General features: G+C 67.1%; 36 protein-coding genes. 2 read left to right on the plus strand and 34 right to left on the minus strand.

Going from position 1 to position 40841, the window contains the following annotated elements; all coding sequences use genetic code 11:
* The 4 genes from DFR41_RS26120 to DFR41_RS26135 form a co-directional block, all read right to left on the minus strand.
* Positions 1 to 443 (minus strand): T6SS effector phospholipase Tle3 domain-containing protein (locus tag DFR41_RS26120; protein WP_425326729.1); only part of this gene is annotated, 443 nt, incomplete at its 3' end.
* Complete coding sequence (locus DFR41_RS26125) at positions 440 to 1078, minus strand: T6SS immunity protein Tli3 family protein (RefSeq protein WP_147284439.1); 639 nt, start codon at positions 1076 to 1078, stop codon at positions 440 to 442. The genes DFR41_RS26120 and DFR41_RS26125, both read right to left, overlap by 4 nt.
* 25 nt (positions 1079 to 1103) lie before the next feature.
* A complete protein-coding gene (locus tag DFR41_RS26130; protein WP_147284440.1) occupies positions 1104 to 1715 on the minus strand; it encodes a T6SS effector phospholipase Tle3 domain-containing protein in 612 nt (203 codons plus the stop codon).
* Positions 1712 to 2350, minus strand: a complete 639-nt coding sequence (locus DFR41_RS26135; protein ID WP_147284441.1) for a T6SS immunity protein Tli3 family protein — start codon at positions 2348 to 2350, stop codon at positions 1712 to 1714. Before DFR41_RS26135 ends, DFR41_RS26130 begins: the two co-directional genes overlap by 4 nt.
* Before the next feature lie 223 nt (positions 2351 to 2573).
* Here DFR41_RS26135 and DFR41_RS27575 point away from each other — a divergent pair, with 223 nt between their 5' ends.
* On the plus strand, positions 2574 to 2936 hold the full coding sequence (locus tag DFR41_RS27575; RefSeq protein ID WP_147284442.1) for a hypothetical protein: 363 nt from the start codon (positions 2574 to 2576) through the stop codon (positions 2934 to 2936).
* On the opposite strand, the gene DFR41_RS26140 is transcribed toward DFR41_RS27575, so the two are convergent.
* From DFR41_RS26140 to DFR41_RS26270, 27 genes are all read right to left on the minus strand, one after another.
* On the minus strand, positions 2923 to 5586 hold the full coding sequence (locus DFR41_RS26140; protein WP_114804889.1) for a type VI secretion system Vgr family protein: 2664 nt from the start codon (positions 5584 to 5586) through the stop codon (positions 2923 to 2925). The two genes, DFR41_RS27575 and DFR41_RS26140, sit on opposite strands and share 14 nt — an antisense overlap.
* 54 nt (positions 5587 to 5640) lie before the next feature.
* Entirely contained in the window at positions 5641 to 6813 is a 1173-nt protein-coding gene (gene tssG / locus DFR41_RS26145) for a type VI secretion system baseplate subunit TssG (protein ID WP_425326730.1), read from the minus strand.
* Positions 6810 to 8690 carry a type VI secretion system baseplate subunit TssF gene (gene tssF, locus DFR41_RS26150; RefSeq protein ID WP_114804890.1) on the minus strand — a complete coding sequence of 627 codons (1881 nt, stop codon included), beginning with the start codon at positions 8688 to 8690 and terminating at the stop codon, positions 6810 to 6812. The genes tssG and tssF overlap by 4 nt, the downstream gene beginning before the upstream one ends.
* Positions 8691 to 8739: 49 nt before the next feature.
* On the minus strand, positions 8740 to 9336 hold the full coding sequence (gene tssE, locus DFR41_RS26155; RefSeq protein ID WP_114804913.1) for a type VI secretion system baseplate subunit TssE: 597 nt from the start codon (positions 9334 to 9336) through the stop codon (positions 8740 to 8742).
* 29 nt (positions 9337 to 9365) lie between these two features.
* Positions 9366 to 10268 carry a type VI secretion system accessory protein TagJ gene (locus DFR41_RS26160; RefSeq protein WP_114804891.1) on the minus strand — a complete coding sequence of 301 codons (903 nt, stop codon included), beginning with the start codon at positions 10266 to 10268 and terminating at the stop codon, positions 9366 to 9368.
* On the minus strand, positions 10265 to 11476 hold the full coding sequence (locus DFR41_RS26165; protein ID WP_147284443.1) for a TagK domain-containing protein: 1212 nt from the start codon (positions 11474 to 11476) through the stop codon (positions 10265 to 10267). The genes DFR41_RS26160 and DFR41_RS26165 overlap by 4 nt, the downstream gene beginning before the upstream one ends.
* On the minus strand, positions 11473 to 12249 hold the full coding sequence (tagF, locus tag DFR41_RS26170) for a type VI secretion system-associated protein TagF (protein ID WP_170159479.1): 777 nt from the start codon (positions 12247 to 12249) through the stop codon (positions 11473 to 11475). Before tagF ends, DFR41_RS26165 begins: the two co-directional genes overlap by 4 nt.
* Before the next feature lie 7 nt (positions 12250 to 12256).
* Positions 12257 to 16528, minus strand: coding sequence for a type VI secretion system membrane subunit TssM (gene tssM, locus DFR41_RS26175; protein WP_244917887.1), 4272 nt, complete (start codon positions 16526 to 16528; stop codon positions 12257 to 12259).
* 25 nt (positions 16529 to 16553) lie between these two features.
* Positions 16554 to 18080 carry a type VI secretion system protein TssL, long form gene (tssL, locus tag DFR41_RS26185; protein WP_114804894.1) on the minus strand — a complete coding sequence of 509 codons (1527 nt, stop codon included), beginning with the start codon at positions 18078 to 18080 and terminating at the stop codon, positions 16554 to 16556.
* Positions 18081 to 18135: 55 nt separating this feature from the next.
* Positions 18136 to 20220 carry a T6SS phospholipase effector Tle1-like catalytic domain-containing protein gene (locus tag DFR41_RS26190; RefSeq protein ID WP_147284444.1) on the minus strand — a complete coding sequence of 695 codons (2085 nt, stop codon included), beginning with the start codon at positions 20218 to 20220 and terminating at the stop codon, positions 18136 to 18138.
* Between the two features lie 38 nt (positions 20221 to 20258).
* Positions 20259 to 20843: a DUF3304 domain-containing protein gene (locus tag DFR41_RS26195; protein ID WP_114804896.1), complete on the minus strand. Its 585-nt coding sequence runs from the start codon at positions 20841 to 20843 to the stop codon at positions 20259 to 20261.
* Positions 20834 to 21082 carry a hypothetical protein gene (locus tag DFR41_RS26200; protein WP_147284445.1) on the minus strand — a complete coding sequence of 83 codons (249 nt, stop codon included), beginning with the start codon at positions 21080 to 21082 and terminating at the stop codon, positions 20834 to 20836. The genes DFR41_RS26195 and DFR41_RS26200 overlap by 10 nt, the downstream gene beginning before the upstream one ends.
* A 36-nt stretch (positions 21083 to 21118) precedes the next feature.
* Entirely contained in the window at positions 21119 to 21703 is a 585-nt protein-coding gene (locus DFR41_RS26205) for a DUF3304 domain-containing protein (RefSeq protein WP_114804898.1), read from the minus strand.
* The gene (locus DFR41_RS26210) at positions 21694 to 21942 is read right to left on the minus strand and encodes a hypothetical protein (RefSeq protein WP_114804899.1); all 249 of its coding nucleotides are present in this window, start codon (positions 21940 to 21942) and stop codon (positions 21694 to 21696) included. Before DFR41_RS26210 ends, DFR41_RS26205 begins: the two co-directional genes overlap by 10 nt.
* A gap of 36 nt (positions 21943 to 21978) precedes the next feature.
* Positions 21979 to 22563: a DUF3304 domain-containing protein gene (locus tag DFR41_RS26215; RefSeq protein WP_170159480.1), complete on the minus strand. Its 585-nt coding sequence runs from the start codon at positions 22561 to 22563 to the stop codon at positions 21979 to 21981.
* Entirely contained in the window at positions 22554 to 22793 is a 240-nt protein-coding gene (locus tag DFR41_RS27830; RefSeq protein WP_170159481.1) for a hypothetical protein, read from the minus strand. The genes DFR41_RS26215 and DFR41_RS27830 overlap by 10 nt, the downstream gene beginning before the upstream one ends.
* 36 nt (positions 22794 to 22829) lie before the next feature.
* Positions 22830 to 23414 (minus strand): DUF3304 domain-containing protein, encoded by a 585-nt coding sequence (locus DFR41_RS26220; protein ID WP_114804901.1) that lies wholly within the window; start codon positions 23412 to 23414, stop codon positions 22830 to 22832.
* A 163-nt stretch (positions 23415 to 23577) separates the two neighbouring features.
* Complete coding sequence (locus DFR41_RS26225; protein WP_114804902.1) at positions 23578 to 24522, minus strand: DUF4123 domain-containing protein; 945 nt, start codon at positions 24520 to 24522, stop codon at positions 23578 to 23580.
* A 2-nt stretch (positions 24523 to 24524) separates the two neighbouring features.
* Positions 24525 to 27089 carry a type VI secretion system Vgr family protein gene (locus DFR41_RS26230; protein ID WP_114804903.1) on the minus strand — a complete coding sequence of 855 codons (2565 nt, stop codon included), beginning with the start codon at positions 27087 to 27089 and terminating at the stop codon, positions 24525 to 24527.
* A gap of 80 nt (positions 27090 to 27169) precedes the next feature.
* Entirely contained in the window at positions 27170 to 28525 is a 1356-nt protein-coding gene (gene tssK, locus DFR41_RS26235; protein ID WP_114804904.1) for a type VI secretion system baseplate subunit TssK, read from the minus strand.
* A 37-nt stretch (positions 28526 to 28562) separates the two neighbouring features.
* Positions 28563 to 29141 carry a type VI secretion system lipoprotein TssJ gene (gene tssJ / locus DFR41_RS26240; protein ID WP_081682349.1) on the minus strand — a complete coding sequence of 193 codons (579 nt, stop codon included), beginning with the start codon at positions 29139 to 29141 and terminating at the stop codon, positions 28563 to 28565.
* Positions 29142 to 29257: 116 nt separating this feature from the next.
* Positions 29258 to 29743: an Hcp family type VI secretion system effector gene (locus DFR41_RS26245; RefSeq protein ID WP_017760962.1), complete on the minus strand. Its 486-nt coding sequence runs from the start codon at positions 29741 to 29743 to the stop codon at positions 29258 to 29260.
* A gap of 107 nt (positions 29744 to 29850) precedes the next feature.
* Positions 29851 to 31344, minus strand: coding sequence for a type VI secretion system contractile sheath large subunit (gene tssC, locus DFR41_RS26250; protein WP_017760961.1), 1494 nt, complete (start codon positions 31342 to 31344; stop codon positions 29851 to 29853).
* Positions 31345 to 31388: 44 nt separating this feature from the next.
* The gene (tssB, locus tag DFR41_RS26255) at positions 31389 to 31916 is read right to left on the minus strand and encodes a type VI secretion system contractile sheath small subunit (RefSeq protein WP_114804905.1); all 528 of its coding nucleotides are present in this window, start codon (positions 31914 to 31916) and stop codon (positions 31389 to 31391) included.
* A 97-nt stretch (positions 31917 to 32013) separates the two neighbouring features.
* Positions 32014 to 34686 (minus strand): type VI secretion system ATPase TssH, encoded by a 2673-nt coding sequence (gene tssH / locus DFR41_RS26260; RefSeq protein ID WP_114804906.1) that lies wholly within the window; start codon positions 34684 to 34686, stop codon positions 32014 to 32016.
* A 513-nt stretch (positions 34687 to 35199) separates the two neighbouring features.
* Positions 35200 to 36033, minus strand: coding sequence for a shikimate dehydrogenase family protein (locus tag DFR41_RS26265; RefSeq protein ID WP_114804907.1), 834 nt, complete (start codon positions 36031 to 36033; stop codon positions 35200 to 35202).
* A 38-nt stretch (positions 36034 to 36071) separates the two neighbouring features.
* Positions 36072 to 36983 carry a shikimate dehydrogenase family protein gene (locus DFR41_RS26270; protein WP_114804908.1) on the minus strand — a complete coding sequence of 304 codons (912 nt, stop codon included), beginning with the start codon at positions 36981 to 36983 and terminating at the stop codon, positions 36072 to 36074.
* Positions 36984 to 37271: 288 nt separating this feature from the next.
* Between DFR41_RS26270 and DFR41_RS26275 the strand changes: the two genes are divergently transcribed.
* Positions 37272 to 38024, plus strand: coding sequence for an IclR family transcriptional regulator domain-containing protein (locus tag DFR41_RS26275; protein ID WP_114804915.1), 753 nt, complete (start codon positions 37272 to 37274; stop codon positions 38022 to 38024).
* A 3-nt stretch (positions 38025 to 38027) separates the two neighbouring features.
* Here the strand turns inward: DFR41_RS26275 and DFR41_RS26280 are convergent, their stop codons facing one another.
* From DFR41_RS26280 to DFR41_RS26290, 3 genes are all read right to left on the minus strand, one after another.
* Positions 38028 to 39164: an acyltransferase family protein gene (locus tag DFR41_RS26280; protein ID WP_244917888.1), complete on the minus strand. Its 1137-nt coding sequence runs from the start codon at positions 39162 to 39164 to the stop codon at positions 38028 to 38030.
* Positions 39161 to 40123 (minus strand): NAD(P)H-dependent flavin oxidoreductase, encoded by a 963-nt coding sequence (locus tag DFR41_RS26285; protein ID WP_017760954.1) that lies wholly within the window; start codon positions 40121 to 40123, stop codon positions 39161 to 39163. The genes DFR41_RS26280 and DFR41_RS26285 overlap by 4 nt, the downstream gene beginning before the upstream one ends.
* Positions 40124 to 40229: 106 nt before the next feature.
* On the minus strand, positions 40230 to 40841 hold a 612-nt coding region (locus DFR41_RS26290; protein WP_147284446.1), incomplete at its 5' end, for an acyl-CoA dehydrogenase C-terminal domain-containing protein.

The raw sequence follows: 40841 nt of genomic DNA on the forward strand, positions 1-40841 counted from the left end.
ATGTCCGTCCAGGCGGGCGTCGAGCCGAGCTGCTCCGTGCCACGGACCATCTTGCGTTGCGTGCGCTCGCACTTGTAGCCCCAGTAGAAGGGGATCACCGGCGACAAGACTCGCTCACGGGCCTCGTTGGTTGGTCCGTAACGGGTGGGCTTTCGCCCGTTGGCAGCGGCCTGGTCCGGAAGTAGCTTCGTCAGGTCGCTGCGACCTAACCGCTGATTGAGCCCTCTCGCAAATTCGTTGGCCGCGTCGTCGTACCACTCGCCCTCCGAGTTGACGCCATGTACGAAGATGATGACCCCCGGCATCGACAGAGGCATGCCCATGGTGTGGGTTCGTTTGGCATAAGCGTCATCGATTCCCGTGCCTTTGCACTTCACCCATTGGCACTGGCCAGGGTCTGGAACGACAGGTGGCAGATTGCTCAGATCCGTGTTCGCGCTCATCGGGCACCTCCACTTGCCGGCGTCGCGCACTGAACTCGTGTGTCGACGGGCGCAACCCGCGGGACGAACACGAATCCAGGCACGTAGCGCCAGTCATCGCTCTGAGGGCGGGCAAGGGTCAGGTCCAATGCATGGGTCAGCTTGGTGCCATCGAGGTTGTACGCGGTGGCGCCACTTGCCATCAGGCCGTCATCGTAGGAGTACGCCCAGACGTACTTCCATGTGCGCCCACCGTCCGTCGAATAAGGCATCTTGTTGCCTCCACACGCTCCTCCGCCCGACGAGCAGTTCGTGTTCCCGCCTCGCGTCACTGGCCCGATCAGGTACTCGTCGTTGGCCGCGTCGATGATCAGCTTGCCCCGCGTCATCACGTTGTCCCATCCCACCACCTGGCTGCGGATGTTCTTCGCCGTGTCTACGAAATACAGCGTCCTTCCCGTGCAAAGGCCATTGGCCTTCGGTGTGATTTCGAAGTAGCGGTGGTCATCGATCCGATAGGCGACCACCGGCGACTCCAACGGCTCGCCCCCCTGCGCCTGCGCAGGCGCCACACCGCGCAGACCGCACGCCCCCAACAGCAATGCCGATGTGGCAATGGCCGAGCGCCGCACGGCGCCCCATGTCAGCTTTCCCATGCTCATGTTCTCCCTGAAAAAACTCCTATCGCGTCGCCGATGACGGCTGGCTTCTGCCGCCGCCTGGCCGCAGCTGCCTCGTCGTCTTCGCCGCGCGGCCGATGGGCAGCCAGAACGACGACAGCGCCGCGCCCCCGTTCTGGAACGGCCCGCCTCCCCAGGCTCCGTCCGATCTCAGCGGGTTGCCATGCATGTCCGTCCAGGCGGGCGTCGAGCCGAGCTGCTCCGTGCCACGGACCATCTTGCGCTGCGTGCGCTCGCACTTGTAGCCCCAGTAGAAGGGGATGATGGGTGAGGCGATGCGCTTGCCGTCTCCCCCGCGCTGGAGATAGCGATGTGCGGTGACCTTGTCTTCATCGCCCTTCGTATCCTTCTGTAGCTGCCTGAGGTCGTCTCTGCCCAAGCGCATATTCAAGCCTTTGGCGAACTCTCCGGATGCGTCGTGATACCACTCGCCTTCCGAGTTGACCCCATGCACGAAGATGATGACCCCTGGCATCGACAGAGGAACACCCATGGTTTGAGTTCGTTCGGCATAGGCATCATCAATGCCCGTTCCTTTGCACTTCACCCACTGGCACTTGCCTGGATCAGGCGTGACACAAGGAAGGTGGCTGAGGTCTCTGTCTTGACTCATTGGCCCTCCGGCTGACGAGGGGCAGTGCACAGAACCTTGGTATCTACCGGGGCAATTCGAGGTTGGACCGCGAAATCGCGGATCCACTTCCAATCCGAACTGATTGGCCGTGCAATGGTGAGATCCAGGCCGTCGGTGACCACAGTCTGAATGCGATGCGACTGGTAGGCCATCGACCCACTGACCATCAAGTCGAAGGTCGTTCCGGGCGACCACACCAACTGCCACGTCCTGCCCCCATCCGTCGAGTACGGCATCTTGTCGCTCCCACACGCCCCGCCCCCCGACGAGCAGTTCGTGTTCCCTCCCCGCGTCACCGGCCCGATCAGGTAGTCATCGTTGGCCGCGTCGATGATCAGTTTGGTTCGGTTCATCACCGGATCGAACTTCACCACGCTCGATCGGATGCCCTTGGCCGTGTCAACAAAATAGATCATGTCGCCGTAGCAGTCATTGCGCGGCGTGACCTCGAAGTACCGATGGTCATCGATCCGGTAGATGACCACCGGCGCAGGCTCCGGCTTGGCGCTCTGCGCCTGCGCAGGCGCCACACCGCGCAGACCGCACGCCCCCAACAGCAATGCCGATGTGGCAATGGCCGAGCGCCGCACGACGCCCCATGTCAGCTTTCCCATGCTCATGTTCTCCCTGTGAATCTTTTTGGTCGCCGTTCAGGCCACGTATCACTTGCTCGGAGGCACCGAGCATCCGTTCGGCATTCGACAGACCATGACCTCCAGGTTCTCTGGGTTGAATTCCTCACCGCCCGGAAGACGAACGATGCCCTGCTGGTCGCTTTTATAGGTCGATGTGCTCCCGCTCGGCGTGCGAACGGCGAGCATCCGATTCGGAGAAGGAATGCGCAGCACGTTCTTCGTGTTCGCTTCCACACCCCCGGTGGGCCGAGGCACAGATGCCGGCGTGGTCGTGCTGCATCCCCAAAGTACGAAGGCCAAGATGGCCACGACGAGACGACTGATCCATCGCATGTCAGCCCCCCTTCCTGCACGGCTCCAACATCGTGAGACCGTCCATCAGCATGGTTTTGTACTGCTCATCGTTGAAGTTGAAGTCGACGCGTGGCAGCTTCGTCGCCAGATTGCTGCATTGGCTGCGGCTGGGAATGCCTTCGCTGCCCATGCAGCGACCGACGGCCGAGATGTCATGTTTCTCCTCCTTGAGTTGGCTATGGGTGGGATAAAGGGATTCAACCGACGTTGAACGGCTTGTCCAGCCTGGACAGGGCGTCGCCATCCGACTGCGCCGACGTCTTCTGCCCGCCCGCCTTGGCGATGGTGTAGGCCCTGTTCTCCAGGCCATCGGCCTTGTTGCCCATCCGGTGCAGCTTGAGCTGCTGCGCCTGATCGGTGCGCAGGAACGCAGGAAAGTCGACCTTCATCGTGCTGGCGCCGCTCAGTCGGTAGTTGGCGGTCTGCACCAGGTATTCGCCGCTCATGCCCCAGGTGACCTTGCCGCCGCGCATGCGCAGATAGGTGCCGTCGTCCAGCATCAGCGTGATGCCCTTGCGGGCGCGGATGACGATGTCGTCCTCGGTGGACTGCAGCGTGATGGACTTCTGCGCGGTGATCTCGGCGCTGTTGTGCTGGGCTTGGTGGATCAGCCGGCCTTCGCTGGCGATGACGCGGATGTCACCAGTGCGCGCGAACTGGCCGATGTCCTTGCCGGCCGTGTGCAGGATGGACGCGTCGGCATAGTGCTGCTGGTTCTGGCCGGCCACGGTGTCGATGTTCACGCCGGCGTACTGGGTGAAGTCCCGCGGCGTCACGGCGGCGATGCCGGCGGCGCCGCTCAAGGCAAGCACCGGCTGCCCGCCCGGGGCCTTGCCGCGTGCGTAGGCTTCGTCATTGGCGCCGTGGCCCAGCGCATCGGCCGCCTCGCAAAGCGACTGCTGCGCCCCGGTGTCGCGTTTGCCGGCGTCGCAGGTGTCCGCCGCCTTGCCCAGATCCCTGGCGACGGCGAGCGCCTGTTCGAGGCAGGCCACGAGTTCGGTGCGGCTGAGCATGCCGCCCACCGCCTCCGAGCGTCCGTCCGTCGTGATGAGCAGACCTTTGCCTGCCCGCATCGCCCCCCAGCCTTCGCTCGCCAGTTCGAAGCCTTCGCCACGCGGGTCCTTGCGGCCCTGGTTGTCTTCGATGCGGGTGATGTGCCCCACGCTCAGGCTGGAATGCAGGTGGTCGCTCTTGAGCTGTGCCTGGATGCGCCCCCCCGTGTCATCGAAGGCCAGATGATTGCTGCGCCCGCTGGCGCTGTTGCCGCCATTGGGCGTGAGCTCGCGGCTGCGGAAGCCGCTCAGGGCGCTCTGGCCGGGCAAGGACCATGGCGGCAGGTTCATCTGGTTGAAGACGCGGCCGGTACAGATGGGCAGATCCGGGTCGCCGCCCACGAAGTCGACGACCACCTCCTGCCCGATGCGCGGCACGTGCATGCCACCGAGTTGGTTTCCAGCCCAGTCGCTGGAGACACGTACCCAGCAGCCGCTGTTCTGGTTCTTGTGCCCAAGCCGGTCCCATGGAAACTGCACCTTGATGCGGCCCAGCTCGTCGGTCCACAGGTTCTGACCCTCTGGGCCGACGACCAGCGCGGTCTGTGGGCCATGCGTGTGGGGCTTGGCACGGGTGTGTTCGGGCCGCAGCGGCTCCTTCATGGGATGGACGGTGAAGTCCACCGTCACGCGCCATTGCTGGCGCCGCTCCTGGCCGGCTTCCACACGCTGGCTGTCGCGGCCCACGTCCTCGATCAGGAAGGTGGTGTCCAGCACGAGGTATTCCATGTTGGCCGAGCTGCGGGGATGTTTGTGCAGCCGGAAGGTGCAGCCCGGCACCATGCCACGCAGATGGCCCCGCGCCTGGGCGCGGACGGCATGGGTACGCAGGGCCTCCATGCGCAACAAGGCCAGCTGGTCGCCCTCGTCCGCGGGGTCGTTGGCACCCGTCGAGCCGGCCCTGGGCTGGGCATAGTGGGCACCGCCGGCGCTGGCATGCCACTGGTACACCTCGCCATCGGCCTGCCCGGTGGGACGCGGGTGCTTGCGGCTTCGGCTCAGGTCCGCACGGGGGCGCGTGTAGTCGTAATCGCGGGTGACGTAGCGGCCGCTGGCCAGCTGGTGCTGCGGCGCAAAGGCGTGGATGTATTCCGCGTCCACCTTCCAGCCCGGCGGGTGGTAGTGCACGTCCGCATAGGCGGCACTGGGCATGGCGCGGTGGGCGCCCATGTTGTCGATGAGCACCAGCCGGTGGCGGCCCTCGCTGTGCTCGAAGAAGTAATTGATGCCCCACTCCTGACAGAGGCGCTCGAAGAACGCGAAGTCGCTCTCGTTGTACTGCGTCTGGTAGTCGCGCACGGGGTAGCGCTCGATCAGGCGCTTGTCGACGGCAAAGGCGTAGGCACCGAGCACGTCGTCCAGGATGTCGACGACGGTCTTGTTCTGGAAGATGCGGCAGTCGGTGCGCAGAGTGGCCAGGTGCAGCCAGGGCCGCAGGGTCAGGCGGTACTGCAGGTGCCGCCCCTCCTCGCCCCAGAGCTGCGCCGCCGTGATGAGCGCGTTGATCTGCCGGGTGCCGGCGCCGATGCGGTCCACGGCAGCGCCGACCGCGCCGGGCAGGAAGGTGCCGGCGCCATCCAGCGCGATCTCGCAGGCGATCTCCCGGCCGATGAGGCTGTCGAGGTCGATGTTGGCGCAGGCGTCGGCGCGGGCGCCGGGGACCAGGTCCTCAGGCGTGGCCAGCAGGAGTTCGTACTCGAAGAGGCTGTTGAGGCCCTCGCGGCCGGCCAGGCGCACCGGGTGCAGCAAGGGATTGCCGCCGAAGAGGGGAAGCGCAGGCGATTGCACGCGCAGGGTATGGGACGTCATGGACACGAGAACCTCCTTGTTGAACGTGTTTGGGCTGCGGCTGGCGTCTGCGCTCTACGCGGCATGCGCCGCGCCCGGGGCGGCGCCTGCAGCACCGCTGCGCGCCTGGATGTACTGCTCCGGCTCGAACACCATGCCAACCGAATAGTCCGCCGGCACCGCAGGCGCACCGTCTGCGGTGACCTCTTGCCGATCCTCGTCAGCGCCGCCCAGCCAGGTGGACCAGCCCAGCCTTTCCTTGTCTTCGAGGCGGGCGGGCGGGGCGCTGTCCCTGCGCACCCGCAGTTCGACCTCCCACAGGAACTCGTAGCCGATGAAGCCGCGCACCCACTCCACGAGCAAGGGCAGGTCCTTGCCCCAGGGCGTGAAGCGCAGGTACTGCGCCAGGCTCAAGGGCCCGAGCACGATGCGGAACTTGTTCTGGCGATCGGGCACCACCTCGCCCGCGATCGCGCCGATGCCCATGAGGCTAGAGCTCCTCGCCTGGCCCAGGTGGCTCTGGTCTTCGTCGCCGATGCGGATCCAGTGCATGACGAATTCATGGATCTGCACCGGCACGGCGAAGAAGTGCGCAAGGGTGTGGGCCAGACCGTCCGGATTGCGGGCCTCCCGGGCCAGGTGGCTTGCCGCCGACAGGCGCGCATGCGAGGGCAGCACGGAGTCGCGGATCTCCAGCGGATCGTGGCCGGTGAGGTGTGCGACGTAGCGGCTGAAGCGCTCGTCGTCGGCACGGTCCAGCCCCGCGGCGGCCTGGCTCTGTGCCCAGGCGCGATACAGGTGCGTCAGGTAGCGGTGATGGAACAGGTCCAGGAAGTTGGCCAGCGTGGGGTCGCCCTGGTTCTCGGTGCGGTCGCGCACGATCTCGGTGTAGTGCAGCGGCAGCGGGCCGTTGGGCCCGAGCAGCCCCAGGCCATACAGGCGGATCAAGGGCCAGGCGGCGCTGTTGCCCCGGCGCTGCGGCATCGTTCCGACAGAGGGGCCGGCCGCATCCGGCATCACGATCTCGGCGATCTCACGCGGTGCGAATGTCAGCGCGGCCAGCTGGCCCAGCCGGAAGGGCTCCTGCTGCGGCCGCACCGCCTGGCCGATGGGTGGCAGATGGGCATGCGTGGCCGCGAACCGGCGCATCAGGGCAAGAAAGCCGAACTTCCAGGGCGTCCTGTGCAGGCGCTGCAACGTGCGATGCAGGTTCCTTGCGGGTTCCGATGGTGCCCGATCCGCGCTCACACGGCCCCCCGTCCACCCATGCGCACGGGCCAGCGCGCGACGGTGCCCCGCTGCATCGATTCGAGCGTGGTCTGGGTGAACACGTTGATGCTGACGTGCCGCGCCAGATAGTGTTCGAGCACCAGGCCGAACAGGTAGGGGCTGGTGCCCGAAAAGCCCTCCTCGTCCACGCTCAGGATGCATTCCACGCCCCGGCCGTAGATGAGCGGCCCGGCGCCAGGCAGCCGCCGGGTGACCGGCGCGATGCGCGAGCCCACCAGGCTCTGGATCTGCCGCAGCTGCACGTCGTCGTCGATGGAGACGAACAGCCGCAGCATGTCGCGCAGACCCTGGGCGCCGTCGCGGTGGGGCATGTCGGCCAGCGGCAGATGGTTGAAGCCCAGCTGCCGGATCAGCCGCCAGGCGATCTCCCGCTGCGCGAACGGGCTCTTGGGCCGGCTCGGGGGCCGGATCAGGCCGACGGCACGCACGGGGATGGAGTCCGCCACGGCCAGATCATCGAGGCCGTTGCGCGGCACCAGGCAGGGCAGGTCACGGTTGGTGAGCAGCGCCTGCACCGACAGATAGCGCAGGCTGTCCGGGTAGGGCGCCTCGTGCTGGTCGACCAGGGAGAGGAAGACCTCGGTGCCGATGTAGGGCGTGCGCGTGCCGTACTTGCGCGCGGACTCCGACGCCAGCCGCTGCTCCCGTCGCACCGAGAAGTAGCGGCCATGGTTGCCCTCGTCCTCGTTGAGGGTCTGGTAGAGCGGGCGGAACGCCATGGCGGCCGTGGTCTCCGACTGCTGCCCGCTGATGGCCTGGACGGCATACACCTCGAAGTCGAGCGGGCGCGACCGGTCCGGAACCAGGTGGAACTCGGTGTGGGTGCCATCGAGCTCGATGCGGTCGGTGCGCCGCGTGAAGAGGTTGACCACCGGCGTGCAGAAGAGCGCGAACTGCCCCGCGTCGACCAGCCCGCCCAGATGGCCGGGTGGACGGGAGAGCAGGATCAGGATTTCCGCCTCCGCGCCCTCGACGCGCGCCAGCCCGCCGGCCAGCTGGGTCAGGGTGAAGAAGTAGAAGCGCTCGGGGCAGGCAAAGTACTCGTGCACCAGGTTGTGGCCGTGCAGGGTGTTCCAGGCCAGCGGCAGCAGGCCCTGCCCGGGAGCGAGGCCTTCATGCACCAACGCATCGGCGGTGACGACATGGGGGCGCTGCGCCAGCCGGCCGGGCGCACCGACGAAGGTGGCGACGGCCGAGGTGTGCAGCAGTTCGAACAGGTGCGAGGCCACCTGCTCGTCGCCGCGCAGGTAGATGGGCAGACGGTCCAGCCCTGCGATGTCGTCGAAGTTCAGCTCGCCTACCGTGCGCAGCCGCAGCCGGAGTGCGCCGGTCACCTGCACATGGGGCGGCACGTAGCGCTCCAGCCCTGGAATGTCGGGCGGCGCGCCGGTGAGCCGGGCGTCCACCAGTTCGATGGGCCACAGCGTCACGTCCTGGCCGGAGCGGAACTCGCACGGCGTCTCCTCCCCCGCGGGAACGCCCGCATGGAAGGCCGTGCCCCGCGGCACCACGAAGCCGCGCGTGAAGTCGCCTTCGGTCACGCTGGGATGCAGCTGCGCCACGGCCATGGACGGCGTGGGCGCCAGGTAGTTGGGATACAGCACCTCCAGCAGCCGCTGGGTGAAGCGTGGGAACTCCGCGTCGAGCTTGATCTGCATGCGGGCCGACATGAAGCTGAAGGCCTCGATCAGCCGCTCCACATAGGGATCGGCGACTTCGATGCCGTGCATGCCCAGGCGGCGCGCGATCTTGGGATGGGCAGCAGCGAACTCGCCCGCCGTCTCGCGCATGTAGACGAGCTCCCGGTTGTAGTAGTCGAGCAGATGTGGATCCATGGCAGGGGGAGGAGGAGGCAAGGTGGACGTTGGCGCCGAAGCCGCCGTGTCAGCGGGGGGCGCGCGCAGGACCGCTGGCGTGGCGCACCACGCTCATGCGGTTGGTCTCCAGATCGACCGCGCTCTGGACGGTCAGCTCGACCGGATAGGGCTTGAGATCGATCATGGCGCGGATCTCGAACAGCAGGACGTTGTAGGACTCGTGGGCGCCCTCTCTCATCAAGGGCAGCACCGTCACTGTGTCCGGGATCAGCCGCGGCTCGTAGTCCGCTATGGCGCGGCGGATGATGAGTTCGACCTCTTCCCAGCGGCGCTCCGACAGGTAGCTGCCTGCCAGGGGCGGCACGCCGAAGTTGAGGGTGGAGCGCGCCGCCTCGGCGTAGCGCGCACGGTCGATTCCGTCTTCCGCATTCGTGGTGTTGAGCAGATAGGCCAGGTCGCGCTGCAGGATGTCGCGCATCTGGCTGGGCGTGACCGTGTAGGCCGCAGGCAGCTCGTCGGACTGACCGGGCGCGGCATCGCGCAGCCGGTCGAACAGGGTGGGCAGCAGTCGGGCATGCGCGCGCGCGGGCGGCGCCCCCTCGGCACGGGGCACGCGTGCGCCCGGATGGACCCGCCGCGGGGACGGCGACGGCTCTTGTGCCATGGTCGGGTCGCGGTGCATCGTGGCCCCGGTCACGCCGCGTGCTGGCCGGCGGTGTCGAACCGGCAGGTGCGAAGGTCGAGCAGCGGCAGGTCGCCCCCGCTGCTCATCCACACCTTCTGGCCGCGCGCATGGACGCCCGTGCGACCGACGTCCTGCCACACGGTCTCGCGCCCCAGCAACAAGGCGTCCCGATCACCGGCGGCCAACGGATAACGCATGGGCATGTAGCCCTTGAGGGGCGTGCCGTCGCGCAGCACGAAGTCCGCTTGGCTCCAGACCAGGTCGAGCAGGCGCTGAGGTGGCTGCTTGTCGATGCTGCGGATGTCCTGGAACGCGAGCCAGCGGTAGGCCCCGACCAGGACCACTTCACACACGGGGCCGAGCCGCGAGTCGGAGTCGCTCACCCATGTGAAGGCGGGGACCAGATTGCTCTCGCCCGCGACGGCAGGGGCCCGCGACAGGGCAGCCTCACGGGCGTCGTCCGCGGCCTCGGTGTCGGATGCGCCCCCGGCAGCGTGCTGCAGGGCATCGGCCAGGCCGGCGAGCCATGCGGGCACGGACGGCCCCTCCTCCGGCACCGGTGCATGCGCGTCGTTGTGGCCCTCGCCCTCCACCGCGGCGGCGAGCGTTGCTGGCCTGACCCGGCCGGCCAGCACCTCGGCGCGCTGCATCTCGGCGCGGATGAGGCCGCGCACCACGTGAGCTGTGCTGTCGAAGTCCTTGGAGAGCGCCGCCCAGGCCTGAAGCTGCTTCATGGCGCGGGGCCAGTCGCCCAGCACGCAGAGCAGTTCGACCAGCAGCCAGCGCGCTCGGCTCTCCTGGGGCCGAGCCCGCACGGCCGACTCTGCGCGCGACAGCGCATCGGCGAGGGGCGCGGCGGATGACCAGGCACGGAAGGATTGCGCGTTGGGGGATGAGGAGGATCGGGTCATGGTTGACTGGGAGTGATCGGGTCGGACGCGGCGCGTCCATTCGGGAGCCCGTCCTGGGCCTGGGCCTGGGGCTGCGGCGCGGGCTGGGTCGGCCCGATTCGCACATGGCTGTCCGGCGCCAGCTCGCGGTGCTCGCGCAGGGTCAGGCTCGGCAGGGGCTTGTGCGCATCGAGCGCGAGCTCGGGCGCGAAAAGGCGCAGCACGTCTTCGCTGCGCTCGCCTTCGAGCGGGTTGGGCCGGTTCAGCGGATCGAAGCGGTCGATGAGCCGTTCGATGTCTTCGCGCGGCAGAAGGATGTCGCGCAGCAGCGCGTAGCGGTCTGCATCGTGGCTGAGCTGTTCCAGCGAAGGGGCGGGTTCACCGCCCGGGCCCTGAGCCACGTCCCAGTCCACCGTGCCGCCGACCTGCGATGGGTCACGCACGGCCCGGACGAACTCCTCGTGAAGCCGGTCGAAGAGACCCGGGCTCGGACCCGACGCCCCACGGGCGTCCGCGTCGGAAAAGTGCCGAAGGGGCGGTGGGGCCAGGGGCGCATGCACTGGCGCGGTCGGCGCCTCGCCGAGCAGTTGCGCAAGCGGATCCGGGGGCCGCCCGCCCCGAGCACCTTCGATGCCCAGCATGCCGAAGGGGTCGGCGTCGCCCGCGCGCGTGATCGTGTCCTCGGACCAGGGCGTGGCGAGATCCGTCAGGTCGAACTCATCCTCCGATGCGGCTACACCCTGCGCCGCAGGCAAGTGGGGCGCCACGGCTGTGGCGGGCCCGGCCTTTGATCCATGCAGGCCGAAATCCGCGCCCTCACCGCTCGCCGAGGGCGCCCTGGCAAGGGGCTCCGGCTCCACCGACTCCACCCGAAAGCGATGCAGCCCGACTTCGAGGTCGTCGCCCGCGCCGAGGGTCACGGGGCCGCCTCCTGCCACGCGCTGCCCGTTCACCGAACAGACCAGGTTGGCGCTGTCGTTGACGAGTTGCCAGGTCTTGGCGGCTTCCTGCCAGGTCACCTGGCAGCGGTTGGCGGCACGCCACTGCGCATCGTTCAGCCGGTCGCCGGCCAACTCCAGCGCCTCGGCCATGCCCGTGCCTTCAGGCCGAAGAGCGATTACCGCGTCCCGCGCATGCCCGCGGCTGTGAACCAGCCGCAGGCGCAGCAAGGGCGGTGGGCCCGCGCGAGGTGCGGCCACGTCGGTGTCGAGGTCGGGACGATGGTTCATGGCAGGCAACTCCAGAGCTGGACCAACGAGGTGGCGGCATTCACGTAGCCTCCCTCGGCATCCTGTTGCCAGAAGACGGGGCTCGGCCGCGTGGACAGCAGGCGCTGCGGCCAGTCGGCCCAGGGCAGGTGGCGCACGCCATGCAGCCGCGCCGCCGGGTCGTCGGCAGGAGGCGGGCCGGCCAGTTCGTCCAGCAGGGCCTGCGCTGCCGCGGCATGACCATCTGCTTGCGGCTGTGCGGTCTCTCCCCGGTGAGCGGAGGCGGTCCGCGGCAGACGCTGGGGCGCCGTGGTGTAAAGCGCCCAGAGCCCGCCCACCAGTCGCTCCAGCGGCTGCCTGTCCGCGCACTCGGCCTGTCCCAGTTCGCGCGCAACGGCCCGTGCCAGCCAGAAGAGCCAATCGCGGGGCACATGCGTCTTCGGGTCGAATTGCCGCCGCACCCAGCCGGGACGCGCCAGCTGATAGACCAGCAAGGGATGCTGGCGCCCCACCCGGTCGGAGGACGGCGCAATCACGCCGACGACGAAGCGCCGCGGCGCGAAGGCCAGCGTGCCGGGCGGCAGCACGAAGGCGACCGGCAGAGCCGCTGCGCCCTGCCCTGCACCCAAGGCCTCGTCATGCCCGACGGCCCGCCCGGCGACCAGCGCCAGCCACGTCGCCCAGCCTTCGCTCTCCCGATGGCGCACGCCGCTTCGCACGAAGTCGGCATGCCCGGGCAACTTGCCCCAGATGGCCGGCGGCGTGACCTGCCAGGCCTCGATCCATGCGCGCACCATCGCTTCAACCCGCCCGCCCGGGGCAGCGGAAGCCCTTGAGCAGGTCACTGTTGAGCGGATTGGGCTGGCTGCCGGTGCCGATGTCGATCAGCGCCTTGCGGCCATCGAAGCTGTACTCCACGCTCAGGCGGCCCGGGGTGGCCGTCTGCACGATCCGGCCCTTTTCGAGCAGGCGGAACAGCGCCCACGGCCCTTGCTGGAGGATCGTGGACGTCGGGCCCGAGATGCGCGGATTGGCGCTCAGCTCGGCCATGGACCCGCCCCGGGGTCCGGGCCAGTTGACGGCGAAGGGCTGCACCGGGCCGTGCACGTAGCGCAGCCCTTGGCCGTCGATGTCGATGACCAGGTCGGTGATGCTGGGCTCGAGTTCCAGCACGCGCAGGTCCATCTTCCAGGACAGCTTTCTGCCGCCAGCGTCGCGGAAGAACACCTCGCGGATCTGCTGCGCGCGGTAGAAGGCATCGAGTGACGGCCCGCTGCGGGCCAGCAGCTTGAGCAGTTCGCCGAGCATCGTGGGGCCCGTGGTGGCCGGCGCTGGCGTGCCACCGCTGGCCACGGCTTCCACGCCCACCATCGCGTTGGCCACCGAGGAATCCTTGTAGCGCCAGGGCCGCACGCTGGTGTCGACGAAAGGCGCCAGGTACTTGTTGAAGAACTCGTCGGCCGCACCACCCGCGGCGAAGACGGCCGTGAAGTCCTCGATGGATGCGTCCTGGTCCACGGCCGCCAGCGGATAGCGGCCCTCGACCCCGCGCTTGCAGGGCTCGCTCACCTGCATGGCCATGAGGCCCATGATCCGGTCGAACTGCTGCTGGGCCTGCTTGCGCAGGATGGCCGTGGCACCCAGCGTCACCTTGTCGCCGCCGTTCACGGCCAGCGCCGTCAGCACTTCACGAAAGGGGGCCGGCAGCTTGCTGGCCTCCAGCTTCAGACGGGCGCCCAGTTCCGGACCTCCCGGCGGAAGACTGCCTGCGGCCAGGGCCGTTTCGGCCACCACCAGTGCGGTGTAGTACTCGTTCAGCAGACCCGAGATGTTCTCCAGCCCGGGCTTGGCCGACGCTGCGCCCGCGCCGCCGTCCATGGCGATGTCGGGCTGGCCGGTGACCACCTCGCGCAGCGCCGCGAAGGTGTCGTCGACGAGCTGCTTCTCCAGTCGCTCTTCCGGGCGGATGCCGAGGTTCTTGCCGAGTTCGCGGCTCTTCTTGTCGAGCGCATCGGAGGCCTTGTCCAGAAAGCTCTTGTCTTCTTCACGGGTGTTGGTCACCAACGGGCGCGACAACGTCGTCTCGCGCGCTGCGGCGCGGGCCAGGCGGGCGAGCGGCGAGTCGGGCGCCGCCAGTTGCCGCAGAACGCTCAGGTCGAAGCCGAGGCTGGTGTTGGTCTCGTCCCTGCTACTGACCACGCGCACCGAGTCGAGGAAGGTGTGCCAGTTCTGCGCGTATTCGGTCAGGTACTGGCGGCGGATGTCCTCCAGCAAGGGATTGCCCCGAAGGCTGTCGGCGGCCTCACCCCGCAGAGTTTTTTTTTGAGCGGCAGCGGCCAGCGAGGCCGCACCGGTGCGGCCCATCACCCACGCATCCTCTTCGAGGGCCTTTTCCACGAACTCCCCCAGCCGCTTGTTGAACAGGGCGTGGTAGCCGTCGTAGGTGAAGAGCCCCGGCACGCCCTTTTCGAGCGGTTGGCCGTCCGCCCGCGCGAGCACGGTGCCCACCTGGGGGCCGACCGCGCGCACCAGCGTGAACTCCTGCGGTGCCTCGGGCGCCATGGCGGCCTTCGCCCGCTCGTACACGCGCTGGGTCGAGGTGTTGGCGTTGAGGAAGTCCTGCACCTCGCGCACCAGCCCTTCGTTGGGCAGCGAGGCCGACTGGACGGACCGATCCCCGGAGAACAGCGCCTCGACATGGCCCACCATGGATGCGCGCCCGCCGAAGACGGCGGCGCTGTCCGAGGCCTCCCAGTCCTTGAGCACCCAGTTGCGCACATCGCGGGCACCGCCGCTCATGTAGCGCTCCCTGTCGTGCAGCAGCTTGTAGACGCGCAGGGTCTCGTAGGCCGTCTTGGCGTCCTTGTCCTTCACGCTCTGGGCCAGCACGGTCTCCATGCGCTGCAGGATGGCCGGCAACAGCAGGTGGTCCTGCAGGCTGGCATAGGTGGCCGCCGAAGCGTCCCGCACCGGGGGGACGCTGTACAGCCCGTACAGGAAGCTGCCCGGCGGATCGGCGAAGTCCAGTCCCGCATAGGCCGGCAGCTCGCGTGCGCTGCTGAGGACGTCGGGCACCGCTGACGGCTTGAATTGGGCATAGAGCCCCCGCACCTGCGCCGCCAGCGTCTGCGCCCGCTGCCCGATCGTGCCCAGGTACTGCCTGTTGTTGCCGAAGCTCAGCGCCAACGCACCTGCCAGCCACAGGAAGATCACGATCGCCAGTGCATGGCCCAGCAGCCGCAGCAGGCGGAAGCGGAACTCCCAGCGCAGGTTGGGCCGCACCAGATGCGACTCGGGAATGATGACCTTGGTCATCAGGTCCTGCAGGAAGTAGCCCTGCAGGCCGCGCCGGGGCTGCGTCATCTGCCGGATGTCCGTGGAGGACCGGGGGGCGGCAGGGGCAGAAGGGGCGGCAGCCGGGCGCGGTGCCGCCGGTGCGCCCGCGGTCGCAGCCGACTGGCGGAGTGCGTTGCCGTCCTGCGCATCCCCCGTCGTCGTGCCCTCGCCTGCCACGGGAGCGGACACCGCCGCGTCGGCGAGCGGTGATGGTTCGGCACGCTGGGCTTCGGCTTGGGCAGCCTTCTGCGCGTCTGCCTTGCGCACCCACTCCAGCGGCGAGACGCCAAGACTGCGCCACAGGCGCTGCAGCAGCGTCTCGGGATCGGCAGGCAGATGGACTTCGGCCTGCGCGCCGCTGGTGAAGTACACGCCGCGCAAGGTGTTGTGCGCCTGCGTGTTGTCGAAGCGCGAATCGAGGAACACATCGTCCAGCACCTGCACCAGCGGCTGCACCAGCCCGGCCAGCTCGCCAGGAAGGGCGAACAGCTTGCGGCGCCGATCGGCGTCGAACTCCTCGCTCAGACGGATGCGCAGCCCCTCGTCCAGCCGCTGCTTAAGCAGGCCCAGCTCCGTGCCGATCTGCGCACGCAGGGACTCGCGGTGCGCCGCCATGTCGGCAGGCCGGCCCGTCTTCATGCCCTGAAAGGGCAACGTGAAACCCCAGACCTGCGCGCGGCCCTCGCTGGTCAGCGACTGGAAGTACTCGTGAAAGCCGCACAGCAGGTCGGTCTTGGTGACCATCACATACACCGGGAAGCGGATGCCGAGTTCCTCGCGCAATTCGGCCAGCCGTTCGCGAATTGCGCTGGCCTGCTCCGCGCGCTCGGCTGGCGTCAGCAGCAGCAGGTCCGAGGCATCCAGCGCCACGATGGCGCCATTGATCGGCGCCCGCGTGCGGTGCTTGCGCAGCAGGCCCAGAAAGCCGTGCCATTCGGCAGCGTCGGCGGCGGGCGTGCTGTCCTGCGTGGTGTAGCGGCCGGCCGTGTCGATCAGTACGGCCTCGTTGGTGAGCCACCAGTCGCAATGCACCGTGCCCGCGGGCGACTGCAGCGACAGGCTGCGCGGCCCGGTCATGCCCTTGCGGGCGAGCGGAAACTGCAGCCCGGAATTCAGCACCGCCGTCGTTTTGCCTGCCCCGGCGCTGCCCACGATCATGTACCAGGGCAGTTCGTACAGATAGCGCTTGCCCTCCAGCACGCGCCGCAGCATCCCGCCCCGCGCACGCAGCCCCTTGAGCTGCGCCATGGCGCGGTTCACGATGGAGGTGACGTCCTTCATCTCCTGCCGGGCCACGTCGTCCTTGCCCCGCTCCTTGCCGAAGACGAACAGGTTCTCCAGCTTCGACGGATCGGCCTGCAGCAGCCGCAGCAGCACATACAGCCAATAGACCGCACACACGAACAGCAGCACCCCGACGAGGGTGGCGCGGATCCAGACCGGCGCCAGCGGCTGTGCAGCGCCCAGCGACAGCAGCGGCCCCGCATGCCAGATCAGCAGACACAGGGCGGCCACGCCGATGAGACTGACCGGCCCCGAGACCAACCACAGGATGCCCATGAGCAGCAGCAGCACGATCACGCTCACGCGCACGCCCACCGTGCCCAGTGGCCGCAGGCCGTCCACCGCGATCAGCGGGCCGACGAACCAGATCAGCAGCGCGAGCAGCACCACGCCCACGAACGCCAGCATCTGGCGGGAAAAGAGATAGCCCAGGAACTGTTTGAGGGTTTGCATGACGATGTGACTCCCTGAGCTCTTCTCAACGACGCGCCGGCGGCGAGGCGGGCTGCGGCTGCGGCAAGGCGGGCTGCGGCTGCGGCTGCGGCTGCGTCGGTGTCGGTGTCGGTGTCGGTGTCGGTGTCGGTGTCGGTGTCGGTGTCGGTGTCGGCGATGGCGATGGCGATGGCGACGTCGATGGAGCCGACGCCTCGCCTGGTGCAGACGCCGCCCCCGCCTCCATCGACACCTCGCCCTGCGTCACCACGATGTCCACGCGCCGGTTGCGTGCGCGGCCGGCGGCGGTGGCGTTGTCGGCGACTGGCGCCGTGTCGCCGCGGCCGCGTGTCTGGATGCGGGCCGCCTGCACGCCGCGTGCTTGCAGCACGGCAGCCACGGCCGCGGCGCGCCTTTCGCTCAGCACCTGATTGCTCGGAAACTCGCTGGTGCGGATCGGCTGGTTGTCCGAATGGCCGATCACCTGCACCGTGCCCGTGACCTGCTTGATCTCTTGGGCTACCTTGTCCAGCACCGGCGTCAGCTTGGCGCTCACGCGGGCCTGGCCGGGCACGAACATGTCGTCGCCCTTGAAGGTCACGGTGCTGTGGCGGCCGTCCTCTTCCACGCTCACGGTGCCGCGGGCAATCTCGGGCGCGAGCAACTCCTTGAGCCGCAGCGGCCGGCCCGCTGGCGCGGCAGCCGACGCCGGCCGCATGCGCCCGATGTCGGCGATGCGCGCTTCCACATCGGCGCCCATGTGCACCAGCTGGTACTTGTACCAGCCGAACAGGGCCAAGGCGCCCAGCGACAGCAGCGAGGCCGTCACCCACACCGGCACGCTGCGCAGCAGCCGCAACTTGCCGGCGCGCTCGCCCTGCCAGTGCGGCGAGAGCTCGCGCGGCACCTCGCCGCGCAGCGAACTCAGCAGGGTCAGCAAGCGATGGCGGATGGTCTCCAGCTCGCGCCGGCCTTGCATGGCATTGCTGTAGCGGCCCTCGAAGCCCAGCCCCAGCACTTGATGGATCAGCTCCAGCAGGTCGATGTGCTCCTGCGGGCTGGCCGCCAGGCGCCCCACGAGCAGGAACACCCTCTCGCCGCCCTTGGCGTCATCGTGAAAGTGGGACGCCAGCGACATGCCCGCCCACACCCCGGCCGGCCCGGTCTGCTCGCCGGTGCCGCCATCCGGCGCGCCCCCCCAGGGCGTGCTATTGGCCGCCTCGTCGATGGCGGTGCACAGCACGTAGCTGGCGGCGACCATGTGCTCGTGCTTGAGCTGGGCGCTCGTGCACAGCGACTGGAAGACGCTGACGTCGCGGGCCAGCAGGCGCTGGAACACATCCACCTGCCGCCGCGTCAGGTCTTTGGGCATGTCGGCGAGCATGCGCAGCAGCGGCTGGGCGGCTTCGAGCAGCGGGTTGCGTGCGGCCTTCACGGCGGCGAGGCGGGCTTCGAAAGGAGGCTCGGGGGCCAGTGCCAGGGTCGGCTTGCGCGGCTCGGCGCGGGCTGCCGGCGGCGCCGCAGGCCGGTCGTAGGGCGCCATCTCGAATGAAGTGGTGGGTGCGGTGGTCATGGCAAAGCGGTCATTTCAGAAAGATGCGGGGAGATGGGCGGGTCCACGCTGCCGTTCAGCTCGCATCGAACACGCGCCGGTAGTGCAGATGCCCCCCGCGCTCGCGCCGCGTGGTCTGACCGGCGCCTACCACCAGGGCCATGCGCGACTTCGTGTCCAGCGCGGCCAGCAGGTCCTTCGTGTCCGCATCCGTGAGCACGGGAAAGTTGCGCCCGCCATCCACGATGCGTTGCTCGACCTTGCGCAGCGATTCGCCGCGGGCCTTCTTCTCCACCAGCGTCTCGTACAGCATCTGCCGATCCAGCGCCGTCGTCGGACCCAGCATGTAGAAGGTGGCGTGGGAGTCGTGCACCAGGGTGTCGAAAAAGTCGTGCACGTCCTTCGACAGAGGCGGCCGGGCCAAGGTATCGCGAATCTCGAGATACACCGGGTTCAGCTCTTCGGCGTACCCTGGCCGCGCCGCCCACGCCAGGGCGTCGCGCATCAGCTTGCGATCGAGCCGGTAGTCCTGCTCACTCTCGACCAGATCACGCTGATCCTGCGGTGATGCAAGCCTCACGCTTTGCAGCGCGTTGAAGCGGTCCCTCTCAGACACCTGCTCGCCCGTGTCCGACACCTGCTCGCGCCAGCGCCAGTAGGCTTGGGTGTGCGCCTTCATCATGGTCTCGGCCACGTCGGCCTTCACAGGGCAATCGCGCAGGTAGGCGTCATACAGGCGGGCCGTCTTGGGGGCGATCTGCATGTCGGCGATGACCGCGCCACCACCGGGCATGCTGCCCAGTTCGCCTTCGCTCAGCAGCGGCACTCCGGCCAGTCGCGCCTCCCGGTACATGTGGCTCAGCGGAATCTGCGACAGCAGTTCTTTGCGACCACCCCGCGACTTGCCCTGCGCGCCCGGGTTGTAGCCCCCGCCCACGTCCGAGTGCGCCCCCGGGTAGATCACCTCCAGGCAGTTGTTGGGGTACTTCCTGGGGCCCAGCCGCGTGCTGGACGACGGAAAGGCCAGGCGCAGTTCGTGTGCAGCCACGTAGTGCACCGTGCGCTCCACACAGTGCGGGATATCCATGGTGCCATTCGCCCAGCCGCCAAAGCCCCGCCAGAAGGGCGACGCATCGGCCATGCCCGCCGACGCCACCGTGTCGAACAGTCCCAGAAACTGCACCCGCAGTGGAATGCCGGCCAGGGCGTAGGCCGGCGCGTCCTTGCCGCGCAACTGCTTGATGGTGCCCGTGGGGTCGGGCGCGAGGATGTCTTGCAAAAAGTTGCAGAAGGCCCGGGCCTGCGCCGCACCGCGCGAGAAGCCGAACACCGAGAGGTTGATCAGCTTGATCTTGGGCAGCGGCCGGCGCTCCAGCGCCTCGCTCAGGCGTGCAAGCAGCGGGCGGAAGCTCCGGACCTTGGCCGAGCGATCCAGCGCCGCGGTGTACAAATCCAGTCCGGCGATTTCCTGGTCGATGGCCTGCGCCTGCTCGGGCGTGAGCAGGCCGCCCTTCTGCAGCCGCGCCTTGCGCCGGGCCAGTTCGGACCTGCGCACCTCGCATTGGGTCTTGGCCTCGTTGCAGTGCGCGTCCTTGCCCGCCTGATAGGCCGCCTGCGACTCCGGCGCGCTCAGTCCTTCGACGAAGTACCGGCGCTTGTCGCCGCGGGCGGCGCTGGTGGTGTTCTGGCTGTGCAGCGGCCACAGGCCGGCTTCCACACCTGCGTCGTAGTCGCTGATGAGGCGTCGATCTTCGTAGACGGCGCGGTGAATCGAGTTCACCAGCTGAATCAACGCCCAGTTGATACGCTGGTCACCGCCCTTACCGTAGGCCTTGCCATCGTCGCTCTCGGTCGATTCGCCCACCTCCATGAACCTGGTGCCGACACCCGGCACGTAGAAGCCGTAGTAGCCGTCCCCTGGCTTGTCCTTGTAGGTCTCGTACAGCGTGACGATGTTGGTGTGGCTGGGCGGCTGCTCGGCCTTGTCGCGTTCCAGGTTGTTGTTGGTGCCGTCGAAGAAGATGCCCACGTGGATAGGCTTCTCGCAGCTGTAGCCGCCGCTGGTGCCGCATGCAGCAGCGGCCTTGCGCGCAAACATTTCCTGAATGGTGAAGGGATCACTGCCCGAGCGGGCGTGATTCGGGCTCTGAGGGGTGGTCATGAAGAAAGGCTCCCTGTTCTTGATGCTCTGGATGACGTTCACTCGGCGGGCTTGGGACGCGGATCGACGGGATAACCGCGTCTCGATGGGTGCTCGGGGTTCTGTGGACCGGCGTCGTAGACCCAGATTTCCAACTCATCGTTGGGCAGGAAGAAGACCTGCACGCCATCCGGTTCTTCGTAGCGCTGCACCGGCACCGTCTTCTCCAGCGTGCGATGCTTGGCGCAGCAGTTCAACTGCTCCTCCCAGGACAGGTGCTTGCGCTGCTCGTAGGGTGTGGACCACCACCCCATGGTCCACTTCACCGTCATGGTCTGGCCCTCGTGCCATGCGAAGGGCAGGCGCACGCAACAGCTTTCCTTGCCGCCGCCTCCATAGGGCGGCAGATTGGAGCCATAACGGCCATCGACCCAGAAGCTCTCCACCCCTTCGCCCGTGAAGTTGTAGCCCCGCAGCGAGACGCCAATGGAGGCTGGCGAAGCCACCCGCTGCGCCGCCTCGGCCGCAGGGCTCAGCGGCTGCTCTTCCTTGGCATCCGACTGCGACGGCTTGCACGCCACCATGCCCAGACACAGCAGCAGCGCACACATCAGCCAGCGCAGGCTTGCGGTCGTCACGCGCATGCGAGCTCCCTCGCGTAGCCCATGTGGTCGGCGCCGGCATGGCTGGGCGGCTGCTCGGCCTTGTCGCGCTCCAGGTTGTTGTTGGTGCCGTCAAAGAAGATGCCCACATGAATGGGCTTCTCGCAGCTGTAGCCGCCGCTGGTGCCGCACGCAGCAGCAGCCTTGCGCGCAAACATTTCCTGGATGGTGAAGGGATCACTGCCCGAACGGGCGTGCTGCGGGCTCTGAGGGGTGGTCATAGAAGGGCTCCCTGTTCTTGTTGCTCTGGATGACAGTCACTCGGCGGGCTTGGGGCGCGGATCGACGGGGTAACCGCGTCTCGATGGGTGCTCGGGGTTCTGTGGTCCGGCGTCGTAGACCCAGATCTCCAACTCATCGTTGGGCAGGAAGAAAACCTGCACCACGCTCGGCTCGTCGTAGCGCTGCACCGGCACCGTCTTCTCCAGCGTGCGTTCGCTCCAGCAGCACCTGTGTTCCTCGTCGATGGTCATGTGTTTGCGCTGCTCCCATGGCAACGTGTAATGACCGATGGTCCATTTCACGGTCATCGTCTGACCGTCGTGCCAGGCGAACGGCAGGCGCACGCAGCAGGTTTCGCCGCCGCCCCCTCCATACGGGGGGAGATTGGCGCCATAGCTGCCATCGACCCAGAAGCTCTGCACCCCTTCGTAGGTGAAGTTGTAGCCCCGCAGCGAGACGCCGATGGAGGCCGGCGAAGCTGCCCGCTGCGCCGCCTCTGCTGCGGGGCTCAGCGGCCGCTCATCCTTCGCATCCGACTGCGACGGCTTGCACGCCACCATGCCCAAACACAGCAGCAGCGCGCACAGCAGCCAGCGAAGGGTTGCGGTCGTCATGCGCATGCGTGCTCCCTCGCGGAGCCCATGTGGTTGGCACTGCCATGGCTGGGCGGTTCCTCGGCCTTGTCGCGCTCCAGGTTGTTGTTGGTGCCGTCGAAGAAGATGCCCACGTGGATGGGCTTATCGCAGCTGTAGCCGCCGCTGGTGCCACAAGCGGCAGCCGCCTTGCGCGCAAAAATTTCCTGGATGGTGAAGGGATCACTGCCCGAACGGGCGTGCAGCGGGCTCTGAGGGGTGGTCATGAATGCGCTCCCTGTTCTTGTTGGCTTAGATGAGGGTCACTCGGCAGGCTTGGGGCGCGGGTCGACGGGGTACCGGCGTCCTGACGGGTGGTCTGGATGACCAAGGTCGTAGTCACTGACCCAGATTTCCAGCTCATCGTTGGGCAGGAAGAACACCTGCACCACGCTCGGCTCGTCATAAAGCTGCACTGGCACCGTCTTCTCCAGCGTGCGTTGGCTCCAGCAGCACCTGTGTTCCTCGTCGATGCTCATGCGCTTGCGCTGCTCCCAGGGCAACGTGTAGTGGCCGATGGTCCACTTCACGGTCATCATCTGGCCCTCGTGCCAGGCGAAGGGCAGGCGCACGCAGCAGGTTTCGCCGCCGCCCCCTCCATACGGGGGGAGATTGGAGCCATAGCTGCCATCGACCCAGAAGCTCTGAACCCCTTCGTACGTAAAGTTGTAGCCCCGCAGCGAGACGCCAATGGAGGCCGGCGAGGCCGCCCGCTGCGCCGCCTCTGCCGCCGGGCTCAACGGCTGCTCATCCTTCGCATCCGACTGCGACGGCTTGCACGCCACCATGCCCAGACACAGCAGCAACGCACACAGCAGCCAGCGCAAGCTTGCGGTCGTCACGCGCATGCGAGCTCCTTCGCCAAACCCACGTGGTTGGCATGGCTGGGTGGCTGCTCGGCCTTGTCGCGCTCCAGGTTGTTGGTGCCGTCGAAGAAGATCCCCACGTGGATGGGCTTCTCGCAGCTGTAGCCGCCGCTGGTGCCGCATGCAGCAGCGGCCTTGCGCGCAAACATTTCCTGGATGGTGAGGGGATCACTGCCCGAACGGGCGTTCAGCGGGCTCTGAGGGGTGGTCATGGAAGGGCTCCCTGTTCTTGTTGCTCTGAATCAAGGTCACTCGACGGGCTTGGGGCGCGGATCGACGGGATACAGCCGGCCCGAGGGGTGATCGGGATGGCCGAGGCCGTAGCGCGTGACCCAGACTTCCAACTCATCGTCGGGCAGGAAGAACACCTGCACGCCGTCTGGTTCTTCGTAGCGCTGCACGGGTACCGTCTTCTCCAGCGTGCGTTCACTCCAGCAGCACCTGTGTTCCTCGTCGATGCTCATGTGCTTGCGCTGCTCCCAGGGCAACGTGTAATGCCCGATGGTCCACTTCACGGTCATGGTCTGGCCCTCGTGCCATGCGAAGGGCAGGCGCACGCAACAGCTTTGTTTGCCGCCGCCTCCATAGGGCGGCAGATTGGCGCCGTAGCTGCCATCGACCCAAAAGCTTTGCACCCCTTCGTAGGTGAAGTTGTAGCCCCGTAGCGACACGCCGATGGAGGCCGGCGAAGCCGCACGCTGCGCCGCCTCGGCTGCCGGGCTCAGCGGCTGCTCATCCTTCGCATCCGACTGCGACGGCTTGCACGCCGTCACGCCCAGACACAACAGCAGCGCGCACAGCAGCCAGCGACGGGTTGCGGTCGTCACGCGCATGCGCGCTCACCCTCAAAAGCGGGAGCCATGCGCCAACGCCCGCCGAAATGCCGGTGCATCGGTCGTGGGACACCTAGGGCTCAAGGTATGGAGTGCGGGCTCGCGCGTCAGGGTCATGGGGGCGACAGGTCGAGGATGGACAGGTCCCGAAGAGGTGCTGACGCTATGCACGAGAGCCGTTGGCACTGTGGTCGCGCGCCTGCTTCCAGGCTTGACCAGGCAGCCTCGACAGGGATGCGGCCAGCGATCCCGGTGCTCGGCCCGCCTCGACGATGGCAAAGGCAACGTCTGGCTGTGCGTCGAAGGCGGCGCCACCGGCCAGCGCCGCCATGCAATAGGCCTCGAGGTCTTGAAAATGGCTCAGCCCGTGGCCGCGTGCACGCTTCAGCCGTTCGACCACGAAGGCATGCACGTCGCTGGGGCGGCCGCTTCCGAAGCAGCCGGGGTCTTGTTGGGCCAGGTTGTGGATGACGAGGTCGGCATCTCCCGCGTCGACCAGTGCCGCGAACTGCCCGGCATCGATATGCAGCACGGCGCTTTCGGGCGGCAGAGGCCGGTCGTCCGCAAGCTGCCGAGTCGCCGCCTGCCCTTCACGACGGCATGGAAACCAGACATAGGTGTCCGGTGGAAAGAGCATGTCCATCTCCGAGGGCCGGAGCACGTGGGCGAGCGCTTCAAGAACGCGGGTGTCGGCAAAGCGCAGGATCAGGCGCAGGTCATCCACCTCTACATGCAGGCGCGAGCGAAAGTGATGCCGCAACGCGTCCATGGCGCGACGGCTGCCAAGAAAGCTGCACATCGGCCGCCCACGGCGAAGCAGCGCAAGCTGTTGCAACTGGGCGCTCAGTACGGCTGGGTCGTTCGCGTTCAGTTCAAGCAACCAGGGTGCGACGCTGTCGAGTTCGGACAACTCGGTCCCGGCATAGAGTGACGCGGCTCGACCTTCGAAGCCTTGCACAAGGGCCGCGAAGCCCGCTTCATCGAACGCGGCGTCGACAAGCGCATAGAGCTGCAGAGAAGGATGAACGTGCCGAGCTTGTGCCCATGCAGCCTGAAAGGCGGCAACTGTCGCCGGACTGATAGGGTCCACGCCGTAGTACTCGGACATGCTCAGCTCCTCGCGAATGCCGAGCCGGCAGCCAGGGCGCGCAACAGGCACTCCTTGCACACCGTGTTGAGCTTCGGCTCCGGAAACTGCATCTCGGGCACAGGCAAGCTGGCGGGCCCGGTAAAGCTGTGGGTGGCGGCATGCTCGACCCAGCGGCCTTTGGTGCCGTTCTCGATGCCGCTGCTGTTCCAGCGCGTGTAGCTGGTCCCGCCGTTGATCAGCACTTCCTCTTGGGCGGTGATGCTGATCTTGTTGCCGATGAGCTCGATGTTCAGCTTGGCCATGATGTGGATGCTGTTCTTGAGCGCCTTGAGGTCGATGTCGCCCATGGCGGCCACGAAGCGCATGCCGGCGTTGAATGCAAAAAGACGGATGGCGTCCCTGGCGCTGGCGAGCAGGTTGGCGGCGGTGCTCAGGCTGAGGTGCTTGCCGCTGGTCAGTGCGGTGTGCTCGCCGCTGGCAATGTGGGTGCTGCGGCTGGTGGTGCTTTCGATGCCGGCCGGGCTGGCCAGCACGAGATGAGGCTCCTGCAGTTCGGGAAACTTCTGGTCCTTGGCACCGCTGCCCTGGATGACGTCGTTCTGCGCCTTCAGGACCTGGGAGACGTCGGTCTGGTCGGCGTCGCCGTCCTGGGCCGTTGCCTGCTGTGCGGCCTTGGCAAGCTGCTCATGCTGTTGCTGCGCCGTCGCCAGCCGCTCGACGGTTTCGGGCATGTGCTTGGCGTGGCCTGCCGCTCGCGCCCGCGGCTCAGTGGTGATGAGCATGCCGCTGCCTGCGCGATGAACGCCATGCCCTTCGGTATGCAGTTCGAAGCCCTCGCCCCTCGGCTCCTTGCGGCCGCCGTTGTCCTCGATGCGGGTGATGTCGCCAAGGCTCAGGCTCGAATGTTGATGGTCGCTCTTGAGCTGGGCCTGGATGTGCCCGACGCTGTCGTCAAGAATGAGATGGTTCGAGCGTCCGGCTGCGCTGTTGCCCCCGCCATCGACCAGCTCGCGGCTGCGGAAGCCGCTGAGCGCCTGCTGCTCAGGCAAGCGCCATGGGGGCAAATTCAATTGATTGAAGACCCGGCCCGTGCAGATGGGCAGATCCGGGTCCCCACCGATGAAGTCGATGATCACCTCCTGCCCGATGCGCGGCACGTGCATGGCGCCGAGCTGGTTTCCGGCCCAGTCGCTGGAGACACGCACCCAGCAGCTGCTGTGCTGGTTCTTCTGCCCAAGCCGGTCCCACGGAAACTGCACCTTGATGCGGCCCAGTTCGTCGGTCCACAGGTTCTGTCCCTCAGGACCGACGACCAGCGCGGTCTGGGGGCCGTGGGTGTGCGGCTTGGCATGGGTGATGTCCGGCCGCAGCGGCTCGTTCATCGGATGCGCGGTGAACGCCACGCTGACGCGCCATGCCTGACGCCGGTCCGCCAGGGCGCCGACGCCCTGGCTCTCCTGCGCGACGTCTTCGATCACGAAGTCGCTGTCGAGCACCAGGTATTCGGTGTTGGCACGCTGACGTGGATGCTTGCGCAGGGCGAAGGTGTGGCCTGGCACCATGCCGCGCAGGTTGCCCGTCGCTCGCGCCCGTGACCCCCGGGTGCGCAGCGCCTGCATGCGCAGCAGGGCCAGTTGCCCGCCTTCGGACTGCGGGTCGTTGGCGCCAGCGGCGCCCGCGCGCGGCTGGGCATAGTGGCTTCCGCCCACGGAGGCCTGCCATTGGTAGATCTCGCCGTCGGCCTGGCCGGTCGGGCGAGGATCCCTGCGGCTGGTGGAGAGGTCGGCGCGCGGGCGGGTGTAGTCGTAGTCCCGCGTGCTGTAGCGGCCAGGGGTCAGCTGGTTGTGGGGCACGAAGGCATGGATGTACTCCGCATCGATCTTCCAGCCCGGCGCGTGGTACTCGACCTGCTGGTAGGCGGCACTGGGGTTGCGCCGATGGCCGCCCAGGTTGTCGATCAGCACCAGCCGGTGCTTGCCCTCGCTGTGTTCGAAGAAGTAGTTGATGCCCCATTCCTGGCACAGGCGCTCGAAGAACTGGAGGTCGCTTTCGTTGAACTGGGTCTGGTAGTCGCGGAGGGGGTATTGCTCGATGAGGCGCCACTCCACGGGAAAGGCATAGTCGCCCAGCAGCTCTTCCAGGATGTCGACGACCGTCTTGTTCTGGTAGATCTTGCAGTCGGACGAGAGGCTGGCCAGATGCAGCCAGGGCCGCAGCGTGAAGCGGTACTGCAGGTGCCGGCCCTCTTCTCCCCACAGCTGCGCATCGGTGATGAGGGCGTTGATCTCACGCGTGCCGGCGCCGATGCGATGCGTGCTGGCGCCCACCTGCGCCGCGATGAATTCGCCAGCGCCATCGAGGTCGATCTGGCAGCTGATCTCCCGGCCGATGAAAGCATCGAGATCGAAATCCGACGCACCGACAGCCCCAAGGTTCAGGCCCTCGGGCGTCTTGAGGAGCAGCTCGTAAGCAAAGAGGTGGTTGAGTCCTTCGTTGCCCGACAGCCGCACCGGCTCCAGGGCCGGCGCGCCGAGGTGCTGCGGAATGGCATCGGACGTCACGCGCAGAGTACGAGACTTGAGCATGGGCACAGACTTTCAGTCGTTGATGCGGGACGCGTCCCGCGGGGACATCGCGGCACAGCCGGTGGGGTGCAGGCGCTCGGTCATTTCTCGCGGATGCCCCACAGCTCCATGCGCAGCCCCGGAAGCTCGCCGGCCACATGCAGGGCCAGGCCGCCGTGCCGCTCCAGGTGCGCCCACAAGGGGCCACGCGCTTCGAGCTGGAAGTAGACAAAGCCCGCGTTGAAGGGGATCTGCCGCGGCGGCACGGGCAGGGCCTGCAACGCAATGCCCGGAAGATGGGAGCGGATGAGCTCGGCCAGCCGGTCGCTCGGGCCGACCTTGCAACGCGCAGGAAACTGTGTGACCAACTGGTCGGGCGGCAGGTGTGCCGCGACGGCGAAGACGAGCCCGGCGAAACCCTGCAGTTCCGACGGATCGACACTGGCAAGCCGCACGCCGTTGGGCCGCTCCGACAAGGGAATGCTCTGTGCGCTGCGAACGAGCACCTCGTTGAGCAGCGCCTGGACGTCGCCGATCAGCTCCTTGAACGACGTGTACGGATCGACGTGCTGGTACGCCGGGTGCGCCTTAGGCCGGCGGGTGCTGGCCCTGACATAGGTGGAGAGCTCGCTGCTCATCGCGCGCAGCGACATGTACAGCACCTCGGGTGAAGTCTCGGGCACGCCGAGCCAATGCTCCAGCAGCGGTTCGTAGCGGTTGAGAACCTGCAGCAGGAGAAAGTCGGAGACCTCTGCCGCCTCGGTGGCGTTGCCATCGCTGCCGCTCAGCCGCGCCGCCAGCGATTGGGCGCGCAGCCGGCACAAGCCGTGCAGGTGGGTGATCCAGTCCTTGAGCAAGGTACTGCCGCCGTAGCCCGCCACGGGGGGAATGAGGTTGGCTTCGATGGCAATGCTGCCGTCCGAGCGCAAGGTGGTGACCTTGGTCAGCGGCAGGCCGATCCAGGCGCTGGTCATTTCGCGCTCGGGCAGCAGGCACAGCCTCAGTCGGGAGAGCTGCACGGTCTTGGGACCCTGGCCGACGGAGTTGGAGTCGCGCAGTTCGGTGTCGAACACCACGAAGCGGGCCAGCGATGCGGCGGCGCTGGCGACATCTTCGAAGGTGGTTTCCTCGCCGTTGGGCGTGCGGATGGGCACGGCCAGATAGATGATCTGGTCGAGGTGCTCCGGAAGAATGGTCAGCGGCGCCGGCGGAGGCGTCTGCCCTGGCGTGTCGAAGGGCGTGCCATCGGAGAACACACCCGCCGCACTGGCCAGCACCACCTTGCCCAAGGACAGCGACTCCGCGTCGATGGCATAGTGGCTGAAGCCCCAGAAAAAGGGCCCGAGCGTTGCAGCGCGCTTGTGGGCCAGAAGCTCCAGGTAGCGCTCTTGCTGTTGAAAGAGCTGAGGGCGCAGAAACAGGCCCTCGCTCCACGCGACTTTGTTGTACCAACTCATGGTTCTGTGCTTGCACGCTCGCCAGTCAAGTGGCGGCTTATTCGGTGGGGACCAGCCGGATGCCCTTGGCCTGCAGCTGGATCTGCAGCTTCAACTTGTTGGCGGGCACCACCATGCGGTACCACGCCGCCTCGGGTGCCGGGTCGACCTTGTGGACTGCACGCCAATCCGCCTGCGCCAGATCGCGATAACCAGCCAGGACGCCAAGGGCGACGATGTCCGGGTGTGACTTGCGGCGAAGGGTCTTCACCTCACCGGGCTTGAGGATGAACTCGTCCCGCACCAGTTGGTCGCTTCCAAGAAGGGCCTTGTCGTTGGACTGCAGCGAGAAATAGTCGCTCGACGTGAAGACGCCGTCCGACTTGAGCTCGTAGATGCGGACAAGGATGGGAGCGGCGCGCCCCTTGTCATCCGGGTTGACATCGGCTGCTGCACTGAGCGTGATGTCCAGTTGGGTCTGCTCGCGTGGCGCCGAATATTGCGCGTGCACAGGGCGTGAAGCGACAAACAACAACGAGCCCCATGCGCCCGCGGCAAGGACAAGACGGCGTCTGGATGAATGGCGCGATGAAAGCGGGGCCTGTTGCCATGCAACGGGCAGTCGAAGAAAGTCCATGTCGGGCCGATGCGAGGAGGGATAGCGAAACGCTGGGACGGCGGGGCACGTTCATGCCCTCGGCAGTTCCCAGCCAGAAGCGCTGCGACCCGGCACCGCCGGGCCTCACCGACGGATCAGGACTCCTTGTTGGCCTTGATGTCGTAGCCGGCGGTGACGGCTCCACCGCTGCCACCCTGGGCGTTCTGCACCGCGTATTCCTGCTTCAGCTTCGAGAAGGACAGGCGGACCCGCTCGCGCACACGCAGTTCGTCGTTGTTCGAGCCATGCGGCTGGACGCTGGTGATGATCACGTCGTTGAACGTGAACTTCAGGTACTCCAGCGGACTGCCGCCTGCCTTGCGAACCGTGAGCTTGGCCTCCTGGATGTGCTTGCCGGTCAGGCAGTACTTCATGAGGTTGGGGCTGGAGCGGTCCACATAGTGTTCGAACTCCAGGTCTTCGACCGTGGCCTTGCCGGCGCCGCCGCCCGAGCCGGCGTGCATGGTCGACTCCTGAAGCACACGCCAATTGAAGGCGAGCACCTCGATCTCGTTCTTGTGGTTGGCATCGCCGGATTCGCCCTCGATGCCGTTGATCTTGATGAAGATGTCCTGTGCCATGAATACTCTCCCTGAGCGTTGTGCTCGTTGACTGACTTTGAATGAGCCCCCGACGCCAGCCGGGAGCGTTGATGCGGCGTGACAGCGCCGCAAGCGGTGACGCCCTCTCAGGCGGCTTCTTTGAGGGACGGCAGCTTCGCGACCAGCCGCAGCGAGACGGTCAGGCCTTCGAGCTGGAAGTGCGGCCGCAGGAAGAACTTGGCGCTGTAGTAGCCGGGGTTGCCCTCGATGTCTTCCACCACCACTTCGGCTGCCGCGAGGGGGCGCCGTGCCTTGGTTTCCTGCGACGAATTGGCAGGATCGGCATCCACGTAATGCATGATCCATTCGTTGAGCCAGCGCTGCATGTCCTCGCGCTCCTTGAAGGTGCCGATCTTGTCCCGCACGATGCACTTGAGGTAGTGCGCAAAGCGCGTGCTGGCGAACAGATAAGGCAGGCGCGCCGACAGGTTGGCATTGGCCGTCGCATCGGGGTCCATGTACTCCTGCGGCTTCTGGAGCGACTGGGCACCGATGAACGCGGCATGGTCGGTGTTCTTGCGATGCACCAGCGGGATGAGGCCGGCCTTCGCCAGTTCGGCTTCACGGCGATCGGAGATGGCGATCTCGGTGGGGCACTTCATGTCGAAGCCACCGTCATCCGTGGGGAAGGTGTGGCAAGGCAGGTTCTCGACCGTCCCGCCCGACTCGACGCCGCGGATCATGGTGCACCAGCCGTAGAGCTTGAAGCTGCGATTGATGTTGACCGCCATGGCATAGGCCGCGTTGTTCCACACGTAGTTCTTGTGGTCGGCGCCTTCGGTCTCTTCCTCGAAGTCGAACTCGTCCACCGGGTTGGTCTTGGCGCCGTAGGGCAGCCGCGCCAGAAAGCGGGGCATGGCCAGCCCTACGTAGCGCGAGTCTTCGGTGTCGCGCAGCGAGTTCCAGGGCGCGTGCTCGAGGTTGGAGGTGATCTTGGCCAGGTCGCGCGGATTGGCAAGCTCCTGCCACGACTCCATGCCCAGCAGCGAGGGTGATGACCCGGCGATGAACGGGGCGTGAGCGGCCGCGGAGATCTTGGCGATCGCCCCCAGCAGCTCGACGTCCGGCGGTGTATGGTCGAAGTAGTAGTCGGCCACCAGGCAGCCGTAGGGCTCGCCGCCCAGCTGGCCGTATTCCTCTTCGTAGATGCGCTTGAAGATGGGGCTCTGGTCCCATGCGATGCCGCGGTGGCGGCGCATGGTGCGGCGCAGCTCGTCCTTCGACACGTCCATGAAGCGGATCTTGAGCTTCTCGTCGGTCTCGGTGTTGTAGACCAGATGGTGCATGCCGCGCCAGGCGGACTCCAGCTTCTGGAACTCCTCCTTGTGCATCACCAGGTTGATCTGCTCGGACAGCTTGCGGTCGATCTCGGCAATGATGGCCTCGATGCTGCTGTAGGCATCGTCGGTCATGGTCACTGCGTTGGCGAGTGCCTGCTCGGCCAAGGTGCGCACGGCCGCCTCGACGGCGTCGCGGGCTTCATCGGTCTTAGGCTTGAACTCCCGGTCGAGCAAGGACGAAAAGTCGGAGAACTCGACGTATTGCGTGGCGTGGGCTTCTTGGGTATGGCTCTGCTTCATGAGGCGTCTTCCCTGAACAAAAGATGGCGGAGGGACGTGTGCGTTCAGGCCGCCGACACGGCTTCATCGGCACCGGCCACAGGCTTGGGGGCCGACGCCAGCGACTTCATCAATGCGGGGTCCTGCATGAGCCTGTTGATCAGGCTCTCGGCGCCCGCCTTGCCGTCCATGTAGGTCTGCAGGTTGGACAGCTGGGTGCGCGCCTCCAGCAGTTGGCGCAGCGGCTCGACCTTGCGGGCCACCGCCGCTGGCGAGAAGTCGTCGATGCTCTCGAAGGTGATGTCCACCATCAGTTGCCCTTCGCCCGACAAGGTGTTGGGAACCGCGAACGCGACCCGTGGCTGGATCGCCTTCATGCGCTCGTCGAAGTTGTCGATGTCGATATCGAGGAACTTGCGCTCACCGACGGCGGGGAGCGGCTCTGCGGGTTTGCCGGAAAGGTCTGCGAGCACGCCCATCACGAAGGGAAGCTCGATCTTCTTCTCGGAGCCGTAGATCTCGACGTCGTACTCGATCTGCACGCGCGGGGCCCGATTGCGGGCGATGAATTTCTGACTGCTGTTGTTGGTCATGGAATTGCCGGCCGGACAGAAGGGCCGATGGGTTGAAGAAAATCCGCCGCAGTCCATGAAAACCTCGGCGGGCGGCAACAGGGGATGACGGCAGAGGTCAGGCCTGAAAGACTTGGCAGACGATCGAGGGCGCTCCGGCCGGGGACGCGGCAACGTCCGCGAAGATGCTGGCGATGCGCTGCCTGTCGCGCAGCGCGTCCAGCCAGCAGCGGGACAGCTGAGGCAGCAATTGCTGCTCGATGAATCCGATGAGGCGGCGGGCACCGGTCTCGTGGGTCCCGCAGTGGTCGATCACATGCTGGACCAGCGCTGGGCTGTAGCTCAGCGAGATGCCGTGCTGTTCCCTCATGCGCGCGACCACGCGGTCGAGGTGCAGCGCAACGATCCGGCCCAGAGCGTCCTCGGCCAGGGGCAGATACGGAATGATGGACAGCCGACCGAGAAAGGCTGCAGGGAACACCTGGCGAAGCACCGGCTGCAAAGCATCGCGCAGCGCGGCCGGCTCGGGAATCAAGGCCGGGTCTTCACACAGGCCGGCGATCAGTTCGGACCCCGTATTGCTGGTGAGAAGGATGGTCGTGTTGCGGAAGTCCACATGCCGCCCCTCTCCGTCCTCCATCGAGCCTTTGTCGAACACTTGATAGAAGAGCTCGTGCACGTCCGGATGGGCCTTCTCGACTTCGTCGAGGAGGATGACGCTGTAGGGACGGCGGCGCACCGCCTCGGTCAGCACGCCGCCCTCTCCGTAACCCACATACCCGGGCGGCGCACCCTTGAGCGTGGAGACGGTGTGCGACTCCTGGAACTCGCTCATGTTGATGGTGATGAGGTTCTGCTCGCCGCCATACATCGCCTCTGCCAGCGCCAGCGCCGTCTCGGTCTTTCCCACGCCGGACGGTCCGACCAGAAGAAACACGCCGACAGGCTTGCTCGGGTCCGACAGCCGCGCCTTGGCGATCTGCACACGTTCTGCAATGGCGGCGAGCGCATGGGGCTGGCCGATCACACGGCTGTCGAGCGTCGCCTGCAGTTGGAAGACTGCGGCGATCTCATCCTTGAGCATGCGGCCGACGGGAATGCCGGTCCAGTCGGCCACCACGGCGGCCATGATCGATGCATCGACGTGGGCGTGGATGAGCGGTACTTCTTGCTGCAGCTGCGCCAGTTGCGACTCCAGGGCCTGCAGTTCCCCAAATGGCACGGTGTGGCCGCGCTCCTGCGTGTCGGCCGCCTCTTGCCTGAGGTCTTGAACGCGCCGCACCAGCGCCAGCTCCGTGGTCCAACGCTGCGTGGCCTGCTCCAGCTCGGAGCGCGCGGCATCCAGGGACGCCTGAACCCGCGCCAGGCGCAGCGCGCCTTCGGGGCCGCCCAGGCCCATGACGCCCTCCTGGTCGAGAAGCCCGGATTCGACTTCGAGTGCTGCGATTCGATGCCGCAGATGCTCCACCAGAGCGGGAGGCGCGTGCAGGGACATGGCGACGCGGGCACATGCCGTATCAAGAAGGCTGATGGCCTTGTCGGGCAATTGGCGCGATGGGATATAGCGCTGAGACAGCGTTACCGCCGCGCGGACCGCCTCGTCGAGTACCGTCACGCCGTGGTGCCGCGCAAAGCCGCCGGCCAACCCTCGCACCATTTCGACGGCCGCGCGTTCCTCGGGCTCGAGAACCTGCAGCACCTGAAAGCGCCGCGCCAGCGCAGGATCCTTTTCGATATGGCGCTTGTACTCGGACCAGGTTGTCGCGCCGATGGTCCGCAGGTTGCCTCGCGCCAATGCAGGCTTGAGCAGATTGGCGACGTCGCCGGTACCGGCCTGCCCGCCTGCGCCGACCAGCGTGTGCACCTCGTCAATGAACAGGATGACGGGCTGCACGGACGCGGTCGCCTCCTCCAGCAACGCCTTCAGGCGCGCCTCGAACTCGCCGCGCATACTGGCTCCCGCAAGCAGGGCACCCAGGTCCAGGCCAAGCAAGCGGATGTCGCGCAGCGCGGGAGGCACCTCGCCGCAGGCAATGGCCACCGCCAGGCCTTCAACCACGGCCGTCTTGCCGACGCCCGCTTCGCCCGTCAGCAGCGGATTGTTCTGCCTGCGGCGCAACAGGATGTCGACCATCGTGCGAATCTCATGAGCGCGGCCAATGACCGGATCGATCCGGCCCGCGCGCGCCTGGTGGGTGAGGTCGGTGCAGTATTTGGCCAATGCGGATACGCCGGCTTCGGCTGCAGGCGCCGCGAGGCCGGGCTCCGCCGCCATCGGCGCTGCCGCACCGGAGACGTCGTGGGGCCCCTCGCGATCCTCTGGCGATCCGGCAATGATGGACAACCATGTGCGGGTCAGTTCATCCGCCGAGACCTTCCGCAGAGCGGGACAGATCGTGAGCAGGAGGCGGTGCAGTTCCGGCGCCTGCATCAAAGCCCCGAGCAACCAGGCGCTGCGGATGGAGGCGGAAGAGAACTCCAGGCTGGCGAGAACCCAAGCCTGTTCCACGGCCGGGATGATGTGATGCGAGAAGTCGCTCAGTGCCGTGGCACCCGCCGGCAACGCTGCGAGCGCCGTCGCCAGGCTCTGGTCCATCGACTGGGCGTCCACACCGTAATGCCGGGCAAGGCGATGCAGATCCGTGTCTGGCAATTGCCAGATCTGATGCAGCCAATGCGTCAGTTCGACGTAGGGATTGCCTCGCAATTTGGCAAAAGCTGCCGCCGATTCGATGGTGCGGAATAAGGTGGAATTGAGCTTTCCGAATAGAACTCTTCGGGATGTCGCCATAGCAATGCCATAGAAGATTTACGGCCTTGCCCCGAGGACAAGTACCGAATTGAAAGAAAATGAGCCGATATCTTTTTTCGCCCTTTTGAAAGGGCGAAATGGCTCCGATTCAATTCACTTCTTCAGCATCTGCGGGTGATGCGCTAACCCGTGTGGGCCACCGATGCAGCAGGCCTGCGCGGGGCTTAGGAGCAAAGTTGACACGGTGGCGCCCGGGCCGCACGGTGCGGGCCTGCGCTGGAACTTGCACTGCATTCAGTCCTCCCTGGACTCTTTTCTGAGTGCGCAGTTTTATCGCAACTTTCGGAAAAATTCCGGCACGCGGCTAGCCCGTTTGGCGAGCTTGACGATCGATTCGGCTATTCCGTGAATTATTCCCGGCCGGTGGCGCGCAACCCGTTTAAGGCTCGATCCGGCGCAAATGCCCCCTCGCTGGCCTCAACGGGGCTGCGCTTCACGCAAGGCCGCGGCGACGCGCAGTTCGCCGAGCCCCGATTCAACGTACGGTCTCTGTCAGTACTTCAGTGTCGCACTCTCACGCAGTTCTTCCGCCGTCGCCGTACCAAAGCCAAAGAACTCCAGATACGCCGGAATCATCTCGAACAGCATGTCCGTCCCAACCTGCACCTGGCAGCCGCGCGCCATCGCGGCCTTGAGCAGCGGCGTGTACTCGGTCTTCATCACCACCTCGCCGACGAAGGTGGTCGGTGCGATGCGCTCCACGTCGAAGGGCAGCGGGTCGCTTTCCTTCATGCCCAGCGGCGTGGCGTTGACGACCACGTCGTAGCCGGCAGGGTCCTTCGAGCCGGTGCTCACCGTCAGTTGCGGATAGTGCGCCCGCAGCCGCTCGGCCAGGCCTTCCACCGAGGCCGTGTTCAGGTCGAACAGCGAGAGGTGCGCCGCGCCTGCGGCGGCGATGGAGGCCGCAATGGCGCAGCCCACGCCACCCGCGCCCGAGACCAGCACACGCGCGCTGCGAAAGCTGCGGCCCTTGCGCTCCACGCCGCGCACGAAGCCGGCGCCGTCGAACTGGTCGCCGAGCAGCGTGCCGTCCTCGCGCAGCAGCACGGCGTTGCAGGCGCCGGCGATGCGGGCCGTGGGCGTGGTCTCGTGCACCAGCGACATGGTGGTCACCTTGTGGGGCATGGTGACCAGCGCGCCGCGGATGTTGCTCATCCTGAACAACAGCGGCAGGAAGGCCACGTAGTCTTCGGGCTTCACGCCCATCGGCACCACCACCGCGTCGATGCCCTTCTTGTCGAACCAGGGGTTGTAGATCATCGGAGCCTTGAAGCTCTCGGTGGGGTAGCCGACGTGGGCGATGAGGGTGGTCTTGCCGGAGATCATGGAAGCAGTCTGGAGGGGCGGAAGAACGCGAAAAGCGATCAGCCCTGGCGGCCCCGTGGCGCCTGGGCGATCTCGGCCTGGAGCTCGGCCGGGTAGATGATCTGCCGCAGAAAGCCGGCGTCCTCGCGCACGAGGGCCGCGGCTTGCGGCAGGTCGAAGTAGTCGAAGTAGTGGGCCATCTGCTGGATCAGCATCTCGAAGCCGGGCTGGGCCTGCAGACCACGCGCCCGCGCGGCACGCACCAGCGGTGTGGGCTGGCCGCGCAGCAGGATGTCGAACACGGCCGCGTGCGGCGCCATGCGGGTGACGTCGCAGGGCAGCGCTTCTTCGCCCTGCAGGCCGACCTGGGTGGCGTTGATGACCAGGTCGTAGCACGACGGATCGGCCGAGGTCGCCGAGACCACCTCGGCGTCGAAGGCGGCATCGATGCGGGCTGCGGTGCCCGCGGCCTTGCCCGCGGCCGGGTCATAGAAGGCGATGTGGCGCGCGCCGTCGTCGCCGCCGCCTTCGGCCAGCGACACGCCGATGGCCGCCGCGCTCACGCCCGCGCCCAGAATCAGCACGCGCTGCCCGCGGAAAGGAATGCCGAACCAGTCCAGCGCACCCACGATGCCTTCGCCATCGAACAGGTCGCCTTCGAGTTCTCCGCTTTTCGTGCGGCGCACGATGTTGACCGAGCCCGCCACCCGCGCGAACAGGCCGCAGCCGTCGAGCAGGTCCACCGCCAGCGGCTTGTGAGGCGGTGCGATCAGCATGCCCCGGACGTTGTGGCCCAGGAAGCTGGCCTTGAGCCACACGGCGAAATCACGGGCGCGTACCTGCACCGGCACCATCACGGCATCAATGCCGCAGCGCTCGAAGACGGCGTTGAACATGCGCGGCAGGCGCACATTGGTGACGGGATCGCCAGGGATGAGGTAGAGGTCGGTCTTGCCGGTGATGGAAGCCATCGGGTCGTTCACTCCAGGAGTCGGATGCGCCAGTCGGATCGGGATCGAGGCCGCAAGAACAACGGCCCGGACTGTAGACAGCAGGGTGCGGCGCCGTCAGTCGGGGGCGGATCCCGGCGTTCGATAATCGCCCAGCACTGAACGATCAACGAACGTCTTAAGGGTTTGTACGTGGTCCCCCACCGACTTGCCTCCCCCCCCGTCTCCGAGCCATCGCACCAGGACGAAAGCCCCGATTCTCCGTCCTCCCCCGCAGGGGGTGCACAGGACGGCCAAGCGCCCGCCGGCCTGGACCGGCGCGACTGGATCGCCGGCCTGGAGCGCGGCGTCGGCATCATCGAGGCCTTCGACGACGCCCATCCCCGCATGACGGCCAGCGAGGCCGGCCAGCGCACCGGCCTCACGCGCACGGCGGCGCGGCGCTACCTGCTGACGCTGCAGCACATGGGCTACGTGGCCAGCGACGGCAAGCTGTTCTGGCTCACGCCGCGCGTGTTGCGGCTCGGCCAGTCGTACCTCGATTCGGCGCGGCTGCCGCGCATTGCACAGCCCTTCCTGCAGCGCGTGGCCGTCGGCACGCACGAGACGGCCTACCTCAGCGTGCTGGACGGCGACGACGTGGTCTACATCGCCCGCAACGGGCCGCAGCGGCAGATGAGCACCGGCTACGTGCTGGGCGCACGCGTGCCCGCGCAGGTGACGGCGGCCGGGCTGCTCATGCTGGCCCTGTTGCCCGAGGCCGCTTCGGCGGCCTGGTGGGCCGCACGCAAGCTGCAGGTGTTCACCTCCTTCACGCTGGCCGACCCCGCCGACCTGCGGCGCGAGATGGCCCGCGTCAAGGCCCAGGACTGGGCGCTGTCCGAACAGCAGCTGGACCTGAATTCACGCGGCATCGCCGTGCCGCTGCGCGACCGGCGCGGCGACGTGCATGGCGCCCTGAACATCACGATGCCCATGGGCCAGGAAAGTACCGAGGCTGCCGTGGTCCGCGTGCTGCCGGTGCTGCGCGAGGCCGCGCAGGCGATGCGCAATTTGATCTGAGCCTCAGAGGCCGACGGCGAGGCCGCTCAGCAGAAGGCCGGCCCCCCAGACCGCCGGCATGCGCCACGACGTGGCCCGTGCCTCCACCCGTTCATGCAGCGTGCGTGCCGCGCCGACAGAGAGCACGAAGGCAGCGACCAGCGCACCGAGCGCCTGCCACGGCGCCACTTGCTCCAGGTTGATCTGCGCCGAAGCGCTCACAAGCAAGAGGACGGGGAAATGAATGAGGAACAGCGCATACGACCACGCTCCCATGCGCTGAAGCGGCGACCACACCTGCACGGCGAGCCAGCCACGAGGCTGCGCCAGAACAAGAAACAGACTGGCGATCAAGGCGATGGCGACGCGGCTGCGCCAGTCGATCCACAACGCAACACCCCCAAGCAGGGCCAGGACCAGCAATGCAGCGATGCGCCCGCGTCGCGCCCGCAGCCGCCCCGCCCAGAAGGCCAGCATTCCGAGGCCATAGCTGCCGAAGAAGTAGAGGCCCGTCTCGTCCAGCACGCTGTGACGGTTGAACACCACCAGCGAGGTTGACGTCAGCCCCGCCACCATGAGCACCGTCAGCGCACGGGCCACCTTGACATCGAGCCGGCCCTGCCGTCGCCACAAGGCTGCCACCCAGAACAGCAGGAGCGCCAGCCCATACAGCTGGAAGTCGACCGCCACGTACCACACGCCGGTGGACAGCGCGGGCTGGTTCAGCAGGTCCTGCAGCAGCAGCGCATGGGCCACCATCTGGACCAACGACGGCTGGCCCGGCACGTCGTCGCCCGGCAGCGCCGGACGCACGAGGGCTTCCACGAGCACGCAGGCCACCAGGGCCGCCAGATAGGGCGAAGCCAGCCGCACGTAGCGCTGGACAAGCCGCAGGCCGGGATGCCCCGCACGCAGCTCGCCCTCGGGTGCCAGGCTGGCCGCCGTCAGGAAGCCACCCAGCACCAGGAAGACCTGCACCGCCAGCCGGCCCTCACGCGCCAGGACCTCGAACAGCGTTGGCGCCAACGGCCAAGCCGCCACGGGCAAGGGCCCGTAGCGGCTGAAGTGATGGGCCACGATCAGCAGGCAGGCCAGTGCCTTGAGTGCGTCGATCAGGGGCCAGCGCGGCGGCGGCACGCGGCCGCCAGCGGCAGGGTTCAAAGTGCCAGGCGACGGCGGGCTTCTTCGTACTCGCGGCGCAGCGTCGCGACGAAGTCGGCCGTGGGCTGCACCTTCTTGATGGCGCCGATGCCCTGACCAGAACCCCAGATGTCCTTCCAGGCCTTGGCCTTGCTGCCCTCGCCCGATGCGAAGTTCATCGTCTTGACGTCGCCCTCGGGCAGATTGGCTGGGTCCATGCCCGCCGCCACGATGCTGGGCGCCAGGTAGTTGCCATGCACGCCGGTGAACAGGCTGGAGTAGACGATGTCGTCCGAGTTGCTGTCGACGATGGCCTGCTTGTAGGCGTCGCTCGCGCGGGCTTCGTCGGTGGCGATGAAGGCACTGCCGATGTAGGCGAAGTCCGCGCCCATGGCCTGGGCGGCCAGCACCGCACCGCCGGTGGCGATGGAGCCCGACAGCGCGACAGGGCCATCGAACCACTCGCGGATCTCCTGAATCAGCGCGAAGGGGCTCTTCACGCCCGCATGGCCACCGGCACCGGCCGCAACGGCGATCAGGCCGTCAGCCCCCTTCTCGATGGCTTTCTTGGCAAAGGTGTTGTTGATCACGTCGTGCAGCGTCACGCCGCCGTAGCTGTGCACCGCCTCGTTGACGTCGGTGCGCGCGCCCAGGGACGTGATGATGATCGGCACTTTGTACTTCACCACCAGCTCCATGTCGTGCTCGAGCCGGTCATTGCTCTTGTGGACGATCTGGTTGATGGCGAAGGGCGCGGCCGGCTTGTCGGGGTTGGCCTTGTTGTAGGCCGCCAGCTCTTCGGTGATCTCGGCCAGCCATTCGTCCAGCTGCGCTGCGGGGCGCGCGTTGAGGGCGGGCATCGAGCCGACGACGCCGGCCTTGCATTGGGCGATCACCAGCTTGGGGTTGCTGATGATGAACAGGGGCGAGCCGATGATGGGCAGCGGCAGGTGGGCAAGCGCGCCGGGCAGTCTGGACATGGGAAAGTCTCCTCTCGTGTGAATCGATGGTTCGGGCGAAGTTATAGGGGCCGGCCGCCGCGCCCGCAATCCGATGGGCGACAGGCGGGCATGGCCGGCGGCGGCCTCAGAAGGCCTCGAGCGGCAGGGCCGTGACGCTGGCCGCCCCGCCTACGATGGCGTCGCGCGTGGCGCGGGCCTTCACCAGGATGTGCTCGGCATAGAAGCGCGCCGTGGCGACCTTGGCCTGCATGAAAGCGGCGTCCTGCGCCTGGGCCTCGGGCGTGATCGCCACCAGCAGCGAGCGCGCCAGCTGCCAGCCGGCCACCAGGTTGCCGGCCAGCATCAGGTAGGGCACGCTGCCCGCGTACACCGCATTCGGGTCGCCCTTGGCCTGGTCGGCGATGAAGTCCACCACGTCCAGGTAGGCCTCGCGGGCCGCCTTCAGGCGCTGCGCCACGGCCGTCGCGTCGTCGCTGGCGCTGGCCAGCAGCTCGGCCTCGGTCTTCTCGATCTGCGCTGCGATGGCGCGCGCGGCCTGGCCGCCGTCGCGGGCCGTCTTGCGGCCCACCAGGTCGTTGGCCTGGATGGCGGTCGTGCCTTCGTAGATGGTCAGGATCTTGGCGTCGCGGTAGTACTGGGCGGCGCCGGTCTCCTCGATGAAGCCCATGCCACCGTGCACCTGCACGCCCAGGCTGGTCACCTCCAGGCTCATCTCGGTGCTGTAGCCCTTGACCAG

Origin of the sequence: Pseudacidovorax intermedius (genome assembly GCF_003350475.1) — a bacterium.
GTDB lineage: Bacteria > Pseudomonadota > Gammaproteobacteria > Burkholderiales > Burkholderiaceae_C > Xenophilus > Xenophilus intermedius.

Coding starts and splice junctions, on each gene's coding strand:
- DFR41_RS26190 (WP_147284444.1), bottom strand. CDS start 20,220: ATGACCACCCCTCAGAGCCCGAATCACGCCCGCTCGGGCAGTGATCCC.
- tssJ (WP_081682349.1), bottom strand. CDS start 29,141: ATGGACTTTCTTCGACTGCCCGTTGCATGGCAACAGGCCCCGCTTTCA.
- DFR41_RS26210 (WP_114804899.1), bottom strand. CDS start 21,942: ATGACCACCCCTCAGAGCCCGCTGCACGCCCGTTCGGGCAGTGATCCC.
- tssE (WP_114804913.1), bottom strand. CDS start 9,336: ATGGCACAAGAGCCGTCGCCGTCCCCGCGGCGGGTCCATCCGGGCGCA.
- tssB (WP_114804905.1), bottom strand. CDS start 31,916: ATGACCAACAACAGCAGTCAGAAATTCATCGCCCGCAATCGGGCCCCG.
- tssC (WP_017760961.1), bottom strand. CDS start 31,344: ATGAAGCAGAGCCATACCCAAGAAGCCCACGCCACGCAATACGTCGAG.
- DFR41_RS26200 (WP_147284445.1), bottom strand. CDS start 21,082: ATGACCACCCCTCAGAGCCCGCAGCACGCCCGTTCGGGCAGTGATCCC.
- tssK (WP_114804904.1), bottom strand. CDS start 28,525: ATGAGTTGGTACAACAAAGTCGCGTGGAGCGAGGGCCTGTTTCTGCGC.
- DFR41_RS26205 (WP_114804898.1), bottom strand. CDS start 21,703: ATGCGCATGACGACCGCAACCCTTCGCTGGCTGCTGTGCGCGCTGCTG.
- DFR41_RS26230 (WP_114804903.1), bottom strand. CDS start 27,089: ATGCTCAAGTCTCGTACTCTGCGCGTGACGTCCGATGCCATTCCGCAG.
- DFR41_RS26160 (WP_114804891.1), bottom strand. CDS start 10,268: ATGACCCGATCCTCCTCATCCCCCAACGCGCAATCCTTCCGTGCCTGG.
- DFR41_RS27830 (WP_170159481.1), bottom strand. CDS start 22,793: ATGACCACCCCTCAGAGCCCGCTGAACGCCCGTTCGGGCAGTGATCCC.
- DFR41_RS26225 (WP_114804902.1), bottom strand. CDS start 24,522: ATGTCCGAGTACTACGGCGTGGACCCTATCAGTCCGGCGACAGTTGCC.
- tssM (WP_244917887.1), bottom strand. CDS start 16,528: ATGCAAACCCTCAAACAGTTCCTGGGCTATCTCTTTTCCCGCCAGATG.
- tssF (WP_114804890.1), bottom strand. CDS start 8,690: ATGGATCCACATCTGCTCGACTACTACAACCGGGAGCTCGTCTACATG.
- DFR41_RS26195 (WP_114804896.1), bottom strand. CDS start 20,843: ATGCGCGTGACGACCGCAAGCCTGCGCTGGCTGATGTGTGCGCTGCTG.
- DFR41_RS26140 (WP_114804889.1), bottom strand. CDS start 5,586: ATGACGTCCCATACCCTGCGCGTGCAATCGCCTGCGCTTCCCCTCTTC.
- DFR41_RS26270 (WP_114804908.1), bottom strand. CDS start 36,983: ATGGCTTCCATCACCGGCAAGACCGACCTCTACCTCATCCCTGGCGAT.
- DFR41_RS26220 (WP_114804901.1), bottom strand. CDS start 23,414: ATGCGCGTGACGACCGCAACCCGTCGCTGGCTGCTGTGCGCGCTGCTG.
- DFR41_RS26215 (WP_170159480.1), bottom strand. CDS start 22,563: ATGCGCGTGACGACCGCAAGCTTGCGCTGGCTGCTGTGTGCGTTGCTG.
- DFR41_RS26245 (WP_017760962.1), bottom strand. CDS start 29,743: ATGGCACAGGACATCTTCATCAAGATCAACGGCATCGAGGGCGAATCC.
- tssL (WP_114804894.1), bottom strand. CDS start 18,080: ATGACCACCGCACCCACCACTTCATTCGAGATGGCGCCCTACGACCGG.
- DFR41_RS26125 (WP_147284439.1), bottom strand. CDS start 1,078: ATGGGAAAGCTGACATGGGGCGCCGTGCGGCGCTCGGCCATTGCCACA.
- DFR41_RS27575 (WP_147284442.1), top strand. CDS start 2,574: ATGCGCAGCACGTTCTTCGTGTTCGCTTCCACACCCCCGGTGGGCCGA.
- DFR41_RS26165 (WP_147284443.1), bottom strand. CDS start 11,476: ATGAACCATCGTCCCGACCTCGACACCGACGTGGCCGCACCTCGCGCG.
- DFR41_RS26285 (WP_017760954.1), bottom strand. CDS start 40,123: ATGTCCAGACTGCCCGGCGCGCTTGCCCACCTGCCGCTGCCCATCATC.
- DFR41_RS26135 (WP_147284441.1), bottom strand. CDS start 2,350: ATGGGAAAGCTGACATGGGGCGTCGTGCGGCGCTCGGCCATTGCCACA.
- tssH (WP_114804906.1), bottom strand. CDS start 34,686: ATGGCGACATCCCGAAGAGTTCTATTCGGAAAGCTCAATTCCACCTTA.
- DFR41_RS26265 (WP_114804907.1), bottom strand. CDS start 36,033: ATGATCTCCGGCAAGACCACCCTCATCGCCCACGTCGGCTACCCCACC.
- DFR41_RS26130 (WP_147284440.1), bottom strand. CDS start 1,715: ATGAGTCAAGACAGAGACCTCAGCCACCTTCCTTGTGTCACGCCTGAT.